Here is a 56,352-nt window from a genome sequence, read left to right as displayed (position 1 = left end):
GTTGTTGAGCTTGCGGCGCAAGGCACGCGTCGTGACCTGCGGGAAGAGTTCCTGCAAGCCCCTGCGCAGCACGGCGTCATAATCGCCGCTGCGCAGCGCCTGCGGATCGGTGGTGCCGTCGCTGGACACCTGCTCCAGCGTCGGCGTCACCGTCATGGTCAGGCGATATTCGGTAAAAGCCGGCATCGCCTTGACGATGACGTCGCCGATCAGGACGACGAGGAAGATCGCCGCGAGCGCGATTGCGCCGATGCCATAGGCACGGAACCGTGCCTCCGCGGCGTGGCGCCGCCTCAACCGCGCCTGGGCCTCGGCCGACGAGAGACCGAACCGACGGGCGCCTTGAGGGGGTGCAGCAATGTCAGTCATATTGCTCTCGGTATTTGCGAACGATGCGCAGGGCGATGATGTTGAGCGCCAGCGTGAAGAAGAAGAGCACGAAGCCGAGGGCGAAGGCTGACAGGGTCTTGGCGCTGTCGAACTCCTGGTCGCCGACGAGGAGCGTCTTGATCTGCACGGTAACGGTCGTGACGGCCTCGAGCGGATTGAAGGTGAGGTTGCCAGCGAGGCCCGCGGCCATGACGACGATCATCGTCTCGCCGACGGCCCGCGAGATGGCGAGCATGAGGGCCGAGACGATGCCGGGGAGTGCGGCCGGCAGCACGACGCGCTTGATGGTCTCCGACCGAGTCGCGCCCATGCCGTAGGAGCCGTCGCGCAGCGACTGCGGCACGGCGTTGATGACGTCGTCCGACAAGGACGAGACGAAGGGAATGATCATGACGCCCATGACGAGGCCGGCGGCCAGCGCGCTCTCCGACGCAACGGACAGGCCGAGCGACTCGCCGACGTTCTTGATGAAGGGCGCCACGGTGAGCGCGGCGAAGAAGCCGAACACCACGGTCGGGATGCCGGCGAGCACCTCGAGCACGGGCTTGGCGACGGCCCGGACACGCGGCGTCGCATATTCGGACATGTAGATCGCGGCGAAGAGGCCGACCGGACCCGCGACCATCATGGCGATCAGCATGATGAGCGTGGTGCCGGCGAAGAGAGGCACCGCGCCGAAGGTGCCGGACTGGCCCACCTGATCGGCGCGGATCGCCGTCTGCGGCGACCACTGCAGGCCAAAGAGGAAATCGTACCAAGGATAGCGCGCGAAGAAGCGTAGCGTCTCGAACAGCACCGAGAAGACGATGCCGACGGTCGTCAGGATAGCGACGCCCGAACAAGCGATGAGGACGACCTTGGTGACATGCTCGAAACTGTTGCGCGCCCGAAAGTCGGGCGCCAGACGCCGACGACCGAAGACGAAGCCGGCCGCAGCCCCGGCGAGGCCGAGCACGAGGAGAGTCACCTCCGCCTCGGTTCGAGCGCCCGCGTAGGCGCCGGCGGCAACGGTCGTGCCGGCATCGGGCGTGCCCGCGAATTGACCGAGAGCGACGAGGCGGGCCTCGCGCAGGCGTCCTTCCTTTTCCAGCGTGGTCTGCGGCGCAAGCTCCGCCGGGAGGGCGGCAAGCGTGCGAGCCTCGACGTAGCGTGGCGCAACCGGTGTCCAGGCCGCCAGGACGACGAGCATGGGCAGGACGCATAGCGTGGCCAGAAACAGGCCGTGATAGACGGGCAACGAATGAAGCCGAGCGCCGCCGCCGACGAACGCACGCCCCCTGGAACGTCCGAAAGCGAAGGCCGCCAGCGCAACGGCGACAATGAGCAGGAAGAACAAGCTAACCATCTCCGCCCCCGGGAGAGCAGCGGCAGGAGGCCGCGTCGGCGACCGGCTCTACCGCATTTTGACGGCAAAACGAAGCGGGTGGATGGTCCACCCGCTTCGCCTGCGTCAACGGATCAAAGCCCGGCGTCGGCGGCAAGCGGCTTCTGCGCCTCGACGTCGGCGCGCACCTTGGCAAGTTGGTCGGTCGGCAGCGGCACGAGACCCTTGCGCGACAGGTAGCCATCCTCGCCGAGTGCCTTCTCGGAGACGTATTCGGCGATGAACTTATCGAGCCCGGGCACGACGCCGATGTGCTGCTTCTTGAAGTAGACGAACAGCGGGCGGGAAACCGAGTACTTGCCGTCGGCGATGGTGTCGAAGTCCGGCTCCACGCCGTCGATCTTGGCCCCCTTGATCTTGGCCGCGTTCTCCTCGAGGAAGGAATAGCCGAAGATGCCGACCGCCTTGGGGTTGGCGTCGAGTTTCTGGACGATGAGGTTGTCGTTCTCGCCGGCGTCGATGTAGGCACCGTCCTCGCGGATCGTCTTCCAGGCGGCGGCAAAAGCCTTCGCGTCGCTCTTCTTGAGATCGGCGAGAACCTTCTCGGCGCCCGGCTCCATGACGAGCTCGAGGAAGGAATCACGGGTGCCGGAAGTCGGCGGGGGGCCAAGCACCTCGATCTTCTCGTTCGGCAGCGCCTTGTCGATGTCTGACCAGTTCTTGTACGGGTTGGCGACCAGCTTGCCGTCCGGACCAGGAACTTCCTTGGCGAGAGCGAGGAAAATCTGCTCCTTGGTGAAGTTGAGGTCCGGACCCGCCTTGGAATTGGCGACGGTCAGTCCATCGAAGCCGACCTTCAGCTCGATGATGTCGGCGACGCCGTTCTTCTTGCAGTCTTCGAACTCCGACTTCTTGATGCGGCGCGAGGCGTTCGTTGCATCCGGATGGTCCGTGCCGACACCGGCGCAGAACAGCTTCATGCCGCCGCCCGTGCCGGTCGATTCAACAACCGGTGCCTTGCCGGCGCCCGAACGACCGAACTGCTCGGCAACCGCCGTCGTGAAGGGATAGACCGTCGAGGAGCCGACGATGCGGATCTGGTCGCGCGCCTGGGCGGCACCGGCAGCGGCGACGCCGGCCAGCGTGAGGGCGGCGACGCTGACGAGGGAACGGAATTTCACGGTATATCTCCCTGATCTCTTGGAGCGGGACGGCGATCGCACGGCCATGACGGGGTCGTGCCGCATCCGCTTCGGCAATGCCGCAAGCACCACCGACACCTCTTGTCTATGACGGCAAGGTGACAGCCGAATGACAGCGTAACAATTTGATCCGTCTTAGTTTTGCGATTCGTCGCCGAGCGCTGGCAGCGTCACCGTGAAGGAAGCGCCCCGGCCCACATCGCTGGCGATGGCGAGGCGCCCGCGATGACGCATCACGATGTGCTTGACGATGGCAAGGCCGAGGCCGGTGCCACCCTTGCCCCGGCTGGCCGCAACATCGACGCGGTAGAAGCGCTCGGTCAGGCGCGGCAGGTGCTCGGGCGCGATGCCGGGGCCATAGTCGCGCACCACGACCGACACTTCACCCCCGCCGCTACCCGGTGCCGTGGTCGCAACCCGTACGTCGACGCGGCCGCCACCTTCGCCGTATTTCACGGCATTCTCGATCAGGTTCTCGAAGACGCGCAGGAGCTCGTCGCGCTCGCCGCGCACGTTGACCGGTCCCGGCGGGGCCTCGAGCACGACCTCGACCCCGCGCTCGCGCGCCAGCGGCGCAAGCGTGTCGATCATGTGGCGCAGCAGGGCGATGACATCGACGATCGCCGTCGGTTGCACGTGCACGCTGAGCTCGATGCGCGACAGCGACAGGAGGTCGTCGATGAGGCGCGCCATGCGCTGCGCCTGCTCGCGCATGATGGCGAGGAAGCGTTCGCGCGCGGCCGCGTCGTTGCGAGCCGGCCCCTGCAGGGTCTCGATGAACCCCATCAGCGAGGCGAGCGGCGTGCGCAACTCGTGGCTGGCGTTGGCGACGAAGTCGACCCGCATGTGCTCCAGCCGGCGTGCCGGCGTCAGATCGCGGAAATAGAGGGCGGCCCCGGCCCGACCGGCATCGGCCCCGGCCTCGTCGGACAGGGGGGCGATGTGCACCTCGAAGGCGCGCTCGACCGGCACACGCTCGACAAATTCGACCGCCTCGGCCTTGCCGCCCTTCACCACCCGATCGAGACCATCGAGCACGTCGGGTGCGCGCAGAGCGAAGGACAGGGGATGGGCGTTGCGCAGGCCCGGCAGCACGGCAATCGCCGCACGGTTGGCGTCGACCACGAGGCCACGCCGGTCAACGATGACGACGGGATCCGGCAAGGCCGCCAGAACGGCCGCCGGCCCGAAGGCGTGTTTCTGGCGCCGCTCGCCCGTCGTCACGACACGGCCGCTCAGCGGCCGCCGGTCGCGGAAGGCAAGGCCTGCGACGACAAGGCTGGCGAGCGCAGCGAGCGCAGTCGAGATGCCGAGCGAGCCGCCGGCCAACGCGGCGAGCGTAAATATCGCGCTGCTGAGGCCGGCGGTTCTGAGCGCGATGGCATTGGCGCTGAGCCGCAGGCTGTTCTTCGTCGTCTCGATCATGCCCTTGCCCGAACCGGCCGCACTCCCGGCAACCAAGGCCGGCGAATCGGGACGGGCGGCACGTCAAGGAGTCATCTCAACCGCCCTTCCGCGTCATCCCGATGACAGCGGCGATACGCCCTCAGCCGCGGCCCGAGCCCTTGCCGGCCAGTTCGTCCAGGCGCGCCTGCATCTCGAGCACCTGGCGCTTGAGGTCGTCAAGGTCGCCGCCCGCCTGCCGGGGCTCGTCCTCGCGCGGCCGCGCCGTGGGCTCGCCCTGCTGCCCGCCGCGCGGGCCGAACGGGGAGAACAACCTGAGGGCCTCGCCGAACATCGCCATGTTCGTGCGCACGTGCTCTTCCATGCTCTTGAAGGCAGCCGCCGGGCCGAAGGCCTCGGCCATCTTTTCGCGCAGCTTCTGCTGCTCGCGCGTGAAGTTCTCGATGGAGAACTCGAGGTAGCTCGGCACCAGCGCCTGCATGCTGTCGCCGTAGAAACGGATGAGCTGACGCAGGAAGGCGACCGGAAGCAGGTTCTGTCCGGCCTTGTTCTCCTCCTCGAAGATGATCTGCGTCAGTACCGAACGGGTGATGTCCTCGTTGGTCTTGGCATCGAAGACGATGAAGTCCTCCCCGTCCCGCACCATCTGCGCGAGGTCCTCCAGGGTGACGTATGTGCTGGTTCCCGTGTGATAGAGGCGGCGGTTGGCGTATTTCTTGATGACGGTCGGATTTTCTTCTGTCGCCATGGCTCTGCTTTGTCTCGTCCCGGCCCCGGTAAGGGCTCATGCCGCGGCGCCCGAAGCATTGCCGGCGTCGGAACCGGTTGCCTGCGCACGGCCTCCCCGGCGCAGACGATAGGCGCTAATCAGCCCGACGAAAACTCATTTGTGCGACACGGGGGCGCGGTGCGCGCCCGATGTGGTGCTTGACGCTCCGCGGAGGCCCCCCGAAGATGGCTTCGACCCGTCCACATGGCCCCGTCCAGGCGGCCGCAGCATGACAGCAAGGCCGCCACGAGCGGCAAAAGAAGGAACAAGGGAGATCACCATGGCCTCCACGGATATCGTCATCGTCGCCGCCACCCGCACGCCGGTGGGCTCGTTCAACGGCGCCTTCGCCAACGTGCCCGCGCATGTGCTGGGCGCCGCCGCCATCAAGGGTGCCCTCGAGCGGGCGGGCGTCGCCGCCGAAGAGGTCGACGAGGTCATCCTCGGCCAGGTGCTGACAGCCGGCGAAGGGCAGAACCCGGCCCGCCAGGCCGCGATGAAGGCGGGCATCCCGGTCGCCAAGACGGCCTGGAGCCTCAATCAGGTCTGCGGCTCGGGGCTGCGCGCCGTCGCCCTCGGCATGCAACAAATCGCCAACGGCGATGCTTCCGTGATCGTTGCCGGCGGGCAGGAATCGATGTCGTTGTCGCCGCACGCGGCCCACATGCGCGCCGGCACCAAGTTCGGAGACGTGCAGTTCGTCGACACGATGATTCGCGACGGACTCTGGGATGCCTTCCATGGTTACCACATGGGCGTGACTGCGGAGAACGTGGCCCAGAAATGGCAGATCAGCCGCGAGGAGCAGGACGCCTTCGCGGTCGCCTCCCAGAACAAGGCCGAAGCCGCCAAGAAGGCCGGCCGCTTCGCGGAGGAGATCACGCCCGTGACGGTCGCCTCGCGCAAGGGTGACGTCGTTGTCGACACAGACGAGTACATCCGCGACGGAGCGACGCTCGATGCGGTCGCCAAGCTGCGGCCCGCCTTTCAGAAGGACGGCACGGTGACGGCTGGCAACGCCTCCGGCCTCAACGACGGGGCGGCGGCACTCGTGCTGATGACGGCGACGGAAGCCGAGCGGCGCGGCCTCAAGCCGATCGCCCGCATCGCCTCCTGGGCAACGGCAGGCGTCGAGCCGGCCGTCATGGGCTCGGGCCCGATCCCGGCCTCGCGCAAGGCGCTCGAGAAGGCGGGCTGGAAGGTGCAGGATCTCGACCTCGTCGAAGCCAACGAGGCCTTCGCCGCCCAGGCGCTGGCCGTCAATAAGGACATGGGCTGGAACCCCGACATCGTGAACGTCAATGGCGGTGCCATCGCCATCGGCCATCCCATCGGTGCTTCCGGCGCGCGCATCCTGACGACCCTGCTGCACGAGATGGGTCGGCGCGACGCCAAGAAGGGCCTCGCGACACTGTGCATCGGCGGCGGCATGGGAGTCGCCATGTGCGTGGAGCGCTGAAGACGGACCCGAAGGGGCTTTCCGGCGGCGGCCTCACCCCTTCCCGACAACGATAACGGCCAGAGGGAGAGAAACATGGCACGAGTTGCAGTCGTCACAGGTGGCACGCGCGGTATCGGCGCCGCGATCGCGCGCGCCCTGAAAGCGGCGGGGCACACGGTGGCCGCCAACTATGCAGGCAACGACGAGGCCGCCGCCCGCTTCAAGAGTGAGACCGGCATCTCCGTCTACAAGTGGGACGTGAGCGATGCCAGCGCCTGCGCCGACGGGCTGGCGCGCGTCGCGGCCGATCTCGGGCCGGTGGACGTCCTCGTCAACAATGCCGGCATCACCCGCGACGGCATGTTCCACCGTATGAACCTCGAGCAGTGGCAGGCGGTGATCCGTACCAACCTCGATTCGATGTTCACGATGACCCGGCCGGTGATCGAAGGCATGCGCGAGCGCGGCTTCGGCCGCATCATCAACATCTCGTCCATCAACGGCCAGAAGGGCCAGATGGGACAGACCAACTATTCCGCCGCCAAGGCTGGCGTCATCGGCTTCACCAAGGCGCTGGCGCAGGAAAACGCCGCCAAGGGCGTCACCGTCAACTGCATCTGCCCCGGCTACATCGACACCGACATGGTGGCGGCGGTGCCTGAGGATGTGCTGAAGAAAATCATCGCCGGCATCCCCGTCGGCCGTCTCGGCCGCGCCGAGGAAATCGCCGCCGCGGTGGTCTATCTCGCCTCCGATGCCGCAGCCTTCGCAACCGGTTCGGTACTGACCATCAACGGCGGTCAGTACATCGCCAACGGCTGAGCCCAGCGCGGGCGCGCGTCACTCCTCCCGGAAGGCGCGCGCCAGCTGGTCCGTCAGCGGTTTCAGCATGTAGGAGAGAGCCGAGCGCGAGCCGGTGCGGATATGGACCTCGACCGGCATGCCCGGGAGGAGCCTGAGACCGCGCAGGCGGGCGAGTTCATCCGGCGCGATGTGGATCCGGACCTTGTAGAACGCTTCACCCGTCGCCGCGACCGTGAGGAGGTCGGGCGCGACACTGGTGACGATGCCGGCGAGTTCAGGTGTGGTGCGCTGGCTGAAGGCCGAGAAGCGCACCACGGCCATCTGGTCCGGCGTCACCTGGTCGATGTCGCCCGGCGAAACCCGGGCCTCGACGACGAGTTCGTCGCTGCGCGGGACGATAAGCATCATGACCTGCCCCGCGCTGACAACCCCGCCAACCGTGTGTACATCGAGCTGATGGACGATGCCGTCCTGCGGGGCGCGGATGTCGATCCGCGCGAGCTGATCCTGCGCTGCCGTCCTGCGTTCGACATATTCGCCGATTCGGGCCTCGTAGTCCCGCAGCTCCTGCATCACTTCGGTCCGGCGGTTCTGGTCGAGCTGGATGATCTGCAGTTCCGTCTCGGCGATGCGCCCCCGGACCTGGGCGATGGCGGCGACGATCTGGCCACGCTCGCCGCCGAGGCGCGCGGCCTCCCGCTGCAGATGCTTGAGTCGGTTGATCTGGACGAGGTTACGCTCGAACAGCGCCAGCACACCGGCGAGTTCATCCTCGATCAGTGCGATCTCCCGGCCCTTTGCCGTCTGCTGGGCATCGAGGCCATCGATCTCGCGCCGCGACTGCAAGATGCGCTCGCGCAGCTGCGCTTTCTGACCCTCCATCGCCATCCGTCGGGCCCTGAAGAGGCGGCTTTCGCCATCGATGACCGCAGCGGCCTCGTCGTCCGTGCCGGCCCTGGCGACCAGGCCGGCGGGGAAGACGATCTCCGACAGGCCGTCACGCTCGGCGATGAGCCGTGCGACGCGGCCGGCCGCCTGGTCGAGCTGCTTGGAGACGAGTTGCAGACTGGCCCTGGCAAGGGTGGCATCGAGCCGCGCCAAGACGTCGCCAGCCCGCACCACGTCGCCTTCCCTGACATTGAGCTGGCCGAGGACGCCGCCGGTGGGATGCTGTACGCGCTTGACGTTGGATTCGACGACGAGGAGGCCGGGAGCGATGACGGCACCGGCCAGTTGCGCCACCGATGCCCAGCCGCCGATCGTGCCGAGCAGCAGGAAGGACATTGCGAGGCCGAGCGCCATATTGCGCCGGATCGAGCGCGCGTCGCAGCCTCCGGGTGGAAACCATGCGCTCATTGGGCACCCGCTTTGTTTTCCTCGACGACGGCCAGCGGTGCGGAGCTTCGGACGGGCCCCGATTGCCCGCGCATGCGGCGCAGCACCTCCTGGTGCGGGCCGAAGGCCTGCAGCGCTCCGTCGCGCAGGATGGCGATCAGGTCGACGCCCGCGAGCACGGCCGGGCGGTGCGCCACCACGACGACGATGCCGCCGCGGGCACGCACACCATGGATGGCTTCCGTCAGCGCCGTCTCACCTTCCGAATCGAGGTTGGAGTTGGGCTCGTCGAGGACCACGAAGAAGGGATCGCGATAGAGCGCCCGGGCCAGCGCCAGGCGCTGGCGCTGGCCCGCCGACAACGCCTCGCCGCGCTCACCGATCTGCGTCTCATAACCGTCCGGCAGACGCAGGATCATCTCGTGCACACCGGCCGCCATGGCCGCGGCGATCACCGCCTGGGCATCCGGCTCGTCCTCGAATCGGGCAATGTTGGCGGCGATGGTGCCGGCGAACAGCTCCACGTCCTGGGGCAGATAGCCGATGTGGCGGCCGAGGACGGTCTCGTCCCACTGGTCAAGGGCGGCGCCGTCGAGACGCACCGTGCCCGAGGCGAGCGGCCAGACGCCGACGAGGCCCCGCGCGAGGGATGACTTGCCGGCGGCGCTTGGGCCGATGATGCAGAGCGCCTGCCCCGCCTGCAGCCCGAAGGAGACGTTGCGAACGCTCGGCCGGCGCTGGCCCGGCACTGCGACCGAGAGTTGCTCGACGGCAAGGCTGGCGACGGGCGCCGGCAGGTCGAGCCGTCGCGCCGCCGGCGGTATCGCCTTGAGCAAGCTGGCGAGCCGGTGCCAGCTGTCGCGTGCGGCGACGAAGGACTTCCATTGCCCGATGACCAGTTCCACCGGCGCGAGCGCCCGGGTCGCGGCGATCGAGGCGGCGATGATGGCCCCTGCGGTCACCTCGCCGCGAATGGTCAGCCATGCGCCGAGTGCGAGAATGAGCGACTGCAGCAGGAGCCGCAGGACGCGGGAAGCGGCGCCGAGCCCGCCGACGATGTCGCCTGCCCGCCGCTGCTCGGCGAGAAAGGCCTGATTGAGGCCCAGCCAGCGCGCCGTGAGCCGTTCTCCAAAGCCCATGGCGCGCAGCACCTCGGCATTGCGGCGACCGGCGAGGCCGAGGTTGATACGTTGCACATTCTGCACAGCCAGCACGCGCTGGGGCCGGCGCGAGAGGATCTCGGCCGCCACGGTCAGGCCGACGAGCACCAAGGCACCCGCAGTCGCGAGGAGACCGAGGAAGGGATGCAGAACAAAGACGAAGAGCATGTAGAGCGGCATCCACGGCAAGTCGAAGAAGGCCGAGAGGCCGGGCCCTGCTACGAAACTGCGCAGCGTGTCGAGGTCGCGCACCGGGGTGAGACCGTCGTCCTGAAGCGCACTCCTGAGCGGCAGCGCCAGCACGCAGCGGAAGACGCGGGGAGCGAGTTCGGCGTGAAGGTGGCTGGCGATCCGCCCCAGCACCCGGCTGCGCACCGCCTCGAGCCCCCCCTGGAAGCCGAAGAGGAGCACGACGAGTACGCACAATGCGGCCAGGGTCGGCTCGCTGCGGCTCGACAGCACCCGGTCGTAGACCTGCAGCATGAAAATGGAGCCGGACAGCGCGAGGCAATTGATCACGCCAGAGATGAGGGCAAGACCTCCGAAAACCCAACGCAGTCGCCGAAATGCAGTCGCCAGTTCGCTGCGCGGCTCACTCATCGGCTCGCGTCCCTAGGACAGTCCGCCGCAGCGGACGACATCAGGCGGATGCGGCGATCGCGCAGCCGCCAGGTGCGGAGCCGGGGGGCGGCGTGCTGCGGCACACCGTGGGGGAAGGTGGAAGGACCGCCGCCCCCCGGCCCGAAGCGCCCCTGACCGGAAGCGCCCGCACAATCTGTATACGCGTCCGTCTTTACTGGATAAATAAGAAGCGCCGGAGCGCCACATCAATTGCGCTGAAAGCAAAATATCGATTGAATATTATTGATGAAGCTTGCGACGACTGAAAGATTGCTATTGATATGACAGACGATGGCATGCAGATATCTCAGGCCCTATGGCAGGAAGAGGCACGATCGCCACGCGGACAGCGAATCACGCTCAGCGCCCGGCTGTCGCATGCGCGGGCGTTGCCTCGCACCAACCGGTCGCGTCGAGGGCGGCGCGCATGTGCGGCGGCGCGGGGGCTGCGACCCGTACCGCCTCGCGGCTGGGATAGAGCGGGATGGCGAGCGCGGCGGCATGCAAGTGCAGCCCCGGCCCGCCTCTGCGCGGGGCATGGCCGTAGATGGTGTCGCCGAGGATAGGGAAGCCCGCCGCGGCGCAATGGACACGCAGCTGATGGGTGCGGCCGGTCACCGGCATCAGGGCGAGCCAGCTGACGCCCTCCCCGCGCCCGAGGACGCGCCAGCGCGTCAGCGCCGGCTGGCCGGCAGCATCCACCTTCATCCACCAGCCCCGCGCGGGATCGCGCGGGGCGAGCGGCATGTCGATCTCGCCCTCCTCGTCGCCCGGCCCGCCCTCGACGATGGCCCAGTAGGTCTTCTCGACCTTGCCCGACTGGAACAGGCGTCCCAGCTTGTCGAGCGCCTTGCGATGGCGGCCGAGCACGAGGCAGCCGGAGGTGTCGCGGTCGAGCCGGTGGGCGAGCTCGGGCTGCCGCGGCAGGCCGAAGCGCAATGCGTCGAGATGGTCGCTCAGCGTCTCGTCGCTCGTCGCCGTGCCGCTGCGCGGGCCGGGATGAACGGGCATGCCCGCCGGCTTGTCGATCACCAGCATCAGCGCGTCGCGATAGAGGAGGCGCGACACTATATCGAACGGCAACTCTTTCTCGTTCATGCGCTTCGGGCTATCGAGGGGGCAGGCCGAGGGCAAGGGAAAAGAACGCGAGGACCGATGAGCGACGGCGACAAGGACAAGCGCGGGATGCTGGCCCGGCTCTTCCGGCGCGGCGAGACCGCCCAGCCGGAGCCGCAGGCGCCGCCTTCCGAAGCCGAGGCGCCGCAGCCGCCATCACCGCCGCAGGAGGCCCCGCCCCAGGCAGTGCCCCAAACGTCGCCCGAGGCCACTCCCCAGCCCGCGCCCCGGCGCAGCTGGTGGCAGCGGCTGAAGGAGGGGCTGGCGCGCACCTCGTCCTCGCTCGGCCTCGGCATCACCGAGCTCTTCTCCAAGCGCCGCCTCGACGCCGCGACCATCGACGACCTCGAGGACATCCTGATCCAGGCCGACCTCGGCATCGAGACAGCGGCGCGCATCACCCGCTCGATCGCCGAGGGGCGCTACGACAAGGCCATCGACCCCGAGGAGGTCAAGGCCGTGCTGGCGCGCGAGGTGGAGGCGGTGCTCGCCCCCGTGGCGCATCCGCTTGCCGTCGACGCCGGCAGGAAGCCCTTCGTCATCCTCATGGTGGGGGTCAACGGCTCGGGCAAGACGACCACCATCGGCAAGCTCGCGGCGAAGTTCCGCGCCGAGGGGCGCAAGGTCATGCTGGCGGCGGGCGACACCTTCCGCGCCGCGGCCATCGAACAGCTCAAGGTGTGGGGCGAGCGCACCGGCGCGGCTGTGATCGCACGCGAGCAGGGGGCGGACGCGGCCGGTCTCGCCTTCGACGCCCTCAGCGAGGCGCGCGCGAGCGGCACGGACGTCGTGCTCGTCGACACCGCCGGGCGGCTGCAGAACAAGGCCAGCCTTATGGCCGAACTCGAGAAGGTGGTGCGGGTGATGAAGAAACTCGACGAGACGGCGCCGCACGCGGTGCTCCTCGTGCTCGACGCCACGACCGGCCAGAACGCGGTGAACCAGGTCGAGATCTTCGGCAAGACGGCCGGCGTCACGGGTCTCGTCATGACCAAGCTCGACGGCACGGCGCGCGGCGGCATCCTCGTCTCCATCGCCGCCAAATTCGGCCTGCCCGTGCATTTCATCGGCGTCGGCGAGGGCGTCGAGGACCTCGAACCCTTCACGGCACGCGATTTCGCCCGCGCCATCGCCGGATTGGAAGCATAAGAGCATGTCGAAGGAACTTGTGGAAAGCGACCCGAAGGGCCAGCACCTGCCGCCGCTCATCAAGCTCGCGCTGGAGCTTGGGCCGCTCGGACTGTTCTTCCTCGCCAACACCCGCCCGGGGCTGTTCGCGCCGCTCATGCAGCCGCTCGTGCCGGCCTCGATCCTGGCAGGCGGCCAGGCCGGCATCTTCACGGCGACGGCGGTCTTCATGCTCGCGACACTGGTGGCGCTCGCCATCCATTACCGGCTCGTCGGCAAGCTGCCGATCATGCCGCTCGTCTCCGGCATCGTCGTCCTCGTTTTCGGTACGCTGACGCTCGTCCTGCACGACGAGTTGTTCATCAAGCTCAAGCCCACCATCGTCAACGCGCTGTTTGGCTCGGTCCTGCTCGGCGGGCTTCTGTTCGGCAAGTCGCTGCTCGGCTTCGTGCTCGACAGCGTCTTCGAGCTCGACGCCGAAGGCTGGCGCAAGCTGACCCTGCGCTGGGGCCTGTTCTTCTTCTTTCTCGCGCTGCTGAACGAGGTCGTCTGGCGCACGCAGACGACGGACTTCTGGGTGAACTTCAAGGTCTTCGGCGTGATGCCCATCACGCTTGCCTTCGCGCTCGCGCAAACGCCGCTCATCATGCGCCACAGTCCGGCGACGGACGAGGGCACCAAGTCCTGAGCCACAGGCTCAAACGGCGTCATTCTCCAGCGTGTAGATCGGCATCGCCTCGTTGCGCCCGCGCAGGGTCTGCGTTCCAAGGCTTCGCCAATGCGAGCCGGCGCGCTCAGGATCCTCGCCCGCCGCCCTGAGGACGTCGCCCGAGGCGACCAGCGGTACCTCGAGGGCCTTAGTCGCGTCCTCGAGTCGGGCCGCGACGTTGACGGCATCGCCCATGACGGTGAATTCGAGGCGCTGCTCGTCGCCGATGGCGCCGACGAAGGCCGTGCCGAAGTGAACGCCGATGCCCACCGCTACCGGCACGGCACCGGTTGCCTTGCGCAGCCCGTTCCACTCGTCGACCGAGGCAAGCATCGAGCGGCAGAAGGCAAGCGCCCGGGCCGCATCGTCGCCGCTCGTCTGCGGCAGACCGAAGATGATGAAGGCGCCGTCGCCGATGAACTTGTCGATGACACCGCCGTGCTGGCGCGCCGCCCGCGTGACGCGGGCGCGGAAGGCGCCGATGAAGCCGGTGAGTGCCGCTGGGCTCATCGCCTCGCCCATGGCGGTCGAGCCGCGGATGTCGATGAAGACGAGCGCCACTTCGGCGCGGCGTCCTATCCGCAGGTCCTCGATGTTGTCGCTCGACAGCACGGGCAGAAGCTCGGCGGGGAGATAGCGCGCGAGATTCAGCCGGCGTGTCGTCTCGGCCACCGCCCGGTTGAGCAGGCGCCGGCCGCGCACGGCGCCAAGCACGAGCACCGCCCCGCCGAGCGCGAGCATCGCGGCACGGGCCGTGTTCGCCGGTACGGAATAGAACATCTCCGCATCGCGCAGGAAGGTCTCCGGAGCGAGGTTCGAGCCCCATCCCCCCAAGCAGGCGACCAGTGCCAAACCGACGAGGGTCAGGCACAGGGCATAGAGCTGCACCCAGGGACGGATGCGCAGGGCACTGACCGCAAGCAGCAGCGGAAACACTCCGACCACCGGAAACATGCTCATGAACGCGACGGGCAGGCGCAGGTCGCGCAGGTCGGCGAGAAGGCTGCCGGTGAGGACGGCGATGTCGACCGTCACCGTCACATAGGCCATCCATGGCCGCCAGCGGCCGAACTTCACGAGCAGATAGACCGCAAGGCCCGCGAAGAAGAGGAGGCCAAGCGTCGCCCGCGCCTGGTTGCGCGCCTCCGTAAGATCGAGCAGCGAGATGTCGTTGCTGCGCTTGAGGACAACCTCCACGGTCACGAGGAGCGCGACCGCGATGGCCATGCGCACCACGCTCGCTGCCCGTTCGGCCGACAGGTCGGCCTCTAGCAGCAGGCGCTCGCTGCCATTCGCCGGAAGGGCTGGCGCCATCGATCCCCCTAGCGTTGCTGCGCCGCTCTCAGTGCCGGCAGGAAAGTGCCGTTCAGGCTGTCCGGCGTCAACGGGCCGATGTGCTTGTGCCTGATGGTGCCGTCGGGCCCGACGATGAAGGTCTCGGGCACGCCGTAGACTCCCCAATCGATGGCGGCGCGGCCGCTCTCGTCAATACCGACCGCGCCAAAGGGATTGCCGAGGGCGCCAAGGAAGCGGCGGGCGTTCTCGGGATTGTCCTTGTAGTTGAGACCGAGGAGGCGCACGCCCGGCTGGGCCGCAAGCTCCATCAGCAGGGGATGCTCCTGCCGGCAGGGCGCGCACCAGGAGGCCCAGACGTTGACGATGGTGACCTCGCCCCGCTTCAGGTCCGCATCGGAGAAGCCCGGGACCGGCGCACCGCCCGGCCCCGACAGTCCTTCGAGCGGCGGCAGGGCGAAGGCCGGCACGGGACGGCCGATGAGCGCCGAGGGAACGCGTGAGGGATCGCCCACGAAGAGCCGCACGAGAAAGAGCGCGGCAAGCAACAGGAAGATTCCGAGCGGGAGGAGAAGGATGAGCCGGCGACGGCGCATCTCGGGCGAACCCGCATCGTCATCTGCCGCGAGGCCGTTCTGCTGCTGACTCATGGGGCGGCCTCCTGCCGTGCGGACCGGCGGCGCACGCCGCGCGCCTCGAGCTGCTTGAGCGCGCGCCGCTGAGCACGATGGTCGATAATGGCGCGCAGCACGAGCCCGCCGATGACGAGCGCAGTGAAGGCATAGCTCGCGATGATGAAGCCGGCGTGGGGATCGCTCATCGGGCGGCTCCCGCAGCCGTCTCGGCGCCGGCGTCGAGGCGCTCGGCCTCCATCAGCCGCAGGCTGCGCACGCGCCGGCGCAGGATCTCGTTGCGCATGCCGGCGACATGCAGGGCTATGGCGAGCACCGTGCAGCCAAGGGCCATGACGAGGAGCGGCCACAGCATCGAGGGATGAATGGTCGGCCCGTCGATGCGGAAGACGGCCGCCGGCTGGTGCAGCGTGCTCCACCAGTCCACCGAGAACTTGATGATCGGGATGTTGACCACGCCGACGAGCGTCAGCACGGCGACGGCGCGCGCGGCGCGACCGGGATCGTCCACCGCCCGCCACAGGGCCATGATCCCGAGATACATGAGGAAGAGCACGAGGACGGAGGTGAGCCGCGCGTCCCACACCCACCACGTGCCCCACATCGGCTTACCCCAGAGCGAGCCCGTGACAAGACAGACGAAGGTGAAGGCGGCGCCGATGGGCGCGGCGGCCTTCTGCGCGACGTCGGCGAGCGGGTGGCGCCACACGAGCGTGCCGAGCGCCGAGGCGCTCATCATCACGTACATGAACAGGCCGAGCCAGGCGGCCGGCACGTGGATGAACATGATGCGCACCGTCTCGCCCTGCTGGTAGTCCGGCGGCGCGACGAAGAACGACAGGTAGAGCCCGACCCCGAGCAGCGCGGACGCGAGCGCGGCGAGCCACGGCAGCAGCCTGTCGGCGAGGCCGAGAAAGCGCGTCGGATTGGCGAGGTTCCAGAGGCTCGAGAGGCGCGGCACGCGGTCGTTCGTTCCAGGTTTCGAGGAATCTTGGGCCTGATCTAACGTCGCGCGATCGTGGCTGCAATTGGGCGCTTCGTCACGCGCTTTGCCGCAGGGCGGCGGCGGCGGCGAAGGTGCCGATCACGATCGCGACAAGAGACAAGGCCGCAAGGATCAGGAAGGGGGTGAGGAAGGCGATGGTGCCAGCCGTCGCGGCGCTGGCGGCGGAGACGCCGAAGATGAGGGTGGGCACCATCAGCGGCATGACCAGGATGGCGAGCAGCAGCCCGCCGCGCCCGAGCGAGGCCGTGAGCGCCGCGCCGACGGCGCCGATGAAGGTCAGCGCCGGCGTGCCGACGACGAGCGTCGCCGCGACGGAAAGCATCGCCCCGGGCGTCAGCGCCAGCAGCAGGCCGAAGAGGGGCGCGCAGAGCGCGAGCGGCAGGCCGGTGGTCAGCCAGTGCGCCACGCCCTTCGCCGCCACCAGCACCTCGAGCGGCGTATCGCTCGACAGGATGAGATCGATGGCGCCATCCTCGACGTCGGTTTGGAACAGCCGGTCGAGCCCGATGAGCGTCGCAAGCACGGCCGAGAACCACAGGAGGGCCGGGCCGATGCGGGCAAGGAGATTGAGGTCCGGCCCGAGCGCGAAGGGCACCACGGCGACGAGCATCAGGAAGAAGACGAGCCCCATGGCGCCGCTGCCGCCGACACGGGCCGCCAGCCTTAGGTCCCTCAGGACGAGAGCGAGGAAGGCGCGGGTCATGTCAGGGCGCTTGGTTTTTTAGGAAGGCGGCATGGTCCAGCCCCTCCCCCTTGCGCGGAGGAGAGAGGCGCGCCTGGCCGAAAGACCGTGTTCTCCATCCTCATGCCCGCTCCCCCTCTGCCCCGCCGGGCATGTCGACGCCGGGCACATGCGCGTCGATGCTCAGCGTCTTCGTCCCCTCGAGCCCAAGCGGCGCGTGGGTTGCGGCGATGATGAGGCCGCCCTCCGCCAGATGGCCCTGCATGACCTCGGCGAGCCGGGCCTGCGAGGCCGCATCGAGGGCCGAGGTTGGCTCGTCGAGGAGCCACAGCGGGCGACGGGAGACGAAAAGGCGGGCGAGCGCGACGCGCCGCCGCTGCCCGGCGGAGAGATAGCCCGCCGGCAGGTCCGCGGCGCGGGCGAGGCCGACGCGCGCGAGCGCTTCGCGCGGGGAGAGCCGCGGCCGGCCGAGCATGGCGCCGGCGAAGGCGAGGTTCTCCTCGGCCGTCAGCGACGCCTTCAGCCCTTCCTTGTGACCGACGTGGTTGGCGACCTCGGCGAGCGTCGCCTCACCGATGCCCTCGGCGCGGATCTCTCCCGCCGCCGGCGTGAGGCGGCCGGCGAGCATGGCGATGAGGCTCGACTTGCCGGCGCCGTTGCGACCGGTGACGACGAGCGCCTCGCCGCTCGCCAGCGCGAAAGAAAGGTCCCGGAACAGAAGACGTTCCCCGCGCCGGCAGGCGAGCCCTTCAACCGAAATGCGCATGAGCCCGCCCCTCTCGCATGCCTGCCTTCTTTAGAATGATTGTCGTCCGTGTAGCGGAACGCAGGAAAATTCTCTATATGACCCGTGGCTGCGCCGCGCGCCTCGTCGCGTGGATCCCCGGGCGCCCCCGGAGCGGCGCGCGCACTTCGCGCATCGGCCGAACGAACCTCTAGTTCGATCATCGTGATGTGAGGATCCCAGCCGTGACGACCATCGACAGTTTCAAGAGCCGCAAGACGCTTTCCGTCGGCGGCAAGACCTATACCTACTACTCCCTGGCGGAAGCGGAAAAGAACGGCCTCGACGGCATCTCGCGCCTGCCCTTCTCGATGAAGGTGCTGCTCGAGAACCTGCTGCGCTTCGAGGACGGCCGCTCGGTGACGAAGGACGACATCGTCGCCGTCAAGGAGTGGCTCGTCAACAAGGGCGCCGCGGGGCGCGAAATCGCCTTCCGCCCGGCGCGCGTGCTGATGCAGGATTTCACCGGCGTGCCGGCGGTGGTGGATCTTGCGGCCATGCGCGACGCCATGAAGCAGCTCGGCGGCGACCCGACGCGCATCAACCCGCTCGTGCCCGTGGACCTCGTCATCGACCATTCGGTGGTCGTCGACTTCTTCGGCTCGTCCTCCTCGCTCGCCCAGAACGTCGCCCGCGAATATGAGCAGAACCAGGAACGCTACCGCTTCCTGAAGTGGGGCCAGAGCGCCTTCGACAACTTCCGCGTGGTGCCGCCCGGCACCGGCATCTGCCACCAGGTGAACCTCGAATATCTCGCCCAGACCGTCTGGACGAGGAGCGAGGGCGGCGAGACGACGGCCTATCCCGACACGCTCGTCGGCACCGATTCGCATACCACGATGGTCAATGGCCTCGGCGTACTCGGCTGGGGCGTTGGCGGCATCGAGGCAGAGGCGGCCATGCTCGGCCAGCCACTGTCCATGCTGCTGCCGGAGGTCATCGGTTTCAAGCTCACCGGCCGCCTCAAGGAGGGCGTGACGGCGACAGACCTCGTGCTCACCGTCACCCAGATGCTGCGCAAGAAGGGCGTCGTCGGCAAGTTCGTCGAGTTCTACGGCCCCGGCCTCGCGCACATGACGCTCGAGGACAAGGCGACCATCGCCAACATGGCGCCGGAATATGGCGCGACCTGCGGCTTCTTCCCGGTCGACGCCGAGACACTGCGCTATCTCGACAAGACCGGCCGTGACGCCGAGCGCATCGCCCTTGTCGGCGAATATGCCAAGGTGCAGGGCATGTTCCGCGAGGACGGCACACCCGATCCGGTCTTCACCGACACGCTCGAGCTCGACCTCGACGACGTCGTCCCCTCGCTCGCCGGCCCCAAGCGCCCGCAGGACCGCGTGACGCTGGCCGACGCCAAGGCCGGCTTCCTCACCTCGCTCGAGAACGAGTTCAAGAAGCCGGGCGAAGCGGGCAAGACAGCACCATCCTCGAACACGCGCGGCGACAGCTTCGCGCTTGGCCACGGCGCCGTTGTGATCGCGGCGATCACCTCCTGCACCAATACCTCGAACCCGAGCGTGCTGATCGGCGCCGGGCTTCTCGCCCGCAAGGCGAAGGAGAAGGGCCTGAAGCCGAAGCCGTGGGTGAAGACCTCGCTCGCACCCGGCTCGCAGGTGGTGGCCGAGTATCTCGCCAAGTCAGGCCTGCAGGGGGATCTCGACGCCATGGGCTTCAATCTCGTCGGCTTCGGATGCACGACCTGCATCGGCAACTCGGGCCCGCTGGAAGCGCCGATCTCGAAGACCATCAACGAGGCTGATCTCGTCGCCGCGGCGGTGCTCTCCGGCAACCGCAACTTCGAGGGCCGCGTCAATCCGGACGTGAAGGCGAACTATCTTGCCTCGCCGCCGCTCGTCGTCGCCTATGCGATTGCCGGCTCCATGCAGGTCGACCTCACCACCGAGCCGCTCGGCACCGGCTCGGACGGCAAGCCAGTCTACCTCAAGGACATCTGGCCGTCACCGAAGGAGATCCAGGGGTTCATCGACGCCTACATCACCAACGAAATGTTTCGCACGAAATATGCGGACGTCTTCAAGGGTGACGAGAACTGGCAGAAGATCGACGCGCCGGCCGGGCAGACCTATGCCTGGGACAGCCAGTCGACCTATGTCGCCAACCCGCCCTATTTCGTTGGCATGGGCAAGACGCCCGAGGCGACGAGCGACATCATCGGGGCGCGGGTGCTCGGCCTCTTCCTCGATTCGATCACAACCGACCACATCTCGCCCGCAGGCTCCATCAAGGCGGCGAGCCCGGCCGGCAAGTACCTGATCGATCATGGTGTCGCGGTCGCCGACTTCAATCAGTACGGCACGCGCCGCGGCAACCACGAGGTCATGATGCGGGGCACCTTCGCCAACATCCGCATCAAGAACCAGATGGTGAAGGACGAGGCCGGCAATGTCGTCGAGGGCGGTTACACCCTCCACTGGCCGGACGGCGAGCGTCTGCCGATCTACGACGCGGCCATGAAGTACAAGGCCGAAGGCGTACCGCTCGTGGTCTTCGCCGGCCGCGAATACGGCACCGGCTCGTCGCGCGACTGGGCGGCCAAGGGCACCAACCTCCTCGGCGTGCGCGCCGTGATCGCCCAGAGCTTCGAGCGAATCCACCGCTCCAACCTCGTGGGCATGGGCGTCCTGCCGCTCGTCTTCGAGGAAGGAACGTCCTGGCAGACTCTCGGCCTCAAGGGCGACGAGACGGTGACCATCCGCGGCATCTCGGCCGGCCTCAAGCCGCGCCAGAGGCTGGAAGCCGAGATCACCTTCGCCGATGGCACGGTCAAGACGGTGCCGCTGCTGTGCCGCATCGACACCCTCGACGAGCTGGAGTACTTCAGGAACCGCGGCATCCTGCACTACGTGCTGCGCCAGCTCGCGGCCTGATCCGAGCCGGCAGGCCGGCGCTTGCGCAGGCACCGGCAGCGGGTTTATGGAGAACAACGACGCCGGCGGTTGGACAACCGCCGGCGCTCATGTATAGGGAACCGCTTTCAACGGAACCTGCGTTCAGCGGATGACGGGGCGCCCATCCGCGACCGCTGCTCCGCCCCGCCGCAAACAGACAGGAGAGAGAAGCGATGGCTTCCACTTTCGAGACCGTCGCCGGCATCATCTCGGAGACGTGCGACATCCCCCGCGAACAGATCACGCCCGAGAGCCACGCGATCGACGATCTCGGTGTCGACTCGCTCGCCTTTCTCGACATCGCCTTCGCCATCGACAAGGCCTTCGGCATCAAGCTGCCGCTCGAGACGTGGACGCAGGAAGTCAACGAAGGCAAGGTGCCCGCCGAGGAATATTTCGTGCTCAAGAACCTGTGCGCACGTATCGACGAGCTCGTCGCCGCCAAGGCCTGACGCACGCCTGAAAACGTCTTTTCACCGGCGGTGCGGCCTTTCACCGCGGCGTCGGGCCGGCAGATCCCGAAGAGCCCATGCGCCTCGAATACTTCCAGATGATCGACCGTGTCGCCCTCTTCGAGGAGGCGGGCGAGCGGCTCGAAGCCCATTCGACGGTGCCGATGGCAAGCCCCGTCTTCGAGGGGCATTTTCCGGATCACCCGCTGATGCCGGGTGTGCTCCTCACCGAGACCATGGCGCAGGCCTCGGGCTATCTCATCCTGGCGCTGACGCGCTTCACGCATATGCCCTTCCTCGCCGGCGTCGAGAAGGCGAAGTTCCGTTCGTTCGTCGGGCCGGGCGCGCCGCTCGTCATCGAGGCCAGACGCATCCACCAGGGTTCCGGCTACGCCGTGACCAGAGCGAAGATTTCGAGCGCCGGCAAAGGCATCTGCGACGCCGAGCTCATGTTCCGCATGCTGCCCTTCCCTGCGGGGCTGTCGGACCGCATGCGGGAACAGGCCCTTGGACTCGGCCTTGCGCTCGACGCGCCCGTCCCGGAGGCATGACATGACGCGCGAGGTCTTCATCACCGGCATCGGCATCGTCTCCAATCTCGGCGAAGGCATCGAGGCGCATCTCGCCGCCGTCGATGCCGGCCGCCCGGGGACCGTCGAGGCCGAGCGCTTCAAGCCGCATCTGGTGCATCCGGTCGTGCCGCTCGAATGGGAGCGGCAGATCCCGAAGAAGTCCGACCAGCGGCAGATGGAAGTCTGGCAGAAGCTCGGCGTCTATGCGGCGGGGCTCGCCCTGGACGATGCCGGCATCAAGGAGGACAAGGCGCTCCTCGGCAAGCTCCACCTCGTCTGCGCGGCCGGCGGCGGCGAGCGCGACTATCAGGTGGACGGCCAGGTGCTCACCGGCCTGCCCGAGGCGGCCGATCCTGGCGCCTTTCTTAACGAGCGGCTGATGAGCGATCTCCGGCCCACGCTCTTCCTCGCCCAGCTGTCAAACCTCCTCGCCGGCAACATCTCCATCGTGCACGGGGTGACCGGCGCAACGCGCACCTTCATGGGCGAGGAGCAAGCCGGCGTCGATGCCTTGCGGATCGCCAAGGCGCGCATCGCCGCGAACCAGGGCGACATCTTCCTCGTCGGCGGCTCCTACAATGCCGAGCGGCCGGACGTGCTGCTCGTCTACGAGATGGCCGGCCTCCTGTGGAAGGGTCATTTCGCCAGCGTCTGGGAGCGCGGTGAGAAGGGCGGTTTCATCCCCGGCAGCGGCGCAGCCTTCCTCGTGCTTGAGGCGCGCGACCATGCCGAAGCGCGCGGGGCAACGGCCATCGCCCGGCTTGCGCATGTGGGCGCCGATCAGGCGCGCCGCGTGCCCGGCGCGGCGGGCGAGGCGCTCGACGGCCTGTTCGAAAGGGCCGGCGGCTTCGACGCGGCGAGCGGCCTCGTCGTCTCGGGCGCCACCGGCGTCGCCGGCATCACGGCGGAAGAGAAGGCGGTGCTCGACCGGCGCACCGACGGCACGCGGCGCATCGCCACGGGCGACCTCTTCGGCAACATGCTGGAGCCGCAGTTCCCCGCCGGCGTCGCGCTGGCAGCGGCCCTCGTCAGGCGCGGCGACGCGCGGCAGGCGGCGGTGACGAGCATCGGACATGCCCGAGGCGAGGGCCTCGCCCTCATCGAGCGCATCTGAGCGGAGGCAGAAATGGCCACGCCCCACAGGGACAAGCATGGGCGCCCCCTCGTCGTCGTGACGGGCATGGGAGTCGTCACCTCGCTCGGCGAGGGCAAAACCGACAACTGGACGGCCCTGACGGCCGGGCGTTCAGGCATCCACCGCATCAACCGGTTCGCCATCGACAACCTGCGCACGACGATCGCCGGCACCGTCGATTTCGTGGCTGCCGAACCGTTCTGCGCGCCGGCGCTGTCGGAGCAACTCGCCCTGCGCGCCGCCAAGGAAGCGGTCGCGCAAGCGGACATCGGCCGACCCGGCGATTTTCCCGGCGCCCTGTTCATGGCCGTCCCCCCCGTGGAGATGGAATGGCCGCAGCGCGAGGCGCTGGCGCAGGCTGGCAAACGCAATGGCGAGACCAGTTACGGCACGCTTCTGGCGGGCGCCGAGACAGGCCGTTTCAAAGCCTGGCACGAACTGTTCCTCTTCGGCACGGTGGCAGCTCGCATCCAGGACCGCTTCGGCACCAAGGGCTCGCCCGTCTCGCTGTCGACCGCCTGCTCGTCGGGTGCCACCGCCATCCAGCTCGGCGTCGAGGCGATCCGCCGCAGCGAGGTTTCGGCGGCGCTCGCCATCGGCACTGACGGCTCGGTGAACCCGGAATCGCTCATCCGCTTCTCGCTGCTGTCGGCGCTTTCGACGCAGAACGACCCGCCGGAGGAGGCCGCCAAGCCGTTCTCCAAGAACCGCGACGGCTTCGTCATGGGCGAGGGCGCGGCGGCACTGGTGCTGGAGGACTATGACCACGCGCTCGCGCGCGGGGCGACGATCCTCGGCTTCGTCCTCGGCTGCGGCGAGAAGGGCGACGGCTTTCACCGCACGCGCTCGAGCCCGGACGGGGCGCCCGCCATCGCCGCCATGCGTGAAGCCATCGCGGACGCGGGGCTGACGCCGGACGACATCGACTATATCAACGCGCATGGCACGTCGACGCCGGAGAACGACAAGATGGAATCGATGGGCTGCCTCGCCGTCATGGGTGAGCGCATGCGCGAGGTGCCGATCTCGTCCAACAAGTCGATGATCGGCCACACGCTGACGGCGGCCGGCGCCATCGAGGCGGTGTTCTCGCTCCTGACCATCGGCGAGGGGCGCATTCCGCCCACCATCAACTACAAGGTGCCCGACCCGACGATCCCGCTCGACGTGGTGCCGAACGTGGCGCGGGACGCAAGGGTCGGCCGCGTGCTCTCCAACTCCTTCGGCTTCGGCGGGCAGAACACCTGCCTCGTCTTCGCGGCGGAACCGGCATGAGCGGCGAACCCGCAAGGCGCGTTCTCGTCACCGGCGGCGCCAAGGGCGTCGGCGGGGCCATCGTGCGCGCGCTCGTGGCGCAGGGCTTCGACGTCGATTTCACCTACCGGGCTTCGGCCGAGGCGGCAGAGGCCCTCGCCGGGGAGCTCGAACAAGCCCATCCCGGCCGCTCGGTGCGGGCGCTCGCGCTTGACCTCGCCGACCGGGCGGCGCTCGACGCCTTCTGCGCGGCCGTCGAGGAGACGGCCTACTTCGGCCTCGTGCACAATGCCGGCCAGTCCTACGACGCGCTCGCGGCCATGATGGCGCAGGACAAGGCGGAAGCGGCGATGCAGGTCAATTTCTGGTCGCTGACCCAGATCGCCAAGGGCCTGATGCGCACCATGCTGCGTGCGCGGGCCGGGCGCATCGTCGTCATCGGCTCCGTGGCGGCCCTGCAGGGCAACCCGGGCAATGCCGCCTATGCCGCCTCCAAGGGCGCGCTCCTCAGCTACATCCGCACGCTCGCCGTGGAAACCGCCAAGCGCGGCGTCACCGTCAACTACGTGGCGCCGGGCTTCATCGACACGGACATGATGGCGCCCTACGCCGCCTATCGCGCCAATATGGAAAAGCAGATCCCGACCGGCCGCTTCGCCCGGCCGGAGGAGGTCGCGGGCCTCGTCGCCTTTCTTTTCTCGGAACCGGCAGGCTATATCACGGGGGCGGTCCTGCCGATCGACGGCGGGCTCACCGCGCAGATCGGCGTGCACCGCTGAGGCGGCACGCCCCAGACCAGAATTTCGAAGAGACGGCGAGGCTCATGCGCGCATTAAGGCTCCACGGCGACCGCGACCTGAGGCTGGAGGAGATGGAGAACCCGCCCCATCCCGGCCCCGGCGAGGTGCAGGTCCGCGTCCATGCCGTCGGGCTCAACCACATTGACGTGTGGGGTTTCCGCGGCATGGCCTTCGCCAAGCGCAAGATGCCGCTCGTCGTCGGAGCCGAGGCCGCCGGCGCAGTCGTCGCCATCGGCGAGGACGTGACGCATGTCGACGTCGGCGACAAGGTCGCCCTGTACGGCGCGCGCACCTGCGGTATCTGCCGGGCCTGTGTCGAGGGCCGCGACAACCTGTGCGAGAACGTCGGCGGCATCATGGGCTTCCATGTCGACGGCTTTGCCTGCGATTTCGTCAACATGCCGCAGCGGCTTGTGGTGAAAGTGCCGGACGAGGTCTCGTTTGAGGACGCGGCCTGCGCGCCGATCGCCTTCGGCACCGTGCAGCACATGCTGTTCGACAATGCGCGGCTGGAGCCGGGCGAGAGCGTGCTGGTGCACGCCGGCGGCTCGGGCATCGGCACCGCCGCCATCAAGATGGCGAAGGCCATCGGCTGCACGGTCTACACCACCGTCGGCGACGACGAGAAGGGCGAGAAGGCGAAGGCGCTCGGGGCCGATCACGTCATCAACTACCGCAACGAGCGCTTCGAGGGCGAGGTCAGGCGCCTCACCAAGCGCAAGGGCGTCGACGTCGTCTTCGAGCATGTGGGCGCGGACACGTGGAACGGCTCGCTGCTCTGCCTCAAGCGCGGCGGCCGGCTCGTCACCTGCGGCTCAACCTCGGGCGTGTCGACGACCATGAACCTGATGCAGCTCTTCCAGCAGCAGTATCGCATCTTCGGGTCCTTCGGCTGCTCGATGCGCAACATCCGCGAATCGCTCGACAAAATGGCGTCGGGCCTCACGCCGGTGATCGACACCGTCTTCCCGCTCGAGCATTTCGCACAGGGGCTGGAGCGGCTCGAGAGCCGCAAGGTCTTCGGCAAGATCCTGGTGCGCTTCTGACGATGTGGCCGAAAGCGCGGCGCATGGCATCGATCCGGTTGAGGGCAGGCGAAGGGGCTGGCGCGTGAGGCCGGCTTCAACGCTCAAGCGCGCTGGGCTCGCCGTCGCCGAGGTCGTGATGGTGGGCCTCGTGCGGGCCGTCTTCGGCGTCCTGCGCCTCCTCGGGCCCGAGCGGGCGAGCAATCTCGGCGGCGCCGTCGCCCGAACCATTGGTCCTCTCCTGCCCGTGCACCGCATCGGGCTTGCCAATGCGCGCGCGGCCTTTCCTGAAAAGAGCGAACACGAAATCCGCGCCATCGTGCGCGGTGCATGGGAGAATCTCGGCCGTACGGGCGCCGAATATGCCCATCTCGACGTCCTCTTCGACTACGACCATTTCAACCCGAAGGCCGACGCCCGGGTGGAGGTGGACGGCATCGAGCATTTCGAGGCCCTGCGCGACGACGGCAAGCCGGGCATCATCTTCTCCGCCCATCTTGCCAACTGGGAGCTGCCGGCCATCTGCGCCGCCCGCTATGGGCTCGACGCGACGGCGGTCTTCCGCGCCCCCAACACGCCGGCTGTCGCGCGCGTGGTGCACGAGGTACGCAGCGGCACCATGGGCGGGCTCGAGGCGGCGCGGCAGGGGGCGGCCTTCGCCATGCAGAGCGTGCTCGAGCGCGGCGGCCATCTCGGCATGCTGATTGACCAGCACTTCACCCGCGGCGTCACGGTGCCCTTCTTCGGCCGCCCGGCCAAGACCAACCCGATCCTCGCCAAGTTCGCCAGGCGCTTCGACTGCCCGGTGCATGGCGTGCGGGTGATCCGCCTCCCCGGCCTGCGCTTTCGCCTGGAGCTGACACCGCCCATCGATCTGCCGCGCGACGCCAAAGGCGAAATCGACGTCGAGGGCGCCATGGCCGTCATGACGGCGGTGGTCGAAGGCTGGGTGCGGGAGCACCCGGAGCAGTGGCTGTGGATGCACAGGCGCTGGCGGGTTCCGGCGCGATGATGCCCAGCGTCGCCCATGATCAAGGCAAAGTGACTTTCGCGACGGCACGGCTTGCGCTTCATTGTGACCCTTCGGAAAAGGGATCGGTGTTCATGAAGCGCTGGGCCGCCAGCCTCGTCCTCGCAACCATGGTTCTCGCGGCCGTCAGCTGGGAGCGTGCCCGGGCCGAGCAGGCGATCCATAGTGTAGTCGAGCTGTTCACCAGCCAGGGCTGCTCCTCGTGCCCGCCGGCCGATGCACTGCTTGGCGAACTCGCGGGTGAGCCGGGTGTCGTTGCCCTGACGCTGCCGGTGGATTACTGGGACTATCTCGGCTGGAAGGACACGCTCGCAAGCGCGTCCTACACTGCGCGGCAGCGCGGCTATGCAGAACAGCGGGGCGACCGGCAGGTCTATACACCGCAAATGGTCATCGACGGGCTGCGCCATGCCATCGGCTCGGACCGCAAGGCAGTCGAGGCCGCGCTCGCTGCCGAGAAACAGGCCGGCGCCATGAGCGTGCCGCTCACCCTCTCGTCGGATGGGGCGACGGTGCACGTCTCCGTGGCAGCGGCGCCCCAAGGGATTAATGATGTCGTACAGGCTGGCGCCGCGGCAGCTGACGACGAGGCAGAGAAGGGCCCGCCGAAGGGCGTGCTGTGGCTGATGCCGGTGAAGCGCCGGGAGCGCGTGAAGATTGGCCGCGGCGAGAACACCGGCCGGCAGGTGATCTATACCAACGTGGTGCGCGGCATCATGAAGGTGGGCAAGTGGTATGGGCGCGAGGCCACCTTCATGCTGCCGCAGGACATCGCCCGCCCGGACGGATGCGACGGCTACGTGCTCATCCTGCAGCGCGGCACCGGCAAGGTGCCGGGGCCGATCCTCGGCGCGGCCAAGAGCCCGGGCCTGTGACTGCGGCGTCCGTCAGTATCCAGCCGCGAGCGTGCCGCGCTGGCGTGTGTCGGACGCCCCGGCGAGCCCCTCCGGCGTGACCATGATAGAATTGGCCGAGCCCGAGGTGGTGCCGACAGTGATCTTCTGGCCGCGTGCGGCGAGGATCTTGAGCGTGTCGGGAGAAAGGCCGCCCTCGGCGAGCAACCGGTCTGGCTGCCACTGGTGATGGATGCGCGGTGCGACCACCGCCTCGGCGATGTTCATGCCAAAGTCGACCACATTGACGATCACCTGCAGCACCGTGGTGATGATGCGGCTGCCCCCCGGGCTGCCGGTGACGAGCACGAGCTTGCCGTCCTTGAACAGGAAGGTTGGCGTCATCGAGGAGAGCGGGCGCGCACCCGGCGCGACGCTGTTCGTCTCGCCGCCGACGAGACCGTAGGCGTTCAGCGCCCCGACCTTGGCGGCAAAATCGTCCATCTCGTTGTTCATCAGCACGCCGGTGCCGGCGGCGACGAAGGCGGCGCCATAGGAGAAGTTGAGGGTATAGGTGTTGGCGACCGCATTGCCGTCCTTGTCGACCACCGAGAAATGCGTCGTCTGGTCGCTTTCGTGCGGCAGGGGATCACCGGCCTTGACCTCCTCGGCGCGGCGGGCGCGGTCCTTGTCGAGCGCGACGCGCAGGCTGTCGGCATAGAGCTTCGAGGTGAGGCCCCGGAGCGGCACGTCGACGCGGTCGGGATCGCCGAGCCAGGCCGCCCGGTCGGCATAGGCCGGCTTCATCGCCTCGGCCATGACGTGCAGCGCGTCGGCACTGCCGGCGCCCATCGCAGCAAGATCGAAGCCCTCGAGGATGTTGAGGATCTGGACGAGATGCACGCCACCCGAGCTCGGCGGCGGCATCGACACCACCTCGTGGCCGCGATAGGTGCCACGCACGGGCTTGCGCTCGATGACGCGATAGCGGGCGAGATCCTCCACCGTCATGACGCCGCCCGCGGCCTTGACGGAGGCGGCGATCTTCTCGGCCACGGGGCCGCGGTAGAAGGCATCCGGCCCTCCGTTGGCAATGGCTGCGAGCGTGTCGGCGAGGTCGCGCTGCACGAGGCGCTCACCTCTCTGGAAGGGGCGCCCGTCCTTCAGGAAGATGGCGGCCGTCGCCGGGTCGCGACCGAGACGGGCCGAAGCCTGCGGCAGCGAATCGGCAAGGTCGTCCTCTACCGCGATGCCCTCGCGCGCCAGGCGCTCGGCCGGGGCGACGAGATCGACCAGGGTGAACTTGCCCGAGCCATATTTCTCGAGCGCGTGGGCTAGGCCCATGACTGTGCCCGGCACGCCGACGGCAAGGCCCGAATCGCGCGACTTCTTCGGGTCCGGCTCGCCCTTCTCGTCGAGGAACATGTCGCGGTGCGCGGCCGCGGGCGCGCTTTCGCGATAGTCGATAGCGACGGTCTCGTTGCGCTCGGCGAGATGGACCAGCATGAAGCCGCCGCCGCCAAGATTGCCGGCCCGCGGCAGCGTCACGGCGAGCGCGAAGCCGACCGCGACCGCCGCGTCGACAGCGTTGCCGCCCTTGCGCAGCACCTCGACGCCGACGCGCGTCGCCTCGGCCTCCTGCGAGGAGACCATGCCGTTCGGCGCGATGACCGGCAGCAGCCGCGCCTGGCCGGAGATGATGGGCTGGCCGGCCGGAGGCGCCACCGGCTGCTGGGCGAGGGCGAGCGGGGCGGCAACAGCGATGGAAACGGCGGCAAGAAGCGCCTGGAGCGGCCGGATGGAGCGGAATGACGTCATGGATCTCCTCCACATGCGAAAGTGGAGGTTAGCGTCTTGTCCGCATGCTGATAAACATGCCGCATGCGGCGCGCGCAGCGGAAAATTGCAGCCGCTGTCCCTACGAGGTTTTGCATGACGTTCCTGCCAGAGCCTGCCGTCCTCATCGCCTATTCGCTGGCCTGTTTCGTGCTGTTCGTCACGCCGGGGCCGGACATGAGCCTTTTCCTTGCCAAGACGATGGCCGAGGGGCGGCGTTCGGGCATCGCGGCCATGCTCGGCGCGCTCACCGGCTGCTGCGTGCACACGCTGCTTGCCGCTCTCGGCGTCTCAGCCCTTCTCGCGGCCTCGGCGACTGCCTTCACCATCCTCAAGGTGGTCGGCGCCCTTTATCTGCTCTGGCTCGCCGTGGATGCCGTCCGCAACGGCTCGGCCCTCAACGTCAAGGCGGGCGCGCGCCCGCCGGCCTCCTTCGCACGCACCTTCCTCCTCGGCATCGGCGTCAATCTCACCAATCCGAAGATCGTGCTGTTCTTCGTGACCTTCCTGCCCCAGTTCGTTGCGGCCAGCGACCCGCACGCCTCGGCCAAGCTTATCTTTCTCGGCCTCTACTTTATCGCCTTCTCGCTGCCGCTCGCCGTGCTGCTCATCCTGGCGGCGGACAAGGTGGTCCGCGCTCTCAAGGGCCGCCCGCGCATCATGCGGGGGCTCGACTTCGCCTTCGCCGGTCTCTTTGGCGCCTTCGCCCTGAAGATCCTCGCGACCCAGGGCCGCTGACAGACGGCGCCGACGGTTCAGCCGTTGCGCGGCGGATCGAACGTCTCGACCATACGCGGCTGCGGCCCGAGAAAGGCGAGCGCCACCCAGCGGCCGGGAACGCGGCTGATCGACAGGTTGTAGCTGCGGGCGAGTCTCACGAAATCGCTGCGGGCGACCACAATGCGGTTCTCGCGCGTTTCCAGCGCATCGAGCACCCGCCGGATCTCGGGGTTGGAGCGCCGGTCGGGATAGAGGTTCATGAGATCCATGACCTTGCCGAGCGCCCGGGAGAGGTCGTCCTGCGTCTCCATGAACCTCCGGAAGCGTGCGGGATCCGTCGGCGCCTCCGGCCGGGGCCGCAGGGCAAGGACCGCGGCCTGCGCCTCGCGCAGCCGCTCGACGAGCGGGCCCTGTGTGGTGTTGACCGTTTCCACCATGGCGATGATTTCGGGCACCATGTCGGCACGGGCGCGGAACTGCTCTTCCACCTCGCGCCAGGCCTCGCGGGCCGCCGCACCATAATGCGGCGCATTGTTGGCGCTGACAGCCACCCAGGCAGCGGCCGCCACAATCACGGCCAGGCCGGCAACGAGCGCGAGTCGCCGCGAGATCATCGATTGAACTCCTTCATGAAACGCGCTGGCCTCATGCCGCAGGCTCGCTGCGCTCGATGCCCGCGGTGCGGCCGGCAATGAGCCAATAGACGAGCCCCGACAACGAACCGGTGAGAAACAGAAGCAAGGTGATGCGCAATTCGCCCTCGCCGGCCCGGCCGGCGCCGGCGGCCCACGGCATGGCGGCGCTGATGAGGCCGCTCGCCCCGCCGTACCAGACGAAAGAGCGCCAGCCGCCGATCTCGCCGGCCGCAGCCGCGACCGCCGGAGGCAGGACGAGCACCATGAGCGCCATCGTCCACAGCGCGGCACCGATGGCGAGCGCCGCCACATCCGGCGCGCCCTCGCTCATGATGGCGTCGAACAGTGCGAAGAAGCCGGCAAAGCCGAGGCCGGCGATGAGCTCGTGCATGGCGGGCTCGCCGAGGCTGGCGACGACAAAGAAGATGAAGCCGGCCGTGATGGCTGCCCCGAGCGCGAAAGCGACGACAGCGAGCCGGACGAGAAAGCGCATGAGGGGCCTTTATTCGGCGGCGGAGAACATGCCCTCGGCGCCGATACCGGATTCGAGCATCAGGCGGGCGCGGGCCCTCAGCTTTTCCGTCTCGCTCTTCAGCTGGCCGCAGGCCGCCAGGATGTCGCGGCCGCGCGGCGTGCGCACGGGGCTCGCATAGCCGGCATCGAACACGATCTGCGAGAACCGCTCGATCGTCTCCCAGTCGGAGCATTCATACTGGCTGCCCGGCCAGGGATTGAACGGGATGAGGTTGATCTTGGCCGGAATCCCCTTGAGCAGGCGCACGAGAGCCCGGGCGTCCGCCTCGCTGTCGTTGACGCCCTTCAGCATCACATATTCAAAGGTGATGCGCTTGGCGTTGGAAACGCCGGGATAGGTGCGGCAGGCCTCGAGCAGCGTGGCGATCGGGTATTTCTTGTTGAGCGGCACCAGCACGTCGCGCAGGTCGTCGCGCACGGCGTGCAGGGAGATGGCCAGCATGCAGCCGATCTCCTCGCCGGCACGGGCGATCATCGGCACGACACCGGAGGTCGACAGCGTGATGCGGCGGCGGCCGATGCCGAGGCCCTCATTGTCACAGACGACGTCCATCGCCGCCTTTACGTGGTCGAAGTTGTAGAGCGGCTCGCCCATGCCCATGAGGACGATGTTGGTGACGAAGCGCCCGCCGTCGCTCGGCACGAAGGCGCCCTCGGGCGGGTTCTCGTCCGGCCAGTCGCCGAGCCGGTCGCGTGCCACCATCACCTGGGCGACGATCTCGGCAGAGGTGAGGTTGCGGACGAGCTTCTGCGTGCCGGTGTGGCAGAAGGAGCAATTGAGCGTGCAGCCGACCTGGCTCGACACGCAGAGCGTGCCGCGGTCGACCTCGGGAATGTAGACGCACTCGATCTCGGCGCCCTTGTCGAAGGGGCTGGTCGAGGGCATGCGCATGAGCCATTTGCGCGTGCCGTCGCGCGAGACCTGCTCAGTGACTACCTCAGGCCGCGCCAGCGTATAGGCCTCGGCGAGCCGCGCGCGCAGGCCCTTGCCGATGGTCGTCATGACGTCGAAGTCGCGGGCACCGCGCAGGTAGATCCAGTGCCACAACTGGCCGACGCGCATGCGCAGCTCGCGCGCTGGGATGTCGAGCGCGGCGAGGCTGTCGCGCAGTTCCTGGCGAGTCATGCCCACGAGCGAGGGCTTGACGGGCATCGCCACGGGGCGCGGTTGTGAAGGGGCGCGGAGCGCCGCCTCCTGCGAGGGCACTTGCATGGGTCCGGTCCAAAACAGAAAGTCCCGGCGCTATAACACGCCGGGGCCGTCATCGTCACCTCATGCCGGCAACGAGGCCGATAACCCGATGCGGGGCCGACCCGTCCAGAGGCGTTTCATCGCAGCCGTTCGGCTGGAGCCGCTCATTTGCACTCGTCGTTCACTCGTTTCAGCGCCTGCGTGAAGCCCTGGAGCGAGTATTCGTCCGTCAGCTTGTTGCCGCGGCGCGATTCCACGTTGATGACCAGCTTGGCGCCACGCTGGAAGGACGTGATCACCTGGCTCTCCTGCGCCGGGTCCTTGACCCATGCATTCTCGCCCTTCGTAACAAGTGCAAAGGCCGTATCGCCCACAGTCGCGCGGGCATCGACATTCTCGCGCGTGGGGAAGCCCATGACGAAGCTGACCTCGTTGCGCACGTTCTCGGCTGGCCGCTTCGAGACGAAGAGATAGGCGGGATCACGGTTGAGGCCGGCCGGCAGGCGCTGCTTCGGCTGCGTCATGGCGTAGCAGACGCGCGCATTGCCTTGACCGGTGGCATAGGCGCCCCAGTCGCCGTAGGTGGCAAGCAGCGTCGCCTGGCCGCCGGCCGCACCCTGCGCCGCCGCCGGCTGGCTCGCAACCAGGGCGGCAACGGCTGCGCCGATCACGAAAAGGCCCGCGCCGGGCCGCGCCGAAAATCCTCGAATCATCAGAGCGTCACACTCCCTCGTTCGAGTGGAACACATCCCGCCCGGCGCCTCGTAGGCGTCCGGAAGGGGGCGAAATTATGATCGCGCCGGCCGGCATCGGTCCCGGTGCGCAGCCGTTCATGAAGCCGAAACGTTAATCGAATTTTATTGAGAGATTATTTCCCGCGCCCGGCGCCTGTGATCATCGGTGATGGCGCCCGCCGCCATGGCGATCGCGGCAGCAAGCACCGCCATGTCGTCAGTGAAGCCCAAGAGCGGGAGGAAATCGGCCACGGCATCGGTCGGCAGGATGAAGTAGCCGAGCGCGCCGAGCAAGGTGAGCTTGACGCGGCGCGGTGTCGCCGGGTCGATCGCGCAGAAGTAGACGGCGACGAGATCCTCGGCGAAGGGAGTATTTGCGGCGACACGACGCAGAGCTTTCCAGAAACGGCGCGTCACGCTCTCCTCGTCGCGCACCGCTCGCCTTATGGCCCGCATCTCCTCGCGCGTCAGCGGGCGCGCGATCGTCTCGTCCATTCCCTGCCTCCTTTAAGGGCGACAGTCGCATCGCCCACCATCGATTCTGGTGCCGCAAGACCAAGGCCAGAAGATGGTTTGCGGAAGCTGGCCGCGCAAGGTTTCGCGACCGCTTCACCATCGGCATTGGCACCGGCGCACCGCCGGCACCGTTTGCGCCGGGCTGCAGGTGCGCTAAACCCCTGAGGAAGCATCGGAACACCGACAGTAGTGCCGGCAAGAGAACATGAGGGAGGAGAAGGCATGAAGCTCGACGCATCGACCGCCGCCGTGGTCACCGGCGGGGCCTCCGGCCTCGGCGAGGCCACCGGGCGCATGCTGGCCGCAGCCGGCGTGAAGGTGGCGATCCTCGACCTGAACGAGGAGCGGGGGCGGGCCGTGGCAGCGGAGATCGGCGGGCTCTTCGTGCGCACCGACGTGGCCGACGAGGCGTCCGTCGATGGCGCGCTCGCAGCGGCGAAAGCCGCGCACGGGCCTGCACGGATCGTGGTCAACTGTGCCGGCATTGCTCCCGGCAAGCGAACCGTGGCGAAGAAGCGCGACACCGGGGAGTTCGTCGCTCACGATGTTGCGAGCTTCGCCCGCACGGTGGCCATCAACCTCGTCGGCACCTTCACTGTGACGGCCAAGGCGGCCGCCAACATGGCAAGCCTCGCGCCCGTCACCCCCGACGGCGGACGCGGCGTCATCGTCTGCACGGCCTCGGTCGCGGCGACCGACGGACAGATCGGCCAGGCAGCCTATGCGGCCTCAAAGGCCGGCGTGATGGGCATGACGCTGCCGGTGGCACGCGATCTTTCAACGCTCGGCATCCGCGTCATGACGATCATGCCTGGGCTGTTCGAGACGCCGATGTTCGCCTCCGTCCCCGAGGACTACCGCAAGGCGCTCGAGGCAAGCGTGCCCTTCCCCTCGCGGCTGGGCAAGGCGGAGGAATATGCCGCGCTTGTGCGCGCCATCATTGAGAACGACATGCTCAACGGCTCGGCCATCCGCCTCGACGGAGCGATCCGCCTCGCCCCAAAATAGCCGTGCTCCCGCGGGCGGCCAATTGCTGCCTCAATGACACGGTCTGTTGCGCGCGTCGGTCGATCGGACGAATCCATCCCCCGTTGACCGGCCGCGCCAAAGCAGGAGACGGCATGACGGGAAACGGCATCATACGCGGCAGGCACGGGGTCCTGTGAGCACGACCCTCGCTTCGCCGCGCGGCAGTGCCTGTGACGTCCTCGGAGCGTCGCAACGTTTCATCGATCTGCTGCCGGTCGCCATTTACGTCTGCGACAGGGACGGCTGCATCGTGCGCCACAACCGCTCCGCGGCGGCGCTGTGGGGGCGCGAGCCGTCGCCGCAAGACCGTTTCTGCGGTTCCCTCGCCCTTCGCGCGCCCGATGGCACTCCCATCGCCCATGCCCATTGTCCGATGGCCAATGCATTGAGGACCGGCCGGGCCGTGAGCGACGCCGAGGTGCTTATCGACCGCCCGGACGGTGAGACGCTTTTCGTCCTCGTCAACATAGAACCGATCCGCGATGCCTCCGGCGCTGTCGTCGGCGCGGTCAACTGTTTCCGCGACATCACCGAACAGCGGCGAATGCACGAGCGGCAGGAACTGCTGTTGCGCGAGATGGACCACCGCGTCAAGAACCTCTTCGCGCTGGCGAGTGGCATCGTCGGTCTCAGCGCCCGGGGCGCCACGACCCCGCAGGAAACCGCCGAGGCGGCCCGTCGTCGGCTTGAAGCGCTGGCGCGGGCCCACACGCTGACGCTGCCGGGCACCGGCCTCAGCGGCGAAGAGACGCGCAGCGCGACCCTTGCCGCCCTTGTCGACACCATCGTCTCGCCCTTCGTCGACCCACGGGCCGAAGAGCCACGGATCGTCGTCGACGGACCAGAGGTCATCCTGGGCGGCGGCGGGCTGACCAGCTTCGCCCTGTTGCTGCACGAATTCGCCACCAACGCCGCCAAATACGGTGCTCTGTCGTCGTTCGGCGGGCGCGTCATCATCTCCTGGCGCACCGACGCGGACACTCTGCATCTCGCCTGGCGCGAGGTGGGAGGCCCCGCCCCGTCGGGCGGCGAGGCGGCCGGCGAAGGCTTCGGCAGCGTGCTGGCCCGCAGCGCCGTGCGCAGCCAGCTGGGCGGCTCCCTCGCGCGCGAGTGGCGGCCGGACGGACTCGTCGTGACACTGACGGCCCGGCTCGACCGCCTCGCCTGATCAGGCGCCAGCTGCCGCGCGACGGCCCGACATGTAGGGGTGGCGCGCGAGTGCATAGGCCGCTTCGACAATGTAGGGGCCGCCGCCCACCGAGGCGCGCGAAGAGAACAGCACGAAGCGGTCGGCGGTGAAGGTGAGCGGCCGGAAGGCGCCTTGCCCGGCAAAATAATCCGCCACATCGAGCGGCGAAGCATCGCGCAGCCGCGCCAGGGTGACGTGCGGCGTGAACTTGCGCGGCTCAGGCGGCAGGCCGGCGCGGCGCACGCAGCGCTCGTGATCGGCCTGCAACTCGGTCAGCGCGGGGTTCGGCCGCACGCGCGCGAAGATCGTCCGTGGCCGGCTGCCGCCGAAGGAATCGAGCATGTCGAGCGTCACCGTGACCGGCGGCCGGTCGATATCGGCAAGGGAATCGTAGATGTCCGCCGCCGTGGTGGCATCAACGTCACCAATGAAGCGCAGCGTGATGTGATAATTCTCAACATCGATCCAGCGCGCGCCATAGAGACCGCCGCGGTAGCGCGCGAGCGCTTCGGCTATGTCGGCGGGAACTTCGAGGCCGGTGAACAGACGAGGCATGGCCATCCTCCCTCGTTCCAGAGGCTTCGCGGCACCGGCAGCCGTCACGGATACCGGATTCCCCCTCCCGCTGGGTCTTGTCTGGCGCTGGCAGCGCCGGCCCAGGCGAATCGCTCCCTCGTCCAAGGATCGCGCGCCCGCCCGGCCCTGTCCAGAGCGGGACGGGCGCACGTCGGCTGGCTCCGAGGCTTCAGCCTCAGGGACAGGGATTGCCCTGGCGCTGATGAATCGCATCGATGCGGGCCTCGACCTCCTCGGTGATCGTCACGTCGAGCGCATCGATGTCGGTCCGCAACTGCTCCATCGTCGTCGCGCCGATGATGGTCGACGTGACAAAGGGGCGGCTGGTGGCAAAGGCGATCGCCATCTGGGCCGGATCGAGACGGAGCTCTGCAGCCAGCGTAACATAGGCGTCGATTGCCTCGGCGGCGCCGGGCTTCTCGTAGCGCTGCAACCGGTCGAAGAGCTGCTTGCGGCTGCCCGGCGGCAAGGCACCGTCGCGGTACTTGCCGGTGAGATAGCCCTGCGCAAGCGGCGAATAAGCGAGAAGGCCGACGTTTTCGCGCATGGCGATCTCGGCGAGGCCGACCTCGAAGGTGCGGTTGACCAGCGAATAGGCGTTCTGGATTGACTGCACCCGCGGCAGACCCTTCACGGTTGCGTGATGAAGGAAGGTCATCGTGCCCCAGGCGCTCTCGTTGGAGAGGCCGATGTGGCGGACCTTACCCGCTTTCACGAGGTCCCCGAGCACGGCGAGAATCTCGTCGATCGGGTTCTCGGGCCCCTCGGCGGCGCGGAAGATGGTCGGGTTGGAGCCGAACTGGGTCACCGCCCGGTCCGGCCAGTGCAGCTGATAGAGGTCGATATAGTCGGTCTGAAGCCGCTTGAGACTCTTGTTCACCGCTTCTTCGATCTGCGCGCGGTTGAGCTCGCCCTTGCGCCTGCCGTCGCGGAACCAATCCATGTCGGTGCGGCCGACCACCTTGGTGGCGAGGATGATCTTGTCGCGGTTACCGCGCGCCTTGAACCAGGAGCCGATGATGCGCTCGGTGGCACCCTGCGTCTCGGCCTTGGGGGGAATGGGATAGAGCTCGGCTGTGTCGAAGAAGTTGATGCCGCGCTCGACGGCATAGTCCATCTGCGCATGGCCTTCAGCCTCGGTGTTCTGCTCGCCCCAGGTCATGGTGCCGAGGCACAGTTCGCTGACCATGAGATCGGTGCGGCCGAGTTTGCGGTAGTTCATAAGGCAGTCCTCATCGTGCGGCGCCATGCCGCCGCGTCTGGCCCTTGCAAGAGAAAGCGGCCGGTCAGCCGCGGGGAGGCAGGGAGGACACGAACCGCACGACCGTCGGCAGCATGCGCGCGACGATGCGTTTCACGCCCTCGGCATTGGGGTGCATTCCGTCTGGAAGGTTGAGGCCGGGGATGGCCGCCACCTCTTCGAGGAAGAAAGGATAGAACACAAGGCCGTGTCGCGCCGCAATATCCTTATAGATGGCATCGAAGCGGCGCCTGTAATCCTCGCCGAGGTTCGGCGCGGCCACCATGCCGACCAGCATCACGGGGATGTTGCGCGCCTTGAGCCGCGTGACGATCGCCTCCAGCGCCTCGCGCGTCACGTCGGGCGATACGCCGCGCAGCATGTCGTTGGCGCCGAGCGCCAGGATGACCGCATCGGTCCCCTCCGGCACCGACCAGTCGAGCCGCGCGAGGCCGCCCGATGCGGTGTCGCCGGAGACACCAGCATTAGCGATCTCGACCTCCATGCCCCGCTCGCGCAGGGCCTTCTCGAGAACGACGGGAAAGGCCGCGTCCTGCGGCAGGCCGTAGCCGGCCGTCAGACTGTCGCCGAGGGCGACGAGACGCAGCGGCTCGGCAAGCACGCCACCGGTCGCGGCAAGGACCAGCATCACATGAAGGAGAGCGAGCGGCAGGGTGCGACGAAGACGTTTGATCATCCCTGACAAGGTCCCATATGACGGGGTGTTCTCCCACCCCTCAGCCTCTACGGATCGATTGATGAACAGCGCGACGGATCTGGCCCCACCAGCCGATATGGTCATTTCCCTCGTGGATGTCCATTTGAGCCTCGGACGTGGCGCCGCGCGCGTGCACATCCTCAAAGGCGTATCGCTCGGCGTGCGGCGCGGCGAGGCCGTCGGCCTGGTCGGCCCGTCAGGCTCCGGCAAGTCCACCCTGCTCATGACCATGGCCGGGCTCGAGCGGCCGGACAGCGGCACCGTGACCGTCGCCGGCAAGGATCTCGCCCGGCTCGACGAAGACGCGCTCGCCCGCTTCCGCGGCCGCAACGTCGGCATCGTCTTCCAGTCCTTCCATCTCGTGCCAACCATGACGGCGCTCGAGAACGTCGCTCTGCCGCTCGAGCTCGCCGATGCGCCCGACGCCTTCGCCCGGGCCGAGGCGGAGCTTGCGGCCGTCGGGCTCGGCGAGCGGCTGCATCACTATCCATCCCAGCTCTCGGGCGGCGAGCAGCAGCGCGTCGCCATCGCCCGCGCCATCGTCGCCGACCCGGCCATCCTCGTCGCCGACGAGCCGACCGGCAACCTTGACGAGCGCACCGGGCGCGGCATCGTCGACCTTCTCTTCGCGCTCAAGCGCGACAGGGGTGCGACGCTGGTCCTTGTCACGCACGACATGGGCCTCGCGGAGCAGTGCGACCGTGTCGTGCGGCTGCGCTCCGGCACCGTCGTGCCGGACGACGCGCCCGTGAGCGCGTGAGGATGGCCATGCACGGTTTCGTCGGCGCCCCCGCATCACACCCCGCTCCACGTCTGCCGCTGGTGCCGCGCCTCGCCCTGCGGGAGCTGCGCGGCGGCCTGCGCGGCTTCGGCGTCTTCCTCGCCTGCATCGCGCTCGGCGTTGCGGCGATCGCGGGCGTCTCCTCCGTCTCCCGCAGTCTGACCGAAGGCCTCGCCGTGGAGGGGCGTCGTATCCTCGGCGGCGACCTCGCCTTCAGCCTCGTGCAGCGCGAGGCGAGCCTTGAGGAGCGCGCCTTCCTCGACGGCGCGGGGCGCGTCTCCGCCATCGCCACCCTGCGCGCCATGGCCATCGCGGATACAGGCGAATCCGCCCTCGTCGAGGTCAAGGCCGTCGACGGGGCCTATCCGATGATCGGGGCGGTGGAGAGCGAGCCGGCCGCATCGGTGCAAGAGCTTCTCGCCGAGCGCGACGGCACCTACGGGGCTCTCGTCGATCCGGTCCTGCTCGATCGCCTCGGCCTTGCGGTCGGCGACGTCGTCAGCCTCGGCAACGCCCGCGTCGCGCTCCGGGCGCGCCTCGTCTCGGAACCGGACAAGATCGCGGCCGGCGTCGGCTTCGGCCCGCGGCTCCTGATGTCGCAGGAGGGGCTCGCGGCGAGCGGCCTCGTGCAGCCCGGCAGCCTCGTGCGCTGGACCTACCGCGTGGCGTTGCCCGGCGCGAGCGGGGGCGAGCGCGCCCTGGAGCGCCTCGAAGCCGAGGCGCGGCAGCGCCTACCCGACGCCGGCTGGCAGATCCGCTCGCGCAACAACGCCTCGCCGCAGTTCGCCCGCAACATCGAGCGCTTCACGCAGTTCCTCACCCTGGTCGGCCTCACCGCCCTCATGGTCGGCGGAGTTGGCGTTGCCAATGCGGTGAACGCCTTTGTCGAACGCAAGCTGCATTCCATCGCCACGCTGAAGAGCCTCGGCGCGCCGGGCGGACAGGTAGTGGCCGTGTACCTGACCCAGGTCATGATCATTGCCGCTGTCGGCATCGCCATCGGGCTCGCCGTCGGCGCGGCGATGCCCTTCGCGGTGGCCCATGCGGCCAAAAGCCTGCTACCCCTGCCGCTGACGCCGGGGCTGGCCCCGCTCGAACTCGCCGTCGCCGCGCTCTACGGCTTTCTCACGGCGCTTGCCTTCGCGCTCGGCCCGCTCGGCCGGGCGCACGACGTGCCGGTCTCGGCCCTGTTCCGCGACGAGGTGGATCCTGCCGCGAAGGGGCCGCGCCTGCGCTACCGGCTCGCGAGCCTCGCTGCCGTCGCGGCGCTGGTGGCGGTCGCCGTCGTCTTCGCCTACGACCGGCGCGTCGCGCTCATCTTCATCGCCGCCGCAGCGGGTGCCTTCCTGCTGCTGAGGCTGGTCGCGCTCGGCCTCATGGCGCTCGCCCGCCGCCTGCCGCGCCCGCGCCGCACGGCGCCCCGCCTCGCGCTCGGCAATATTCACCGGCCGGGTGCGCTGACGCCTTCGCTCGTCCTCTCGCTCGGCCTCGGCGTGACGCTGCTCGTCGCACTCGCGATGATCGACGCCAATATCCGCGGACAGCTGACGCGCGCCCTGCCAGCCCAGGCGCCGAGCTTCTTCTTCCTCGACATCCAGAACGGCGAGGCCGACCGCTTCGAGGCCTTCCTAGCCCGCGAGGCGCCGCAGGGAACGGTCGAGCGGGTGCCCATGATGCGCGGCCGCGTCGTCTCGCTGAAGGGCATCCGGGCGAGCGACTACAAGGCGCCGGAAGAGGCCGCCTGGGTGCTGGAAGGTGATCGCGGCCTCACCTATGCCGCAAAGCCACCCGAGGGCTCGACCGTCGTTGTCGGCGAATGGTGGCCGGCCGATTACGCGGGCGAGCCGCTCGTCTCCTTCGATCGGGAGCTTGCGCAGGAACTCGACCTCACCGTTGGCGACCGACTCGTCGTCAACGTGCTCGGGCGCAACATCGAGGCCAGGATCGCCAACCTGCGCACAGTGGAATGGCGCACGCTCGGCATCAATTTCGTCATGGTGTTCTCGCCCAATACCTTCGCCGGCGCGCCGCATATGCATCTTGCCACGCTCACCGCGAACGGGGTGGGCAAGCGCGTCGACGAAGGTGCGGTGATGCGGGCGCTCGCCAAGGAATTCCCAATGGTGACGAGCGTGCGCGTGCGCGACGCGCTTGATGCCGTCAACGACGTCGTCAGCCAGCTCGCCATCGCCGTGCGCGCGGCGAGCTCGGTGGCGCTGGCGGCGAGCCTGCTGGTCCTCGGCGGAGCGCTGGCCGCCGGCCATCAGGCCCGGCTGCATGATGCCGTCGTCCTGAAGACGCTCGGAGCGACGCGCGCGCGGCTGATCGGCGCCTTCAGCCTCGAATATGGTGCGCTCGGCAGCGCGACCGCCTTCTTCGGCTTCATCGCCGGCACGATCAGCGCCTATGTCATCGTGACGCGCGTCATGCGCCTGTCATTCACCTTCGAGCCGGGCGGCGCGCTCGCCGCGGCGCTGCTTGCCATCGTCGTCACCATCGGCCTCGGGCTTGCCGGCACGTGGCGCATCCTCGGCCAGAAGCCGGCACCCTATCTGCGCAACCTTTGAGGCGCATGGCCGCGGAGGAAGTTCGTCCCCAAGCCCTCCGCCCGCGGCATTCTCCGGCGCCGCTTTCCCATGCGCGGCCACCGAATCAGCCTTGTAAGGCGGGCCTGTTGAGCCCATATTTCGGTACAAGTGCGGCCTTCGGCGCGCATCGTTGGCGTGATTTAGCTTCGAGAGGGAAAAATGTCCGATCTGAACCGCAACACCTATGCCTACGGCACGGGTGTCGCCCGGGCCGGGACCGCAGAGCTCGACCAGGGCCTGCGGGCCTTCATGCTGGGCGTTTACAACCACATGGTGCTGGGACTTGCCGTCACCGGTCTTGCTGCCCTAGGCACCTTCATGCTCGCAGTGACGAACGACCCGTCGGCAGCCGTGGCGCAGATGCGCGGCGGCATCATGCTGACGCAATTCGGCTACGCCATCTTCGCAAGCCCGCTGAAGTGGGTGGTGATGCTGGCGCCGCTTGCGGCTGTGTTCTTTCTCAGCTTCCGCATCGCCAGCATGCAGCCGGGTGCGGCGCGGGCACTGTTCCTCGTCTACGCGGGACTTGTCGGCCTGTCGCTGTCGTCGATCTTCCTCGTCTTCACGGGCGCGTCCATCGTGCGCGTGTTCTTCATCACGGCCGCCGCCTTCGGCGCACTGAGCCTCTACGGCTACACGACGAAGAAGAACCTCTCGGCGATGGGCTCCTTCCTGGTCATGGGCCTCTTCGGCCTCATCATCGCCATGCTGGTCAACCTGTTCCTGCAGTCGAGCGCCCTGCAGTTCGCCATCTCGGTGGTGGGTGTGCTCGTCTTCGCCGGCCTGACCGCCTGGGACACGCAGCGCATCAAGGAGATGTACTACGAGCTCGACGAGAGCGACGTTGCCGCCCGCAAGTCGATTCTCGGCGCGCTGATGCTGTACCTCGACTTCATCAACATGTTCGTCATGCTGCTGCAGCTTTTCGGCCAGTCGCGCGAATGAACGCGGCGACGGTCGCAAGCGACAAAGCCCCGGCTGCGCGTCGGGGCTTTCTTTTTGATGGTCGCTTCGGCGTCGCGGCGATCCGGCTCTAGCGGGCGACCAGTCGCACGGGCTTGTCGAGAACCTGTAGAACGCGGGTAAGATCGTGCCCGCGCTTCAGGATGCGTCCCGAGGCCGAGATGACGCTATAGGCGCCCTGTCGGCGGGCGAGTTGCGGATCCTTCTCGATACGGTAGAGGGGAACCTCGCTCGTTCGGCGAAAGACCGAGAACACCGCCCTGTCCTTCAGGAAGTCGAGCGCGTAGTCGCGCCATTCGCCGAGCGCCACCATCCGCCCGTAGACATTGAGGATCTCCCTGAGCTCGCGCGCATCAAACGAGACGACGTTGGCCGCGCGCGGCGCCGGGGACGAGATGTGGTGCCCGTGCGGTGGAGAAGGTTCCTCATCCTTTCGCCGCGGGGTGAAGGGCACAATGGCCGCTCCGCCCCCGGTGCGAAAGGGATCGGAAGAGGGATCGCTCGTCTCCGTTTCGCTCATGACCTCCGTCCGGCTCGGCGAGGAGAGCATGCGGGCCGCCTGCCTGCGTCATGCATCCGTCATGATGCGGCCGCCGCCGGGCCGGCGCAAGCCTCATCGCGGGCCTCAACCAGATCGCTGAGCGATGCAGGCAAATCTGAAAGAAAAACCACAATTTGGCCGCAGAGCCGTCAATCAGGCGCCCTAGTGCGGGGCGATAAAAAGCACGTTGCCTCGATGGTCCGGCGCTCGCCGCCCTGGATCTAGTCAGCCCCCCAGCCCCCCGGGGTGGACGAGATGCCGGACCACTCGGTTCCGTGTAAGAGTAACTAGGGCCGGTGTCCCCGCACCGGCCCTATTCTTTTGCCCGCCCCCGCCGCGAGGCGATTCGGCTGCGACGCCCGGTCCTAGAGAGCCTCTCGGCACGGAGGCCCTCAGCGTGCCTGGGCGTGATATTCGCGGTTCGGCCGCATGTCGGCGGCCGAAGCCATGCGATTCGACATGTTGAAGAAGGAAGCGACGGCGGCAATGTCCCAGATCGCCTTGTCGTCGAAGCCGGCATCGCGCAGCGCCTGCCGGTCCTCCTCGCCGATCTCGTGCGACCGTTCTGTCAGCTTCGCGGCGAAGTCCAGCATCACCCGCTGGCGCAGGGAGAGCTCCGCCGCGCGGTAGTTCATCACCATCATTTCGCCGAGGACCGGATCCCCCGAGAGCTGGCGCACCGCTGCCCCGTGCGCCGTCAGGCAGTAGTAGCAGCGGTTGATGCTCGAAACGACGACGGCGATCATCTCCCGCTCCAGCTTGCTGAGACCGGACGGCGCCAGCATCAGGTCGTTGTAGAAGGCGGCGAAAGCCTCGAGCTTGGCATTGTCGTGCGCATAGGCGGCAAGCACATTGGGCACGAAGCCGAGCTTCTCCTCGCATTTTGCGAAATAGGCCTGCATCGACGGCGACAATTCCCCCGGTGCCAGCGACAACGCCGTCGGCGCCGGCTCCGCGTCCTGGGGGGCCGGCTTCTCCTCGTGCCGATCGACTCTCGTCATGCGCGCATCTCCTCCCTCGTATTTCCCGCTGCCGCAATTGCCTGTGCGGCGTCCGGCCATGCCGAGAATGTCGGCCGCAAGGCTGCATTTGTCCACGACATGATCTAAGGAAGAGCAGCTTCGACGCTGTCGGGAGGACGATGATGGAGCTCGCTGCGGCCGACAAACGGGCCGGACTGGTAAAAGCCATTGAAGAAGCGCTCGATGCGATGGGTGAGGTCTTGCCACCCGGCTTCGTCGATCTCCTGATCGGACGCGCCGCCCTCGAGGATCTTGCCGACTATCCCGTGGCAAGCCTCGCCGCCCTGGCCGTCGCGTCCTACCGGCACCTGACCGAGCCGCGCCCGGCCGGCCGGCATGACGTGCGCCTCATCGACCACGAGATCGAGCGCGATGGCCATCGCCGCGACATCACGGTCGTCGAGGTCATCAACGACAACATGCCGTTCCTCCTCGATTCGACACTCGCCGAGATCGTCGATCAGGGATACGAGCCCTATCTCGTCACCCACCCGATCCTCGCCGTGGAGCGTGGCGAAGACGGCGCCTTCCTGCGCTTTGCCGGCGAGGCAGCAGCCGGGGCACCACGCGGTGCGCGGCGCGAGAGCCTCATCCATATCCACCTGCCGCGAATCGACGACGAGGCGGTGCGCCTCAGGCTCACCCAGGGGCTCGAGTCGGTCTACACCGACGTCGAGCGGGCGGTGCGCGACTGGAGCGCCATGCGGGGGCGCCTCGCCGGCGCCGCCGAGGCCTACAAGATCAATCCGCCGCCCCTGCCGGCGGAGGAGGTCGCAGAGGCGGTCCGCTTCCTCGAGTGGATCGCGGCGGACAATTTCACCATTCTCGGCGTCCGGGAATATGGCTTCGCCGGCGGCGACGCGGCGGGCTCGGCACCGATCGAGGGCACCGGGCTCGGCATCCTGCGCGATCCGGAGGTACGCGTGCTGCGCCGCGGGCGCGAACTCGTCGTCATGAGCCCCGAGATCACGGCCTTCCTCGCCCGGCCGGTGGCGCTCATCATCACCAAGGCAAACGTCAAGAGCCGTGTGCACCGCCGAGCCCATCTCGACTACATCGGCGTGAAGCTGTTCTCGGAAGAGGGCGAACTCGCCGGCGAGTTGCGCATCGTCGGGCTCTTCACCGCCAACGCCTATACCGGCTCGACCCGTACCATCCCCTACCTCAGGCACAAGGTGGCGCAGGTCATCCAGCGCGCCGGCTTCGACCCGGCGAGCTATTCCGGCCGGGCGCTCATGCATGTCCTCGAGGACTATCCGCGCGACGAACTGTTCCAGGTCGACATCGAGACACTCTACCGCTTCTCGCTCGACATCCTGCACCTGACCGAGCGCCCGCGCGTGCGCGCTCTTGCCCGGCTCGACGAATTCGACCGTTTCGTCTCCGTGCTCGTCTTCATCCCGAAGGAGCGCTACGACACGTCCGTGCGTCGGCGGGTGGGCGAGTTCCTCGCCGCCACCTACCAGGGGCGCGTCTCCGCCGCCTATCCGAGCTATCCGGAAGGCCCGCTGGCGCGCACGCACTACATCATCGGCCGCGACGAGGGCAAGACGCCGGACGTCAGCCGCGAAACCCTGGAAGCCGGTATCACGGCCATCGTGCGCACCTGGGCCGACGCTTTGCGCAGCGCGCTCGAGAACACCGTCGGCGGCTACAAGGCGCGCGTCGCAGCGCAGCGCTATGCGGAGGCCTTCAGCGCCGCCTACCGCGAAGCCTTTGCCGGCGAGGCGGTGCTGAAGGATATTGGCATTCTTGAGCGCCTGTCGAACCGGCGGCCGCGTGCGGTCGACCTCTACCGGCGTGAGGGCGATGGCGAGGAACGGGCCAATCTCAAGGTTTTCGCCCGTGGTGCTCCGATGCCCCTGTCGCAGCGCGTGCCGATGCTGGAGCGGTTCGGCTTCCGGGTCGTCAACGAGCGCACCTATCGCGTCCTGCCGGACGGCGAGCCCAAGAGCGCCCAGGTATGGCTGCACGACATGGCGCTGGAGCGCAGCGCCGGCGGCCCGATCGACATCGACGCCCTGCAGCGTCCGCTAGAAGCCGCTCTCATGGCCGTCTTCCGCGACGCGGCCGAATCGGACGGCTTCAATGCGCTTGTCCTGGAGGCCGGGGCCAACTGGCGCGACGTCGCCATGCTGCGCGCCTTCGGCCGTTACATGCAGCAGATCGGTGTTCCCTACGACCAAGACTACATCGCCGCCGCGCTCGCGCGCCAGCCGCAGATCGCGCTCGCGCTCATCCGCCTGTTCTACGCTCGCTTCGACCCGCGCGGCGACGAGGCGACGCGCGCCGAGGTTTGCGCGGCCGAGCGGACCAGAATCGAGGAGATGCTGGCCGCGGTCACGAGCCTCGACGACGATCGCATCCTGCGCCGCTTCGTCAACCTGATCGAGGCGGCAGTCCGCACCAGCTTCTTCCAACTGGGGCCGGATGGGCAGACGCGCGACCCCATCGCCTTCAAGTTCGAATGCGCCCGCGTCGAAGGCCTGCCACTGCCGCGCCCGCTCTACGAGATCTTCGTCTACAGCCCGCGGGTCGAGGGCGTGCACTTGCGCTTCGGCAAGGTGGCGCGTGGCGGCCTGCGCTGGTCCGACCGGCCGCAGGACTTCCGCACCGAGGTGCTCGGCCTCGTCAAGGCACAGCAGGTGAAGAACGCCGTGATCGTACCGGTCGGGGCCAAGGGCGGCTTCGTGCCCAAGCGCCTTCCGCCGGCGAGCGACCGGCAGGCATGGCTCGCCGAAGGCACGGAGGCCTACAAGATCTTCGTCGGCACCTTGCTCGACCTCACCGACAATCTCGACGGCGAAACCGTCGTGCCACCGGCCGACACCGTACGCCACGACGGCGACGACCCCTATCTCGTGGTTGCCGCCGACAAGGGCACGGCCACTTTTTCCGACATCGCCAACAGCCTCTCGGAAGCCCACCACCACTGGCTGGGCGACGCCTTCGCCTCCGGCGGCAGCCATGGCTACGACCACAAGGGCATGGGCATCACCGCCCGGGGTGCATGGGAAGCTGTGAAGCGCCACTTCCGCGAGATGGATGTCGACATCCAGAGCGAGCCCGTCAGGGTCGTCGGCGTCGGTGACATGTCGGGCGACGTCTTCGGCAACGGCATGCTACTGTCGCGGGCGCTCAAGGTGGTCGCCGCCTTCGACCACCGCGACATCTTCATCGATCCCGATCCCGATCCGGCCGTCTCCTGGGCCGAGCGCAAGCGGCTGTTCGATCTGCCGCGCTCGAGCTGGCAGGACTACGACAAGAGCCTGATCTCGGAAGGCGGCGGCGTCTTCTCCCGTTCTCTCAAGGCCATCCCGCTGTCGCCGCAGATGCGTGCTCTCCTTGATCTCGACAAGGAGACGGCAACTCCGAGCGAGGTGATGAATGCCATTCTCAAGGCCCGCGTCGACCTGCTCTGGTTCGGCGGAATCGGCACCTACGTATGCTCGCAGGAGGAGGACAGCGAGGACGTCGGCGACCGTGCCAACGATACCATCCGCATCACGGGCGGCGAGATCCGCGCCCGCGTCGTCGGCGAGGGTGCCAATCTCGGCTGCACCCAGCGCGGACGCATCGAGGCGGCGCGGCGCGGCGTCCGGCTCAACACCGACGCCATCGACAATTCCGCCGGCGTCAACACCTCGGACGTCGAGGTCAACATCAAGATCGCGCTCAGCCAGCCCGAGCGCGACGGCCGCCTGACGCGCGCGGCGCGCAACGCCCTTCTCGCCGAGATGACCGACGAGGTGGGAGCGCTCGTGCTGCGCAACAACTATCTGCAGACGCTCGCCCTCTCGCTGGCCGAGCGGCATGGAGCGGGCGAGATCGGCTTTGCGCGCCGCCTGATGCAGGTGCTCGAACAGCATGGCCGGCTCGACCGCACGGTCGAGAACCTGCCGGACGATGCGAGCCTTGCCGAGCGCGAGCAGCGTGGCGAGGGCCTGACACGGCCCGAACTTGCCGTGCTTCTCGCCTATGCCAAGCTCGCCCTGCACGATGCCCTGCTCGACAGCGCCGTGCCGGACGAACCCTATCTCGCCCGCGAGCTGGCGCGCTACATGCCCGGACCGGTGCGCGAGCGTTTCCCCGACGCGGTGGAAAGCCATCGTCTGCGGCGCGAGATCATCGCCACCCAACTCGCCAACGCCATCGTCAACCGCGGCGGGCCGACCATCGTGACGAAGCTCGTCGACCAGACGGGCGCCGACGCGCCGGCCATTGCCATGGCCTATGCGGCGACGCGCGACGCCTTTGGCCTCACCGAGCTCAACGCAGCCATCGACGCCCTCGACGGCAAGATCAGCGGAGCGCTGCAGCTCAGGCTCTACGGCGAATTGCAGGACATGCTGATCGGCCAACTCGCCTGGTTCATCCGCAATGTCGACCTTGCCGGCGAGGATCTCGATGCTGTCGTTGCGCGCTATCGCGACGGGCTGGGCGAGATCGCGGCCTGTCTCGACGCCATCCTGCCCGCTTCGGCGCGGGAGGGGCTCAGGGAGCGCGCCGAGGCGCTCGTGGCCCAGGACGTGCCTGAGGATCTCGCAGGACGCCTCGCCGCCCTGCCCGTTCTCGCGGAAGGCCCCGACATCGTCCGGGTCGCCACCCTGGCCGATCGGCCGGTGCGCGACGTGGCCGCCACCCATTTCGCCGTGGAGGGGATCTTCCGGCTCGGGGCGCTCGCCGCACAGGGACGGGAGATCAAGGTCGCCGACTACTATGACCGCCTGGCGCTCGACCGGGCCATCGACGGCCTGTCCGACGCCCACCGCCGCCTGACGGCGGAGATCGTCGCCGACGGCGCGGGACCGCAAGCTGTCGAGGCCTGGGAGGAGCGACGCGGCAGCGAGGTCACACGCATCCGCAGCACCGTCGAGACCATTGCCGCCTCCGGGCTGACGCTGTCGAAGCTGACGGTGGCGGCGAGCCTGCTCGGTGACCTCGCTCGTGGCTGAGCCGGATCATGACGTCGGCGGCTCCGCGCCGCCGGTGTTCGATGCGGTCTTTCGCGCCCGCTTCGCAGAACTCGTCGCCTGGCGGCGCGACGTGCGCCGTTTCCTCCCGAAGCCCGTCGACAGGGACACGATCGGGGCGCTCCTCGCGCTGGCCGCGCAGGCACCTTCCGTCGGCAATGCGCAGCCGTGGCGCTTCGTCATGGTCGACGACCCATCCCGGCGCGCGGCGGTGCGCAGCAACTTCGAGCGCTGCAACGCCGAAGCCCTCCTGGACTACGCCGGCGAGCGGGCGCAGCTCTACACCCGGCTGAAACTGGAAGGGCTCGCGGAGGCACCCGTGCACATCGCCGCCTTCTGCGACGAGCGCGCCGATACCGGCCACGGCCTCGGCCGGCGCACCATGCCCGAGACGCTCCACTATTCCGTCGTCACCGCGATCCATACCTTCTGGCTCGCGGCGCGGACAGCCGGGCTCGGCGTCGGCTGGATCTCGATCCTCGATCCCGGCGAGCTGGCGGCGGCGCTCGAAGTGCCGGCACACTGGCGCTTCATCGGCTATCTGTGCGTCGGCTATCCTTGCGAGGAACACCTTGATCCCGAACTCGTGCGCCACGGCTGGCAGGACCGGCTGGCGCCCGACAGCACCATCCTGGAGCGCTGATGACCGCCGTGACGACCGACGCGCCGCCCGAGTCGAGCCTTGCCGGGGCCTATCCGCCCCGGCGCTCGGTTGTCGCCTGGCTCTTCTTCGACTGGGCCTGCCAGCCCTTCTTCACGCTGATCACGACCTTCGTGTTCGCGCCCTATTTCGCCGCGCGCCTCGCCGCCAACCCGGCCGAGGGGCAGGCGCTGTGGGGCTATGCGACGGGCCTTGCGGGGCTCACCATCGCCCTTGCGTCCCCCGTGCTTGGGGCGATTGCCGATGCGAGCGGGCCGAAGAAGCCCTGGATCGCCGCCTTCGGCGCCATGATGGCGCTCGCCAGCGCAGCCCTTTGGTGGGCCGCGCCGGGCGTGCCCTTCGCCGTACCGCTCGCTCTCGTCGCCTTCGCCATCGGTACCATCGGGGCGGAATTTGCGACGGTCTTCAACAATTCCATGATGCCGCGCCTCGTCCCGCCGGAGAAGCTCGGGCGCCTGTCCGGCACCGGCTGGGCTACCGGCTATGTCGGCGGGCTCATCTCGCTCGTCGTCACGCTCGGCTTGCTCGCCGGAAGCCCAGAAACCGGGCGCACGCTCATGGGCCTCGTCCCACTCTTTGGCCTCGATCCTGTGACCGCCGCAGGGGACCGGGCGGCAGGGCCGCTGACCGCGCTGTGGTTCGTCGTCTTCGTCATGCCCATGTTCCTGCTGACGCCGGACGTACCGGCGACGGGAGCCTCCCTTCGCGAAGCGGCCGGACGGGGTGTGCGCGCGCTCGCCAACACCATTGCCCACGCGCGGCGGCACGGCGCGGTGATGCGCTTCCTCCTTGCCAACATGGTCTACCAGGACGGGCTGGTGGCCCTGTTCGCCTTTGGCGGCATCTATGCGGCCGGCGTCTTCGGCTGGGGCACCATCGAAATCGGCATCTTCGGCATCCTGCTGACGATCACCGGCACCATCGGCGCCTTCGTCGGCGGGCGCCTCGACGACGCCATCGGCTCGAAGCCGGTCATCCTCGGCGCGCTCGGCGTCCTCATCACCTGCTGCATCGGTATCCTCTCGCTATCGAGCGACCGCGTCCTCTTCATCGTGCCGGCGGAGCCACCGCAGCCGGCGGATGGGCTCTATGCCAGCCTGCCTGAGAAGGTCTATCTCGGGCTCGGGCTCCTCATCGGCCTCGTCGCGGGACCCATGCAGGCCGCGTCGCGCAGCCTCCTCGTGCGCCTCGCGCCGGAAGGCCGGGCCGGCGAGTTCTTCGGCCTCTTCGCCCTGTCGGGCAAGGTCACGTCCTTCCTTGCGCCGACCATGGTCGCCGTCGCCACGCAGGCGAGCGGCACGCAGACAGCAGGGCTCGCGGTTCTCGTCCTCTTCTTCGGCTCGGGGGCCGTGATCCTCGCCGGCGTCAACCAGCGGACGTAACCGGCCGTTCACCCTCGTGGCCGAAAGCCGGTTTCCGGCAAGAAGCCGTTCATCGCCGTGAGGCTTCAATCGCCGCCGACGTTCGCGAAAAGACGAACAGGGTGGCGACGATGAAGATTGTGATGGCGGCGGGCGCGGCCTCGGTCGCGCTCGCCCTCCTGGCAGTGCCGGCAAAGAGCCGGGAGATCGTCTCCTTCTCCGGCTATGCGCCGGGCACGGTGGTGGTGCGCACCAAAGAGCGCCGGCTCTATTTCGTCGCCCGCGAGGGCGTCGCGCTGCGCTATCGTGTCGCCGTGGGCAGGCCGGGCAAGCAATGGCGCGGCATTACCCATATCGACGGCAAATACGTGCGGCCGGCCTGGTCGCCACCGGCCGAGGTCAAGCGCGACAACCCGCACCTGCCGGACGTCATCCCCGGTGGCGTGCCACAGAACCCGATGGGCGAGCGGGCCCTGACGCTGATGGGCGACGAATATGCCATCCACGGTACCAACCGGCCCGACTCCATCGGCCGGTTCGCCTCCTACGGCTGTATCCGCATGCACAACACCGATATCGTCGACCTTTTCGACCGCGTCACCGTCGGCACGCCGGTGGTCGTGCTGCCGTAGCGGGCCGGACGTCGGCGAGGCCCCCCGCGCAGGCGACGCTCTTCGTCCCGTTTCCTCCCCCTCCATCCCCGCGCTCGTCGCGGACGTCGACGCCGGCGACGCCGGCGCTAGGCTGAAAGGCGTGGATGGCCAGGACGGGTGGGGAGGTCGCATTCCGCTCGCGCTCGATGCGTTCGGGCAACGCGTGCGCTTGCGGCAGCCTTACCGGTAAAGGTCCTCGCGCGTCGGCGGCAGGCCCGAGGGGCCCTTGGCGCGGCGGGAGGCGAGCGTCTGGAAGATGCCGATGGTGCCGCGCTCGAAGCCAAGCGAGACGCCGGCAAGGTAGAGCAGCCACAGCCGCGTCTTCGCTGCTCCCACCTCGCGCTCGGCTGCCTCGCGGTTGGCGTAGAGGCGTTCGCACCACAGCCGCGTGGTACGCGCATAATGCTCCCGCCAGGCCTCGACGTCATGCACCTCGAAGCCATAGCGCTCGAGGCTCGTCACCGAGCCGCCGATGTGATCGAGCTCCGAGCCCGGGAAGATGTAGTTGACGATGGCTGCATATTCCGGCCGCTTCCTGCGGAAGGCGCGGGCCGACTTCTTGGCCGGGCGGGTGATGGCGTGGTTGAGCAGGAGGCCGCGCGGGCGCAGGAGTTCGCGCATCTTGGTGAAATAGGCACCGTGGTTGTCGAGCCCCACATGCTCGAACATGCCGATGGAAGCGATCTTGTCGAAGCTGCCGGTGAGCTCGCGATAGTCTTTCAATTCCACCGTCACCCGGTCCTGAAGGCCGAGGCGGGCGATCTTCTCCTTCGCGAAGGCGAGTTGTGCCTCGCTCAGCGTCACGCCGTGCGCCGTGACGCCGTAATGCTGCGCCGCGTGGCAGACGAGGCCGCCCCAGCCGCAGCCGATGTCGAGGAAGCGCTCGCCTTCCTTCAGCCGCAGCTTGCGGCAGATCATGTCGAGCTTGGCCTTCTGCGCCTCCTCGATGCCGACGTCCCAGCGCGGGAAATAGGCGCAGGAATATTGCATCTCGGGATCGAGGAAGAGGCCGTAGAAGGCGTTCGACAGGTCGTAGTGGAACTGCACGAGGGCCTTGTTGTCGCGGCCGGCGGCGTCCTTGTCGACCTGGGCGCCCTGATAGGCATGGCTGCCGGCCGGCTTCTGCGCCCGGCCGAAGAGGAACGGCAGCAGGGAGCGAACGAGCAGCCCCTTGTCGAGCCGCTTCAGGAGGCCCTTGGTATTGGCCTCGCCGCGACGCGCCGCGACGTCGAGCAGCGTACCGCCGTGCAGGTCGATGTCGCCGGCGGCCAGAAGCTCGACCAGCGTCGTCAGCCGGGGCGAGCGCACGAGGCGGGTCACGGCCTCCGGCGCCGCAATGGAGAAGACGAGATCGCCGTTCGCCTTGGGCCCGAGCGGGATCGTCTCACCGTTCCACAGCCTGACGGAGAGGTCGGCGCCCAGCCTGTCACCGACGTGCCGCAGCAGTCGCCGCGCGGCATCGAGCCGCTTGTCCACCCCTTCAGCCTCGCGCGTCACCATGCCGTCCCCTCATTACCCGAGTCGGCGCACGTTATAGCCTTTGCGCGGAAAGTGAATCACGCTTCGCCGCCAGAACGAATTTTCAGGACGAATTTTCGGGGCGAGTTTCCGAGACGAATTTCCTCTGGCGGCGGGCTTGCCCCGCCCGGCGCAAACGCCGTAGTCTTCCGTCTCTCCCCTGACATTGCTCACCCCGGCGCGGCGCCGCCGTGGCGCGCGTGCGCGCCTTTTCCCCTCTCATCCATGAGGACTGCCATGGCGAACGACGCCACCGATCGCTTCTTCGTGCTCACCGGCGGGCCCGGCTCCGGCAAGACGACCCTGCTTGCCGCGCTCGCGGCGGCGGGCCATACGGTCTCGCCCGAAGCCGGCCGCGCCATCATCCGCAACCAGCAGGCGATCGGCGGGCCGGCCCTGCCGTCCGCAGACCCGGCGCTCTATGCCGAGCTCATGCTGGCGCACGACCTCGCCGCCCATCGCCGCCATCTGAACGGGGATGGCCGGGTCTTCTTCGACCGCGGCATCCCGGACATCGCAGGCTATCTCGACCTCGTCGGCCTCGCCCGGCCGGCGCATCTCGAGCGAGCCATCGCATGCTGCCGCTACAATAGGCGCGTCTTCATCTGCCCGCCCTGGCCGGAGATCTTCACGCAGGATGCGGAGCGGCGGCAGACGCTGGAGGAAGCCGAGCGCACCCATGCCGCCATGGTCAGGATCTATGACGAGACGGGCTACGACCTCATTGAGGTACCGCGGCTGCCGACCGCGGAGCGAGCTGCTTTCATCCTTGCCTCATCGGCGTGACGGGCGCGTCGCGGTGCTGCGCCTGTCCGTTGCACCACGAATCGCGGCGCCCGCCCGCATAGGCGCGGGCATGGCCTGCCTCGCGCAGCAGAGCTCCGACATCCTGATCCTTGGCATCGAAGACGCGGGCGACAACGCGGCCGAAATACTTGTCGGGCTGCACCTGCGACAAAACGATGCCGCCGTCACGGACAAGCCGCGCCAGCGCTTCGTGCGCGGCCTGCGCGGCACGTCGCTCCTCCCGGCAGCGGCCCGCCCGCTCGGGCGCGTCCAGACCCGCGATACGAACCTTCGTCCGGATCTCGTGACCCGGCCACACGGCGACGCGCGCCTCGATCGTATCGCCATCCACAACGCGCAGAACCTCGGCGGCGAACGTACCGCGCTGCGCCACGCCGCGCACAGACACCGCGGCCGGGATCTCGGAACGCTCCACCCCCTGACCGACAAGGGCAGCCGTTCCAATTCCCGCAGCGAAAGCAAGCAGAGGGATCGGAGCCGGATATCGCATCCATCTCTTATAGCGTTTCATGCCCGATATGGGAAGACAGTCTCTTTATAGGTGTCCTGTCTTATATCGGGAGTGACGCGCGGATCAGAAGTCGGTAGCGATGCCCTTGCGCTCCCAGTCGCTGTACCGCACCGGCTCCGGTCCATCGCGACCGTTGACCTCGCGCTGACGCGCCAGGTCGCGTGTGCGGGCATCGATCTCGGAGCGGCGCGCCGCCGCCTCCTCAAGCGCCCGGCGCGCGGCCGGGCTCAGGACCTTGCCCGGCGCCGCCCCGGGCGGGGTCTCGCTCGCCGGGACCCCGGCCGGCTTGATCCTTTCCATCGCCATTCTCCACGCAATCGCGGGGCCCCGCGCCGCATGTCCTGCGACGTCCTCTTGCGGCGCCGGCCGCCCTTCCCCCACATATAGGGGGATTTCGGCGATTGGCACCGGCAAATCGGCGCCGCCGGTGCCGGACGGAGGCAAAGGATGAACTATTTCAAAACCGGCCTGCTGCTGGCGGCGCTCACGGCGCTGTTCGGCGTCGTCGGTTTTCTCATCGGCGGCACGGGCGGCATGCTCGTTGCGCTCGGCCTCGCCGCGGCGATGAACATCTTCAGCTACTGGAACTCGGACCGCCTGGCACTCGCCGCCCACGGCGCGCAGGAGGTCGACGAGCGCACGGCGCCCGAGCTCGTGCGCATGGTGCGGGAGCTCAGCCAGCGCGCCGGCCTGCCGATGCCGCGCGTCTACATCATCGACAATCCCCAGCCGAATGCCTTCGCCACCGGTCGCAACCCGGAGAACGCCGCCGTTGCGGCAACGACCGGCATCCTGCGCACGCTCTCCTACGAGGAGCTGGCGGGCGTGATGGCGCACGAGCTCGCGCACATCAAGAACCACGACACCCTGACGATGACGATCACGGCGACCATCGCCGGCGCCATCTCGACCATCGCGCAGTTCGGCCTCTTCTTCGGCGGCGGCAACCGCAACAACGGCGGCGGCCTCATCGGCACCATCCTGCTCGTCGTGCTCGCGCCCATCGCCGCGATGATCATTCAGATGGCCATCAGCCGCTCGCGCGAGTATGAAGCGGATCGAATCGGCGCCGAGATCTGCGGCAACCCGCTGTGGCTGGCGGGCGCGCTCGGCAAGATCGCCCGTGGCGTCGAACAGATCCCCAACGAGAGCGCCGAGACCCACCCGGCCACCGCGCCGCTCTTCATCGTCAACCCGCTCAGCGGCCGCAACATGGACAACCTGTTCTCGACCCATCC

Annotated in this window: 53 protein-coding genes (2 of these 53 only partly in view); 25 read left to right on the top strand and 28 right to left on the bottom strand. The window is 68.2% G+C overall.

What is annotated here, in order from left to right:
* The 5 genes from pstA to phaR all read right to left on the bottom strand — a co-directional run.
* On the bottom strand, positions 1–369 hold the 5' portion of the coding sequence (pstA, locus tag P2T65_RS12275; protein WP_055459774.1) for a phosphate ABC transporter permease PstA. Its footprint begins 1,386 nt before the window's first position; 369 of the gene's 1,755 nt are visible here — the first part of the coding sequence; the start codon lies at positions 367–369; its stop codon lies off the left edge, out of view.
* A complete protein-coding gene (gene pstC, locus P2T65_RS12270) occupies positions 362–1,735 on the bottom strand; it encodes a phosphate ABC transporter permease subunit PstC (protein ID WP_055459775.1) in 1,374 nt (457 codons plus the stop codon). Before pstC ends, pstA begins: the two co-directional genes overlap by 8 nt.
* A 113-nt stretch (positions 1,736–1,848) precedes the next feature.
* Positions 1,849–2,895 (bottom strand): PstS family phosphate ABC transporter substrate-binding protein, encoded by a 1,047-nt coding sequence (locus tag P2T65_RS12265; protein ID WP_055459776.1) that lies wholly within the window; start codon positions 2,893–2,895, stop codon positions 1,849–1,851.
* Positions 2,896–3,051: 156 nt separating this feature from the next.
* The gene (locus P2T65_RS12260) at positions 3,052–4,341 is read right to left on the bottom strand and encodes an ATP-binding protein (RefSeq protein WP_276199871.1); all 1,290 of its coding nucleotides are present in this window, start codon (positions 4,339–4,341) and stop codon (positions 3,052–3,054) included.
* Positions 4,342–4,462: 121 nt separating this feature from the next.
* Positions 4,463–5,068 (bottom strand): polyhydroxyalkanoate synthesis repressor PhaR, encoded by a 606-nt coding sequence (gene phaR, locus P2T65_RS12255; protein ID WP_055459777.1) that lies wholly within the window; start codon positions 5,066–5,068, stop codon positions 4,463–4,465.
* A gap of 301 nt (positions 5,069–5,369) precedes the next feature.
* Between phaR and P2T65_RS12250 the strand changes: the two genes are divergently transcribed.
* Positions 5,370–6,548: an acetyl-CoA C-acetyltransferase gene (locus P2T65_RS12250; protein ID WP_063188168.1), complete on the top strand. Its 1,179-nt coding sequence runs from the start codon at positions 5,370–5,372 to the stop codon at positions 6,546–6,548.
* 75 nt (positions 6,549–6,623) lie between these two features.
* Entirely contained in the window at positions 6,624–7,352 is a 729-nt protein-coding gene (phbB, locus tag P2T65_RS12245; RefSeq protein WP_055459779.1) for an acetoacetyl-CoA reductase, read from the top strand.
* Positions 7,353–7,370: 18 nt separating this feature from the next.
* Here phbB and P2T65_RS12240 read toward each other — a convergent pair whose 3' ends face one another.
* The 3 genes from P2T65_RS12240 to P2T65_RS12230 form a co-directional block, all read right to left on the bottom strand.
* Entirely contained in the window at positions 7,371–8,690 is a 1,320-nt protein-coding gene (locus P2T65_RS12240) for an HlyD family type I secretion periplasmic adaptor subunit (protein ID WP_276199870.1), read from the bottom strand.
* Positions 8,687–10,429, bottom strand: a complete 1,743-nt coding sequence (locus P2T65_RS12235) for a type I secretion system permease/ATPase (protein WP_055459781.1) — start codon at positions 10,427–10,429, stop codon at positions 8,687–8,689. Before P2T65_RS12235 ends, P2T65_RS12240 begins: the two co-directional genes overlap by 4 nt.
* A 381-nt stretch (positions 10,430–10,810) precedes the next feature.
* Entirely contained in the window at positions 10,811–11,548 is a 738-nt protein-coding gene (locus P2T65_RS12230) for an RNA pseudouridine synthase (RefSeq protein WP_276199869.1), read from the bottom strand.
* 57 nt (positions 11,549–11,605) lie between these two features.
* On the opposite strand from P2T65_RS12230, the gene ftsY reads away from it, so the two are divergent.
* Together ftsY and P2T65_RS12220 are read left to right on the top strand one after the other, a co-directional pair.
* A complete protein-coding gene (ftsY, locus tag P2T65_RS12225) occupies positions 11,606–12,715 on the top strand; it encodes a signal recognition particle-docking protein FtsY (RefSeq protein ID WP_055459783.1) in 1,110 nt (369 codons plus the stop codon).
* A gap of 4 nt (positions 12,716–12,719) precedes the next feature.
* Positions 12,720–13,382 (top strand): septation protein A, encoded by a 663-nt coding sequence (locus P2T65_RS12220; RefSeq protein ID WP_055459784.1) that lies wholly within the window; start codon positions 12,720–12,722, stop codon positions 13,380–13,382.
* A 9-nt stretch (positions 13,383–13,391) separates the two neighbouring features.
* Here the strand turns inward: P2T65_RS12220 and P2T65_RS12215 are convergent, their stop codons facing one another.
* From P2T65_RS12215 to ccmA, 6 genes are all read right to left on the bottom strand, one after another.
* A complete protein-coding gene (locus P2T65_RS12215) occupies positions 13,392–14,717 on the bottom strand; it encodes an adenylate/guanylate cyclase domain-containing protein (protein WP_055459785.1) in 1,326 nt (441 codons plus the stop codon).
* A gap of 8 nt (positions 14,718–14,725) precedes the next feature.
* The gene (locus P2T65_RS12210) at positions 14,726–15,346 is read right to left on the bottom strand and encodes a DsbE family thiol:disulfide interchange protein (protein WP_276199868.1); all 621 of its coding nucleotides are present in this window, start codon (positions 15,344–15,346) and stop codon (positions 14,726–14,728) included.
* Complete coding sequence (gene ccmD / locus P2T65_RS12205; protein WP_071923172.1) at positions 15,343–15,516, bottom strand: heme exporter protein CcmD; 174 nt, start codon at positions 15,514–15,516, stop codon at positions 15,343–15,345. Before ccmD ends, P2T65_RS12210 begins: the two co-directional genes overlap by 4 nt.
* The gene (locus P2T65_RS12200) at positions 15,513–16,289 is read right to left on the bottom strand and encodes a heme ABC transporter permease (protein ID WP_055459787.1); all 777 of its coding nucleotides are present in this window, start codon (positions 16,287–16,289) and stop codon (positions 15,513–15,515) included. The genes ccmD and P2T65_RS12200 overlap by 4 nt, the downstream gene beginning before the upstream one ends.
* A gap of 79 nt (positions 16,290–16,368) precedes the next feature.
* Positions 16,369–17,037, bottom strand: a complete 669-nt coding sequence (gene ccmB, locus P2T65_RS12195) for a heme exporter protein CcmB (protein WP_055459788.1) — start codon at positions 17,035–17,037, stop codon at positions 16,369–16,371.
* Positions 17,038–17,137: 100 nt separating this feature from the next.
* On the bottom strand, positions 17,138–17,782 hold the full coding sequence (ccmA, locus tag P2T65_RS12190; RefSeq protein WP_276199867.1) for a heme ABC exporter ATP-binding protein CcmA: 645 nt from the start codon (positions 17,780–17,782) through the stop codon (positions 17,138–17,140).
* A 203-nt stretch (positions 17,783–17,985) separates the two neighbouring features.
* Between ccmA and acnA the strand changes: the two genes are divergently transcribed.
* The 9 genes from acnA to P2T65_RS12145 all read left to right on the top strand — a co-directional run bounded on the left by acnA (position 17,986) and on the right by P2T65_RS12145 (position 27,858).
* The gene (gene acnA / locus P2T65_RS12185) at positions 17,986–20,694 is read left to right on the top strand and encodes an aconitate hydratase AcnA (protein ID WP_276199866.1); all 2,709 of its coding nucleotides are present in this window, start codon (positions 17,986–17,988) and stop codon (positions 20,692–20,694) included.
* Between the two features lie 194 nt (positions 20,695–20,888).
* Complete coding sequence (locus tag P2T65_RS12180; RefSeq protein WP_019400864.1) at positions 20,889–21,167, top strand: acyl carrier protein; 279 nt, start codon at positions 20,889–20,891, stop codon at positions 21,165–21,167.
* A gap of 77 nt (positions 21,168–21,244) precedes the next feature.
* On the top strand, positions 21,245–21,718 hold the full coding sequence (locus P2T65_RS12175; RefSeq protein WP_055459791.1) for a 3-hydroxyacyl-ACP dehydratase FabZ family protein: 474 nt from the start codon (positions 21,245–21,247) through the stop codon (positions 21,716–21,718).
* A 1-nt stretch (position 21,719) separates the two neighbouring features.
* Positions 21,720–22,853: a beta-ketoacyl-ACP synthase gene (locus P2T65_RS12170; protein ID WP_276199865.1), complete on the top strand. Its 1,134-nt coding sequence runs from the start codon at positions 21,720–21,722 to the stop codon at positions 22,851–22,853.
* A gap of 12 nt (positions 22,854–22,865) precedes the next feature.
* Positions 22,866–24,149: a beta-ketoacyl-ACP synthase gene (locus P2T65_RS12165; RefSeq protein WP_055459793.1), complete on the top strand. Its 1,284-nt coding sequence runs from the start codon at positions 22,866–22,868 to the stop codon at positions 24,147–24,149.
* A complete protein-coding gene (locus P2T65_RS12160) occupies positions 24,146–24,907 on the top strand; it encodes an SDR family oxidoreductase (RefSeq protein ID WP_055459794.1) in 762 nt (253 codons plus the stop codon). Before P2T65_RS12165 ends, P2T65_RS12160 begins: the two co-directional genes overlap by 4 nt.
* A 44-nt stretch (positions 24,908–24,951) precedes the next feature.
* Entirely contained in the window at positions 24,952–25,974 is a 1,023-nt protein-coding gene (locus tag P2T65_RS12155) for a zinc-binding dehydrogenase (protein ID WP_055459795.1), read from the top strand.
* Between the two features lie 64 nt (positions 25,975–26,038).
* Positions 26,039–26,965 carry a lipid A biosynthesis lauroyl acyltransferase gene (locus P2T65_RS12150; RefSeq protein ID WP_276199864.1) on the top strand — a complete coding sequence of 309 codons (927 nt, stop codon included), beginning with the start codon at positions 26,039–26,041 and terminating at the stop codon, positions 26,963–26,965.
* 92 nt (positions 26,966–27,057) lie between these two features.
* Entirely contained in the window at positions 27,058–27,858 is an 801-nt protein-coding gene (locus P2T65_RS12145) for a DUF1223 domain-containing protein (protein WP_055459919.1), read from the top strand.
* Between the two features lie 12 nt (positions 27,859–27,870).
* Here the strand turns inward: P2T65_RS12145 and ggt are convergent, their stop codons facing one another.
* Positions 27,871–29,634: a gamma-glutamyltransferase gene (gene ggt, locus P2T65_RS12140; protein ID WP_276199863.1), complete on the bottom strand. Its 1,764-nt coding sequence runs from the start codon at positions 29,632–29,634 to the stop codon at positions 27,871–27,873.
* A 114-nt stretch (positions 29,635–29,748) separates the two neighbouring features.
* Between ggt and P2T65_RS12135 the strand changes: the two genes are divergently transcribed.
* The gene (locus P2T65_RS12135; protein WP_055459797.1) at positions 29,749–30,390 is read left to right on the top strand and encodes a LysE family translocator; all 642 of its coding nucleotides are present in this window, start codon (positions 29,749–29,751) and stop codon (positions 30,388–30,390) included.
* A gap of 17 nt (positions 30,391–30,407) precedes the next feature.
* Here the strand turns inward: P2T65_RS12135 and P2T65_RS12130 are convergent, their stop codons facing one another.
* From P2T65_RS12130 to P2T65_RS12110, 5 genes are all read right to left on the bottom strand, one after another.
* A complete protein-coding gene (locus P2T65_RS12130) occupies positions 30,408–30,986 on the bottom strand; it encodes a LemA family protein (protein WP_276199862.1) in 579 nt (192 codons plus the stop codon).
* A 31-nt stretch (positions 30,987–31,017) separates the two neighbouring features.
* Entirely contained in the window at positions 31,018–31,500 is a 483-nt protein-coding gene (locus P2T65_RS12125) for a hypothetical protein (RefSeq protein WP_276199861.1), read from the bottom strand.
* A 9-nt stretch (positions 31,501–31,509) separates the two neighbouring features.
* The gene (gene rlmN / locus P2T65_RS12120; RefSeq protein WP_063188137.1) at positions 31,510–32,754 is read right to left on the bottom strand and encodes a 23S rRNA (adenine(2503)-C(2))-methyltransferase RlmN; all 1,245 of its coding nucleotides are present in this window, start codon (positions 32,752–32,754) and stop codon (positions 31,510–31,512) included.
* A gap of 143 nt (positions 32,755–32,897) precedes the next feature.
* The gene (locus P2T65_RS12115) at positions 32,898–33,446 is read right to left on the bottom strand and encodes an invasion associated locus B family protein (RefSeq protein ID WP_072249502.1); all 549 of its coding nucleotides are present in this window, start codon (positions 33,444–33,446) and stop codon (positions 32,898–32,900) included.
* A gap of 144 nt (positions 33,447–33,590) precedes the next feature.
* A complete protein-coding gene (locus P2T65_RS12110) occupies positions 33,591–33,923 on the bottom strand; it encodes a YkvA family protein (protein WP_055459921.1) in 333 nt (110 codons plus the stop codon).
* 282 nt (positions 33,924–34,205) lie between these two features.
* Here P2T65_RS12110 and P2T65_RS12105 point away from each other — a divergent pair, with 282 nt between their 5' ends.
* Together P2T65_RS12105 and P2T65_RS12100 are read left to right on the top strand one after the other, a co-directional pair.
* The gene (locus P2T65_RS12105; RefSeq protein WP_276199860.1) at positions 34,206–34,991 is read left to right on the top strand and encodes an SDR family NAD(P)-dependent oxidoreductase; all 786 of its coding nucleotides are present in this window, start codon (positions 34,206–34,208) and stop codon (positions 34,989–34,991) included.
* 154 nt (positions 34,992–35,145) lie between these two features.
* On the top strand, positions 35,146–36,180 hold the full coding sequence (locus tag P2T65_RS12100; RefSeq protein WP_276199859.1) for an HWE histidine kinase domain-containing protein: 1,035 nt from the start codon (positions 35,146–35,148) through the stop codon (positions 36,178–36,180).
* Here the strand turns inward: P2T65_RS12100 and thpR are convergent, their stop codons facing one another.
* From thpR to P2T65_RS12085, 3 genes are all read right to left on the bottom strand, one after another.
* Positions 36,181–36,756, bottom strand: coding sequence for an RNA 2',3'-cyclic phosphodiesterase (thpR, locus tag P2T65_RS12095; protein WP_063188333.1), 576 nt, complete (start codon positions 36,754–36,756; stop codon positions 36,181–36,183).
* Between the two features lie 196 nt (positions 36,757–36,952).
* Positions 36,953–37,999: an aldo/keto reductase gene (locus P2T65_RS12090; RefSeq protein ID WP_276199858.1), complete on the bottom strand. Its 1,047-nt coding sequence runs from the start codon at positions 37,997–37,999 to the stop codon at positions 36,953–36,955.
* A 64-nt stretch (positions 38,000–38,063) separates the two neighbouring features.
* On the bottom strand, positions 38,064–38,666 hold the full coding sequence (locus P2T65_RS12085) for an arylesterase (RefSeq protein ID WP_245280553.1): 603 nt from the start codon (positions 38,664–38,666) through the stop codon (positions 38,064–38,066).
* Between the two features lie 109 nt (positions 38,667–38,775).
* On the opposite strand from P2T65_RS12085, the gene P2T65_RS12080 reads away from it, so the two are divergent.
* From P2T65_RS12080 to P2T65_RS12070, 3 genes are all read left to right on the top strand, one after another.
* A complete protein-coding gene (locus P2T65_RS12080) occupies positions 38,776–39,495 on the top strand; it encodes an ABC transporter ATP-binding protein (protein WP_055459805.1) in 720 nt (239 codons plus the stop codon).
* An 8-nt stretch (positions 39,496–39,503) separates the two neighbouring features.
* A complete protein-coding gene (locus P2T65_RS12075) occupies positions 39,504–42,083 on the top strand; it encodes an FtsX-like permease family protein (RefSeq protein ID WP_276199857.1) in 2,580 nt (859 codons plus the stop codon).
* Positions 42,084–42,263: 180 nt separating this feature from the next.
* Positions 42,264–43,049 (top strand): Bax inhibitor-1/YccA family protein, encoded by a 786-nt coding sequence (locus P2T65_RS12070; RefSeq protein WP_055459806.1) that lies wholly within the window; start codon positions 42,264–42,266, stop codon positions 43,047–43,049.
* Positions 43,050–43,137: 88 nt separating this feature from the next.
* Here the strand turns inward: P2T65_RS12070 and P2T65_RS12065 are convergent, their stop codons facing one another.
* Both P2T65_RS12065 and P2T65_RS12060 read right to left on the bottom strand, forming a co-directional pair.
* Positions 43,138–43,587 (bottom strand): DUF2794 domain-containing protein, encoded by a 450-nt coding sequence (locus tag P2T65_RS12065; RefSeq protein WP_186438016.1) that lies wholly within the window; start codon positions 43,585–43,587, stop codon positions 43,138–43,140.
* Between the two features lie 413 nt (positions 43,588–44,000).
* Complete coding sequence (locus tag P2T65_RS12060; protein WP_276199856.1) at positions 44,001–44,609, bottom strand: peroxidase-related enzyme; 609 nt, start codon at positions 44,607–44,609, stop codon at positions 44,001–44,003.
* 140 nt (positions 44,610–44,749) lie between these two features.
* On the opposite strand from P2T65_RS12060, the gene P2T65_RS12055 reads away from it, so the two are divergent.
* From P2T65_RS12055 to P2T65_RS12040, 4 genes are all read left to right on the top strand, one after another.
* A complete protein-coding gene (locus P2T65_RS12055) occupies positions 44,750–49,585 on the top strand; it encodes an NAD-glutamate dehydrogenase (protein ID WP_276199855.1) in 4,836 nt (1,611 codons plus the stop codon).
* Positions 49,566–50,246 carry a 5,6-dimethylbenzimidazole synthase gene (gene bluB, locus P2T65_RS12050; RefSeq protein ID WP_276199854.1) on the top strand — a complete coding sequence of 227 codons (681 nt, stop codon included), beginning with the start codon at positions 49,566–49,568 and terminating at the stop codon, positions 50,244–50,246. The genes P2T65_RS12055 and bluB overlap by 20 nt, the downstream gene beginning before the upstream one ends.
* Positions 50,246–51,646 (top strand): MFS transporter, encoded by a 1,401-nt coding sequence (locus P2T65_RS12045; protein ID WP_276199853.1) that lies wholly within the window; start codon positions 50,246–50,248, stop codon positions 51,644–51,646. Before bluB ends, P2T65_RS12045 begins: the two co-directional genes overlap by 1 nt.
* Positions 51,647–51,756: 110 nt before the next feature.
* Positions 51,757–52,257, top strand: a complete 501-nt coding sequence (locus tag P2T65_RS12040; protein ID WP_276199852.1) for a L,D-transpeptidase — start codon at positions 51,757–51,759, stop codon at positions 52,255–52,257.
* A 201-nt stretch (positions 52,258–52,458) separates the two neighbouring features.
* On the opposite strand, the gene P2T65_RS12035 is transcribed toward P2T65_RS12040, so the two are convergent.
* Entirely contained in the window at positions 52,459–53,778 is a 1,320-nt protein-coding gene (locus tag P2T65_RS12035; RefSeq protein WP_276199851.1) for a cyclopropane-fatty-acyl-phospholipid synthase family protein, read from the bottom strand.
* Positions 53,779–54,033: 255 nt separating this feature from the next.
* On the opposite strand from P2T65_RS12035, the gene P2T65_RS12030 reads away from it, so the two are divergent.
* On the top strand, positions 54,034–54,582 hold the full coding sequence (locus P2T65_RS12030; protein WP_055459811.1) for an AAA family ATPase: 549 nt from the start codon (positions 54,034–54,036) through the stop codon (positions 54,580–54,582).
* Here P2T65_RS12030 and P2T65_RS12025 read toward each other — a convergent pair.
* Positions 54,560–55,114: a thermonuclease family protein gene (locus P2T65_RS12025; protein WP_276199850.1), complete on the bottom strand. Its 555-nt coding sequence runs from the start codon at positions 55,112–55,114 to the stop codon at positions 54,560–54,562. The genes P2T65_RS12030 and P2T65_RS12025 overlap by 23 nt on opposite strands.
* A 63-nt stretch (positions 55,115–55,177) precedes the next feature.
* Positions 55,178–55,414 (bottom strand): DUF1674 domain-containing protein, encoded by a 237-nt coding sequence (locus tag P2T65_RS12020; protein ID WP_055459813.1) that lies wholly within the window; start codon positions 55,412–55,414, stop codon positions 55,178–55,180.
* 147 nt (positions 55,415–55,561) lie between these two features.
* On the opposite strand from P2T65_RS12020, the gene htpX reads away from it, so the two are divergent.
* Positions 55,562–56,352 carry the 5' portion of a zinc metalloprotease HtpX gene (htpX, locus tag P2T65_RS12015; protein ID WP_276199849.1) on the top strand. Its footprint extends 127 nt past the window's final position, so only the first 791 of its 918 coding nucleotides appear in the window; its start codon is at positions 55,562–55,564; the stop codon falls past the right edge of the window.

This window comes from Chelatococcus sp. XZ-Ab1 (assembly GCF_029309855.1).
In the GTDB taxonomy this organism is placed as follows: domain Bacteria; phylum Pseudomonadota; class Alphaproteobacteria; order Rhizobiales; family Beijerinckiaceae; genus Chelatococcus_A; species Chelatococcus_A sambhunathii.
The sequence above is the reverse complement of the archived record's forward strand: the minus strand, read 5'-3'. Positions and strand labels throughout refer to the sequence as shown.

Coding starts and splice junctions, on each gene's coding strand:
- pstC (WP_055459775.1), bottom strand. CDS start 1,735: ATGGTTAGCTTGTTCTTCCTGCTCATTGTCGCCGTTGCGCTGGCGGCC.
- P2T65_RS12260 (WP_276199871.1), bottom strand. CDS start 4,341: ATGATCGAGACGACGAAGAACAGCCTGCGGCTCAGCGCCAATGCCATC.
- phaR (WP_055459777.1), bottom strand. CDS start 5,068: ATGGCGACAGAAGAAAATCCGACCGTCATCAAGAAATACGCCAACCGC.
- P2T65_RS12250 (WP_063188168.1), top strand. CDS start 5,370: ATGGCCTCCACGGATATCGTCATCGTCGCCGCCACCCGCACGCCGGTG.
- phbB (WP_055459779.1), top strand. CDS start 6,624: ATGGCACGAGTTGCAGTCGTCACAGGTGGCACGCGCGGTATCGGCGCC.
- P2T65_RS12240 (WP_276199870.1), bottom strand. CDS start 8,690: ATGAGCGCATGGTTTCCACCCGGAGGCTGCGACGCGCGCTCGATCCGG.
- P2T65_RS12235 (WP_055459781.1), bottom strand. CDS start 10,429: ATGAGTGAGCCGCGCAGCGAACTGGCGACTGCATTTCGGCGACTGCGT.
- P2T65_RS12230 (WP_276199869.1), bottom strand. CDS start 11,548: ATGAACGAGAAAGAGTTGCCGTTCGATATAGTGTCGCGCCTCCTCTAT.
- ftsY (WP_055459783.1), top strand. CDS start 11,606: ATGAGCGACGGCGACAAGGACAAGCGCGGGATGCTGGCCCGGCTCTTC.
- P2T65_RS12220 (WP_055459784.1), top strand. CDS start 12,720: ATGTCGAAGGAACTTGTGGAAAGCGACCCGAAGGGCCAGCACCTGCCG.
- P2T65_RS12215 (WP_055459785.1), bottom strand. CDS start 14,717: ATGGCGCCAGCCCTTCCGGCGAATGGCAGCGAGCGCCTGCTGCTAGAG.
- P2T65_RS12210 (WP_276199868.1), bottom strand. CDS start 15,346: ATGAGTCAGCAGCAGAACGGCCTCGCGGCAGATGACGATGCGGGTTCG.
- ccmD (WP_071923172.1), bottom strand. CDS start 15,516: ATGAGCGATCCCCACGCCGGCTTCATCATCGCGAGCTATGCCTTCACT.
- ccmB (WP_055459788.1), bottom strand. CDS start 17,037: ATGACCCGCGCCTTCCTCGCTCTCGTCCTGAGGGACCTAAGGCTGGCG.
- ccmA (WP_276199867.1), bottom strand. CDS start 17,782: ATGCGCATTTCGGTTGAAGGGCTCGCCTGCCGGCGCGGGGAACGTCTT.
- P2T65_RS12180 (WP_019400864.1), top strand. CDS start 20,889: ATGGCTTCCACTTTCGAGACCGTCGCCGGCATCATCTCGGAGACGTGC.
- P2T65_RS12175 (WP_055459791.1), top strand. CDS start 21,245: ATGCGCCTCGAATACTTCCAGATGATCGACCGTGTCGCCCTCTTCGAG.
- P2T65_RS12170 (WP_276199865.1), top strand. CDS start 21,720: ATGACGCGCGAGGTCTTCATCACCGGCATCGGCATCGTCTCCAATCTC.
- P2T65_RS12165 (WP_055459793.1), top strand. CDS start 22,866: ATGGCCACGCCCCACAGGGACAAGCATGGGCGCCCCCTCGTCGTCGTG.
- P2T65_RS12160 (WP_055459794.1), top strand. CDS start 24,146: ATGAGCGGCGAACCCGCAAGGCGCGTTCTCGTCACCGGCGGCGCCAAG.
- P2T65_RS12155 (WP_055459795.1), top strand. CDS start 24,952: ATGCGCGCATTAAGGCTCCACGGCGACCGCGACCTGAGGCTGGAGGAG.
- P2T65_RS12145 (WP_055459919.1), top strand. CDS start 27,058: ATGAAGCGCTGGGCCGCCAGCCTCGTCCTCGCAACCATGGTTCTCGCG.
- ggt (WP_276199863.1), bottom strand. CDS start 29,634: ATGACGTCATTCCGCTCCATCCGGCCGCTCCAGGCGCTTCTTGCCGCC.
- P2T65_RS12135 (WP_055459797.1), top strand. CDS start 29,749: ATGACGTTCCTGCCAGAGCCTGCCGTCCTCATCGCCTATTCGCTGGCC.
- P2T65_RS12130 (WP_276199862.1), bottom strand. CDS start 30,986: ATGATCTCGCGGCGACTCGCGCTCGTTGCCGGCCTGGCCGTGATTGTG.
- P2T65_RS12125 (WP_276199861.1), bottom strand. CDS start 31,500: ATGCGCTTTCTCGTCCGGCTCGCTGTCGTCGCTTTCGCGCTCGGGGCA.
- rlmN (WP_063188137.1), bottom strand. CDS start 32,754: ATGCAAGTGCCCTCGCAGGAGGCGGCGCTCCGCGCCCCTTCACAACCG.
- P2T65_RS12115 (WP_072249502.1), bottom strand. CDS start 33,446: ATGATTCGAGGATTTTCGGCGCGGCCCGGCGCGGGCCTTTTCGTGATC.
- P2T65_RS12110 (WP_055459921.1), bottom strand. CDS start 33,923: ATGCGGGCCATAAGGCGAGCGGTGCGCGACGAGGAGAGCGTGACGCGC.
- P2T65_RS12105 (WP_276199860.1), top strand. CDS start 34,206: ATGAAGCTCGACGCATCGACCGCCGCCGTGGTCACCGGCGGGGCCTCC.
- thpR (WP_063188333.1), bottom strand. CDS start 36,756: ATGCCTCGTCTGTTCACCGGCCTCGAAGTTCCCGCCGACATAGCCGAA.
- P2T65_RS12090 (WP_276199858.1), bottom strand. CDS start 37,999: ATGAACTACCGCAAACTCGGCCGCACCGATCTCATGGTCAGCGAACTG.
- P2T65_RS12085 (WP_245280553.1), bottom strand. CDS start 38,666: ATGCTGGTCCTTGCCGCGACCGGTGGCGTGCTTGCCGAGCCGCTGCGT.
- P2T65_RS12080 (WP_055459805.1), top strand. CDS start 38,776: ATGAACAGCGCGACGGATCTGGCCCCACCAGCCGATATGGTCATTTCC.
- P2T65_RS12075 (WP_276199857.1), top strand. CDS start 39,504: ATGCACGGTTTCGTCGGCGCCCCCGCATCACACCCCGCTCCACGTCTG.
- P2T65_RS12070 (WP_055459806.1), top strand. CDS start 42,264: ATGTCCGATCTGAACCGCAACACCTATGCCTACGGCACGGGTGTCGCC.
- P2T65_RS12065 (WP_186438016.1), bottom strand. CDS start 43,587: ATGAGCGAAACGGAGACGAGCGATCCCTCTTCCGATCCCTTTCGCACC.
- P2T65_RS12060 (WP_276199856.1), bottom strand. CDS start 44,609: ATGACGAGAGTCGATCGGCACGAGGAGAAGCCGGCCCCCCAGGACGCG.
- P2T65_RS12055 (WP_276199855.1), top strand. CDS start 44,750: ATGATGGAGCTCGCTGCGGCCGACAAACGGGCCGGACTGGTAAAAGCC.
- P2T65_RS12045 (WP_276199853.1), top strand. CDS start 50,246: ATGACCGCCGTGACGACCGACGCGCCGCCCGAGTCGAGCCTTGCCGGG.
- P2T65_RS12040 (WP_276199852.1), top strand. CDS start 51,757: ATGAAGATTGTGATGGCGGCGGGCGCGGCCTCGGTCGCGCTCGCCCTC.
- P2T65_RS12035 (WP_276199851.1), bottom strand. CDS start 53,778: ATGGTGACGCGCGAGGCTGAAGGGGTGGACAAGCGGCTCGATGCCGCG.
- P2T65_RS12030 (WP_055459811.1), top strand. CDS start 54,034: ATGGCGAACGACGCCACCGATCGCTTCTTCGTGCTCACCGGCGGGCCC.
- P2T65_RS12025 (WP_276199850.1), bottom strand. CDS start 55,114: ATGAAACGCTATAAGAGATGGATGCGATATCCGGCTCCGATCCCTCTG.
- P2T65_RS12020 (WP_055459813.1), bottom strand. CDS start 55,414: ATGGAAAGGATCAAGCCGGCCGGGGTCCCGGCGAGCGAGACCCCGCCC.